The sequence below is a fragment of the Blastomonas sp. 34TW genome, from assembly GCF_059803595.1.
This window is the reverse complement of record NZ_JAPFGW010000001.1, coordinates 285,366-340,904: the sequence shown is the minus strand read 5'-3', so window position 1 is coordinate 340,904 and position 55,539 is coordinate 285,366. Positions and strand designations below refer to the sequence as shown.

At 64.5% G+C, this 55,539-nt stretch carries 55 protein-coding genes, 1 tRNA gene and 1 riboswitch (2 of these 57 running past the window's edge); of the genes, 33 read left to right on the top strand and 23 right to left on the bottom strand.

The window, feature by feature from the left end; all coding sequences use genetic code 11:
- The 5 genes in view from rpiB to OPU69_RS01580 are tightly spaced (at most 35 nt apart) and all read left to right on the top strand, a layout consistent with a single transcriptional unit that may run on beyond the window.
- On the top strand, positions 1–81 hold the 3' portion of the coding sequence (rpiB, locus tag OPU69_RS01600) for a ribose 5-phosphate isomerase B (protein WP_060977534.1). 366 nt of this gene lie to the left of the window's left edge; the window shows 81 of its 447 coding nt (coding positions 367–447); the start codon falls outside the window, past its left edge; its stop codon occupies positions 79–81.
- A gap of 35 nt (positions 82–116) precedes the next feature.
- On the top strand, positions 117–1,427 hold the full coding sequence (glyA, locus tag OPU69_RS01595) for a serine hydroxymethyltransferase (RefSeq protein WP_060977539.1): 1,311 nt from the start codon (positions 117–119) through the stop codon (positions 1,425–1,427).
- Positions 1,428–1,430: 3 nt separating this feature from the next.
- Positions 1,431–1,655 (top strand): hypothetical protein, encoded by a 225-nt coding sequence (locus OPU69_RS01590; protein WP_060977533.1) that lies wholly within the window; start codon positions 1,431–1,433, stop codon positions 1,653–1,655.
- A gap of 16 nt (positions 1,656–1,671) precedes the next feature.
- Positions 1,672–2,133, top strand: a complete 462-nt coding sequence (gene nrdR / locus OPU69_RS01585) for a transcriptional regulator NrdR (RefSeq protein ID WP_060977532.1) — start codon at positions 1,672–1,674, stop codon at positions 2,131–2,133.
- A gap of 4 nt (positions 2,134–2,137) precedes the next feature.
- Complete coding sequence (locus OPU69_RS01580) at positions 2,138–2,869, top strand: RNA methyltransferase (protein WP_196490585.1); 732 nt, start codon at positions 2,138–2,140, stop codon at positions 2,867–2,869.
- Positions 2,870–3,015: 146 nt separating this feature from the next.
- Here OPU69_RS01580 and OPU69_RS01575 read toward each other — a convergent pair whose 3' ends face one another.
- Positions 3,016–3,543: a DUF6456 domain-containing protein gene (locus tag OPU69_RS01575; protein WP_208597837.1), complete on the bottom strand. Its 528-nt coding sequence runs from the start codon at positions 3,541–3,543 to the stop codon at positions 3,016–3,018.
- Positions 3,544–3,639: 96 nt separating this feature from the next.
- Here OPU69_RS01575 and OPU69_RS01570 point away from each other — a divergent pair, with 96 nt between their 5' ends.
- Positions 3,640–4,203, top strand: a complete 564-nt coding sequence (locus tag OPU69_RS01570; RefSeq protein WP_060977531.1) for a helix-turn-helix domain-containing protein — start codon at positions 3,640–3,642, stop codon at positions 4,201–4,203.
- A 13-nt stretch (positions 4,204–4,216) separates the two neighbouring features.
- Complete coding sequence (locus OPU69_RS01565; protein WP_498509044.1) at positions 4,217–5,392, top strand: glycosyltransferase; 1,176 nt, start codon at positions 4,217–4,219, stop codon at positions 5,390–5,392.
- Here the strand turns inward: OPU69_RS01565 and OPU69_RS01560 are convergent.
- Both OPU69_RS01560 and OPU69_RS01555 read right to left on the bottom strand, forming a co-directional pair.
- Entirely contained in the window at positions 5,377–5,724 is a 348-nt protein-coding gene (locus OPU69_RS01560) for a PilZ domain-containing protein (RefSeq protein ID WP_060977529.1), read from the bottom strand. The two genes, OPU69_RS01565 and OPU69_RS01560, sit on opposite strands and share 16 nt — an antisense overlap.
- 241 nt (positions 5,725–5,965) lie before the next feature.
- Complete coding sequence (locus OPU69_RS01555) at positions 5,966–6,256, bottom strand: hypothetical protein (RefSeq protein WP_082751290.1); 291 nt, start codon at positions 6,254–6,256, stop codon at positions 5,966–5,968.
- Between the two features lie 527 nt (positions 6,257–6,783).
- Here OPU69_RS01555 and OPU69_RS01550 point away from each other — a divergent pair.
- Entirely contained in the window at positions 6,784–7,773 is a 990-nt protein-coding gene (locus OPU69_RS01550; RefSeq protein ID WP_060977527.1) for an aldo/keto reductase, read from the top strand.
- Between the two features lie 30 nt (positions 7,774–7,803).
- Here OPU69_RS01550 and OPU69_RS01545 read toward each other — a convergent pair.
- A tRNA-Pro gene (locus OPU69_RS01545) sits at positions 7,804–7,880 on the bottom strand.
- Positions 7,881–8,089: 209 nt separating this feature from the next.
- On the opposite strand from OPU69_RS01545, the gene yajC reads away from it, so the two are divergent.
- The 4 genes from yajC (at position 8,090) to OPU69_RS01525 (ending at position 11,564) form a co-directional block, all read left to right on the top strand.
- Positions 8,090–8,416 carry a preprotein translocase subunit YajC gene (gene yajC, locus OPU69_RS01540; RefSeq protein WP_060977526.1) on the top strand — a complete coding sequence of 109 codons (327 nt, stop codon included), beginning with the start codon at positions 8,090–8,092 and terminating at the stop codon, positions 8,414–8,416.
- Positions 8,417–8,549: 133 nt separating this feature from the next.
- On the top strand, positions 8,550–10,154 hold the full coding sequence (secD, locus tag OPU69_RS01535; RefSeq protein ID WP_060977525.1) for a protein translocase subunit SecD: 1,605 nt from the start codon (positions 8,550–8,552) through the stop codon (positions 10,152–10,154).
- A gap of 15 nt (positions 10,155–10,169) precedes the next feature.
- Positions 10,170–11,144 (top strand): protein translocase subunit SecF, encoded by a 975-nt coding sequence (gene secF / locus OPU69_RS01530; RefSeq protein ID WP_060977524.1) that lies wholly within the window; start codon positions 10,170–10,172, stop codon positions 11,142–11,144.
- A 27-nt stretch (positions 11,145–11,171) separates the two neighbouring features.
- Positions 11,172–11,564 (top strand): Mth938-like domain-containing protein, encoded by a 393-nt coding sequence (locus OPU69_RS01525; RefSeq protein ID WP_060977523.1) that lies wholly within the window; start codon positions 11,172–11,174, stop codon positions 11,562–11,564.
- 105 nt (positions 11,565–11,669) lie between these two features.
- Here OPU69_RS01525 and OPU69_RS01520 read toward each other — a convergent pair whose 3' ends face one another.
- Positions 11,670–12,620 carry a DUF3137 domain-containing protein gene (locus tag OPU69_RS01520; protein WP_498509042.1) on the bottom strand — a complete coding sequence of 317 codons (951 nt, stop codon included), beginning with the start codon at positions 12,618–12,620 and terminating at the stop codon, positions 11,670–11,672.
- Between the two features lie 53 nt (positions 12,621–12,673).
- Between OPU69_RS01520 and OPU69_RS01515 the strand changes: the two genes are divergently transcribed.
- Positions 12,674–13,231, top strand: coding sequence for a LemA family protein (locus OPU69_RS01515; protein WP_060977521.1), 558 nt, complete (start codon positions 12,674–12,676; stop codon positions 13,229–13,231).
- A 66-nt stretch (positions 13,232–13,297) separates the two neighbouring features.
- On the top strand, positions 13,298–14,110 hold the full coding sequence (locus OPU69_RS01510; protein WP_498509040.1) for a formate/nitrite transporter family protein: 813 nt from the start codon (positions 13,298–13,300) through the stop codon (positions 14,108–14,110).
- A gap of 10 nt (positions 14,111–14,120) precedes the next feature.
- Here the strand turns inward: OPU69_RS01510 and OPU69_RS01505 are convergent, their stop codons facing one another.
- The 3 genes from OPU69_RS01505 to OPU69_RS01495 all read right to left on the bottom strand — a co-directional run bounded on the left by OPU69_RS01505 (position 14,121) and on the right by OPU69_RS01495 (position 17,721).
- Positions 14,121–14,891 (bottom strand): sulfite exporter TauE/SafE family protein, encoded by a 771-nt coding sequence (locus OPU69_RS01505; RefSeq protein WP_060977519.1) that lies wholly within the window; start codon positions 14,889–14,891, stop codon positions 14,121–14,123.
- Between the two features lie 37 nt (positions 14,892–14,928).
- Positions 14,929–17,418: a TonB-dependent receptor gene (locus OPU69_RS01500; protein WP_498509039.1), complete on the bottom strand. Its 2,490-nt coding sequence runs from the start codon at positions 17,416–17,418 to the stop codon at positions 14,929–14,931.
- Between the two features lie 141 nt (positions 17,419–17,559).
- Positions 17,560–17,721 carry a YezD family protein gene (locus OPU69_RS01495; RefSeq protein ID WP_498509038.1) on the bottom strand — a complete coding sequence of 54 codons (162 nt, stop codon included), beginning with the start codon at positions 17,719–17,721 and terminating at the stop codon, positions 17,560–17,562.
- A 270-nt stretch (positions 17,722–17,991) separates the two neighbouring features.
- Between OPU69_RS01495 and OPU69_RS01490 the strand changes: the two genes are divergently transcribed.
- Entirely contained in the window at positions 17,992–18,993 is a 1,002-nt protein-coding gene (locus OPU69_RS01490) for a sensor histidine kinase (RefSeq protein ID WP_498509036.1), read from the top strand.
- Between the two features lie 18 nt (positions 18,994–19,011).
- Here OPU69_RS01490 and OPU69_RS01485 read toward each other — a convergent pair whose 3' ends face one another.
- From OPU69_RS01485 to OPU69_RS01475, 3 genes are all read right to left on the bottom strand, one after another.
- Positions 19,012–19,455 (bottom strand): RrF2 family transcriptional regulator, encoded by a 444-nt coding sequence (locus tag OPU69_RS01485; RefSeq protein WP_066285059.1) that lies wholly within the window; start codon positions 19,453–19,455, stop codon positions 19,012–19,014.
- 88 nt (positions 19,456–19,543) lie between these two features.
- Positions 19,544–22,063, bottom strand: a complete 2,520-nt coding sequence (locus OPU69_RS01480; protein ID WP_498509035.1) for a penicillin-binding protein 1A — start codon at positions 22,061–22,063, stop codon at positions 19,544–19,546.
- A gap of 201 nt (positions 22,064–22,264) precedes the next feature.
- On the bottom strand, positions 22,265–23,476 hold the full coding sequence (locus OPU69_RS01475; RefSeq protein ID WP_498509034.1) for an N-acetylmuramoyl-L-alanine amidase: 1,212 nt from the start codon (positions 23,474–23,476) through the stop codon (positions 22,265–22,267).
- 591 nt (positions 23,477–24,067) lie between these two features.
- On the opposite strand from OPU69_RS01475, the gene OPU69_RS01470 reads away from it, so the two are divergent.
- Positions 24,068–26,803 (top strand): Rne/Rng family ribonuclease, encoded by a 2,736-nt coding sequence (locus tag OPU69_RS01470; protein WP_498509033.1) that lies wholly within the window; start codon positions 24,068–24,070, stop codon positions 26,801–26,803.
- An 82-nt stretch (positions 26,804–26,885) separates the two neighbouring features.
- On the opposite strand, the gene OPU69_RS01465 is transcribed toward OPU69_RS01470, so the two are convergent.
- Complete coding sequence (locus tag OPU69_RS01465) at positions 26,886–28,349, bottom strand: hypothetical protein (protein ID WP_498509032.1); 1,464 nt, start codon at positions 28,347–28,349, stop codon at positions 26,886–26,888.
- Positions 28,350–28,471: 122 nt separating this feature from the next.
- Here OPU69_RS01465 and OPU69_RS01460 point away from each other — a divergent pair, with 122 nt between their 5' ends.
- The 5 genes from OPU69_RS01460 (at position 28,472) to OPU69_RS01440 (ending at position 33,773) form a co-directional block, all read left to right on the top strand.
- Positions 28,472–29,479, top strand: coding sequence for a D-alanine--D-alanine ligase family protein (locus tag OPU69_RS01460; RefSeq protein ID WP_498509031.1), 1,008 nt, complete (start codon positions 28,472–28,474; stop codon positions 29,477–29,479).
- Positions 29,480–29,575: 96 nt separating this feature from the next.
- Positions 29,576–30,358: a succinate dehydrogenase iron-sulfur subunit gene (locus tag OPU69_RS01455; RefSeq protein ID WP_023837976.1), complete on the top strand. Its 783-nt coding sequence runs from the start codon at positions 29,576–29,578 to the stop codon at positions 30,356–30,358.
- Between the two features lie 42 nt (positions 30,359–30,400).
- Positions 30,401–30,883 carry a PaaI family thioesterase gene (locus tag OPU69_RS01450; protein WP_208597835.1) on the top strand — a complete coding sequence of 161 codons (483 nt, stop codon included), beginning with the start codon at positions 30,401–30,403 and terminating at the stop codon, positions 30,881–30,883.
- On the top strand, positions 30,880–32,031 hold the full coding sequence (zapE, locus tag OPU69_RS01445) for a cell division protein ZapE (protein WP_060977510.1): 1,152 nt from the start codon (positions 30,880–30,882) through the stop codon (positions 32,029–32,031). Before OPU69_RS01450 ends, zapE begins: the two co-directional genes overlap by 4 nt.
- A gap of 101 nt (positions 32,032–32,132) precedes the next feature.
- Positions 32,133–33,773, top strand: a complete 1,641-nt coding sequence (locus tag OPU69_RS01440; protein ID WP_060977509.1) for an ATP-binding protein — start codon at positions 32,133–32,135, stop codon at positions 33,771–33,773.
- Positions 33,774–33,780: 7 nt separating this feature from the next.
- On the opposite strand, the gene amaB is transcribed toward OPU69_RS01440, so the two are convergent.
- Complete coding sequence (gene amaB / locus OPU69_RS01435; protein WP_498509030.1) at positions 33,781–35,235, bottom strand: L-piperidine-6-carboxylate dehydrogenase; 1,455 nt, start codon at positions 35,233–35,235, stop codon at positions 33,781–33,783.
- 237 nt (positions 35,236–35,472) lie between these two features.
- Between amaB and OPU69_RS01430 the strand changes: the two genes are divergently transcribed.
- Genes OPU69_RS01430 through OPU69_RS01420 form a run of 3 tightly spaced genes read left to right on the top strand, consistent with a single transcriptional unit; the run spans position 35,473 to position 39,717 of the window.
- On the top strand, positions 35,473–36,186 hold the full coding sequence (locus tag OPU69_RS01430) for a response regulator transcription factor (protein ID WP_060977507.1): 714 nt from the start codon (positions 35,473–35,475) through the stop codon (positions 36,184–36,186).
- Complete coding sequence (locus OPU69_RS01425; RefSeq protein WP_498509029.1) at positions 36,183–37,508, top strand: FecR domain-containing protein; 1,326 nt, start codon at positions 36,183–36,185, stop codon at positions 37,506–37,508. The genes OPU69_RS01430 and OPU69_RS01425 overlap by 4 nt, the downstream gene beginning before the upstream one ends.
- Complete coding sequence (locus tag OPU69_RS01420; protein WP_498509028.1) at positions 37,501–39,717, top strand: CHASE2 domain-containing protein; 2,217 nt, start codon at positions 37,501–37,503, stop codon at positions 39,715–39,717. The genes OPU69_RS01425 and OPU69_RS01420 overlap by 8 nt, the downstream gene beginning before the upstream one ends.
- Here the strand turns inward: OPU69_RS01420 and OPU69_RS01415 are convergent.
- The 4 genes from OPU69_RS01415 to OPU69_RS01400 form a co-directional block, all read right to left on the bottom strand.
- On the bottom strand, positions 39,714–40,253 hold the full coding sequence (locus tag OPU69_RS01415; RefSeq protein WP_498509027.1) for a hypothetical protein: 540 nt from the start codon (positions 40,251–40,253) through the stop codon (positions 39,714–39,716). The genes OPU69_RS01420 and OPU69_RS01415 overlap by 4 nt on opposite strands.
- On the bottom strand, positions 40,250–41,506 hold the full coding sequence (locus OPU69_RS01410) for a M20/M25/M40 family metallo-hydrolase (protein WP_498509026.1): 1,257 nt from the start codon (positions 41,504–41,506) through the stop codon (positions 40,250–40,252). The genes OPU69_RS01415 and OPU69_RS01410 overlap by 4 nt, the downstream gene beginning before the upstream one ends.
- Positions 41,507–41,640: 134 nt before the next feature.
- Positions 41,641–41,814 carry a hypothetical protein gene (locus OPU69_RS01405; RefSeq protein ID WP_167348196.1) on the bottom strand — a complete coding sequence of 58 codons (174 nt, stop codon included), beginning with the start codon at positions 41,812–41,814 and terminating at the stop codon, positions 41,641–41,643.
- Positions 41,811–43,184: a class II 3-deoxy-7-phosphoheptulonate synthase gene (locus OPU69_RS01400; protein WP_060977974.1), complete on the bottom strand. Its 1,374-nt coding sequence runs from the start codon at positions 43,182–43,184 to the stop codon at positions 41,811–41,813. Before OPU69_RS01400 ends, OPU69_RS01405 begins: the two co-directional genes overlap by 4 nt.
- A gap of 148 nt (positions 43,185–43,332) precedes the next feature.
- Here OPU69_RS01400 and OPU69_RS01395 point away from each other — a divergent pair, with 148 nt between their 5' ends.
- The 6 genes from OPU69_RS01395 (at position 43,333) to pal (ending at position 48,103) form a co-directional block, all read left to right on the top strand.
- Complete coding sequence (locus OPU69_RS01395) at positions 43,333–43,833, top strand: YbgC/FadM family acyl-CoA thioesterase (RefSeq protein WP_498509025.1); 501 nt, start codon at positions 43,333–43,335, stop codon at positions 43,831–43,833.
- Complete coding sequence (gene tolQ, locus OPU69_RS01390) at positions 43,830–44,531, top strand: protein TolQ (protein WP_498509024.1); 702 nt, start codon at positions 43,830–43,832, stop codon at positions 44,529–44,531. Before OPU69_RS01395 ends, tolQ begins: the two co-directional genes overlap by 4 nt.
- Entirely contained in the window at positions 44,531–44,992 is a 462-nt protein-coding gene (gene tolR, locus OPU69_RS01385) for a protein TolR (protein ID WP_498509023.1), read from the top strand. Before tolQ ends, tolR begins: the two co-directional genes overlap by 1 nt.
- Before the next feature lie 32 nt (positions 44,993–45,024).
- The gene (tolA, locus tag OPU69_RS01380; RefSeq protein ID WP_066119113.1) at positions 45,025–45,972 is read left to right on the top strand and encodes a cell envelope integrity protein TolA; all 948 of its coding nucleotides are present in this window, start codon (positions 45,025–45,027) and stop codon (positions 45,970–45,972) included.
- 150 nt (positions 45,973–46,122) lie between these two features.
- The gene (tolB, locus tag OPU69_RS01375) at positions 46,123–47,403 is read left to right on the top strand and encodes a Tol-Pal system beta propeller repeat protein TolB (protein WP_060978836.1); all 1,281 of its coding nucleotides are present in this window, start codon (positions 46,123–46,125) and stop codon (positions 47,401–47,403) included.
- 181 nt (positions 47,404–47,584) lie between these two features.
- Positions 47,585–48,103 carry a peptidoglycan-associated lipoprotein Pal gene (pal, locus tag OPU69_RS01370; RefSeq protein ID WP_060978835.1) on the top strand — a complete coding sequence of 173 codons (519 nt, stop codon included), beginning with the start codon at positions 47,585–47,587 and terminating at the stop codon, positions 48,101–48,103.
- Between the two features lie 59 nt (positions 48,104–48,162).
- Here pal and OPU69_RS01365 read toward each other — a convergent pair whose 3' ends face one another.
- Together OPU69_RS01365 and OPU69_RS01360 are read right to left on the bottom strand one after the other, a co-directional pair.
- Positions 48,163–49,479, bottom strand: coding sequence for a dicarboxylate/amino acid:cation symporter (locus tag OPU69_RS01365; protein WP_060978834.1), 1,317 nt, complete (start codon positions 49,477–49,479; stop codon positions 48,163–48,165).
- A gap of 134 nt (positions 49,480–49,613) precedes the next feature.
- The gene (locus tag OPU69_RS01360; protein ID WP_066044247.1) at positions 49,614–50,084 is read right to left on the bottom strand and encodes a YqhG/Tai3 family protein; all 471 of its coding nucleotides are present in this window, start codon (positions 50,082–50,084) and stop codon (positions 49,614–49,616) included.
- Positions 50,085–50,111: 27 nt separating this feature from the next.
- Between OPU69_RS01360 and OPU69_RS01355 the strand changes: the two genes are divergently transcribed.
- Positions 50,112–50,336: a hypothetical protein gene (locus OPU69_RS01355; RefSeq protein ID WP_156444711.1), complete on the top strand. Its 225-nt coding sequence runs from the start codon at positions 50,112–50,114 to the stop codon at positions 50,334–50,336.
- A gap of 880 nt (positions 50,337–51,216) precedes the next feature.
- On the opposite strand, the gene OPU69_RS01350 is transcribed toward OPU69_RS01355, so the two are convergent.
- The 3 genes from OPU69_RS01350 to OPU69_RS01340 form a co-directional block, all read right to left on the bottom strand.
- Complete coding sequence (locus OPU69_RS01350) at positions 51,217–51,681, bottom strand: DUF3429 domain-containing protein (RefSeq protein WP_498509020.1); 465 nt, start codon at positions 51,679–51,681, stop codon at positions 51,217–51,219.
- A 9-nt stretch (positions 51,682–51,690) separates the two neighbouring features.
- Positions 51,691–52,908, bottom strand: a complete 1,218-nt coding sequence (locus OPU69_RS01345; RefSeq protein ID WP_498509019.1) for an argininosuccinate synthase — start codon at positions 52,906–52,908, stop codon at positions 51,691–51,693.
- Between the two features lie 68 nt (positions 52,909–52,976).
- Positions 52,977–53,549 carry a TMEM165/GDT1 family protein gene (locus OPU69_RS01340; RefSeq protein WP_060978830.1) on the bottom strand — a complete coding sequence of 191 codons (573 nt, stop codon included), beginning with the start codon at positions 53,547–53,549 and terminating at the stop codon, positions 52,977–52,979.
- A 21-nt stretch (positions 53,550–53,570) separates the two neighbouring features.
- Positions 53,571–53,748, bottom strand: a riboswitch (yybP-ykoY riboswitch).
- A gap of 38 nt (positions 53,749–53,786) precedes the next feature.
- Here OPU69_RS01340 and OPU69_RS01335 point away from each other — a divergent pair.
- On the top strand, positions 53,787–54,233 hold the full coding sequence (locus OPU69_RS01335) for a DUF1801 domain-containing protein (RefSeq protein ID WP_498509018.1): 447 nt from the start codon (positions 53,787–53,789) through the stop codon (positions 54,231–54,233).
- Complete coding sequence (locus OPU69_RS01330) at positions 54,230–54,526, top strand: ribbon-helix-helix domain-containing protein (RefSeq protein WP_498509017.1); 297 nt, start codon at positions 54,230–54,232, stop codon at positions 54,524–54,526. Before OPU69_RS01335 ends, OPU69_RS01330 begins: the two co-directional genes overlap by 4 nt.
- Before the next feature lie 136 nt (positions 54,527–54,662).
- Here the strand turns inward: OPU69_RS01330 and murA are convergent, their stop codons facing one another.
- On the bottom strand, positions 54,663–55,539 hold the 3' portion of the coding sequence (gene murA / locus OPU69_RS01325; protein WP_060978827.1) for a UDP-N-acetylglucosamine 1-carboxyvinyltransferase. It continues 407 nt past the right edge of the window; 877 of the gene's 1,284 nt are visible here — the last part of the coding sequence; its start codon lies off the right edge, out of view; the stop codon is at positions 54,663–54,665.

Genomic DNA, 55,539 nt, shown 5'->3' with positions numbered 1-55,539 from the left:
GACTGCCTCGCCGCCTTTCTCGCCACCCCGTTCGAGGGCGGTCGCCACGAACGCCGCGTGGCCAAGCTGACCCCCGCCTGATACAACCCCGTTCACTCGCCCCGATGGAGCCTGACATGTCGACCAATACCGCGATCAATGAAATCCGCTCTTCCGGCTTTTTCAGCGAAGGTCTGGCGGTGACCGATCCCGCCGTCGCGGCCGCGATCGCCAAGGAAGTCCGCCGCGAAAAGAAGCAGATCGAGCTGATCGCTTCGGAAAACATCGTGTCGAAAGCGGTGCTCGAGGCGCAGGGTTCGGTCTTCACCAACAAATATGCCGAAGGCTATCCCGGCAAGCGCTATTATCAAGGCTGCGCCCCTTCGGACGAGGTCGAAGCGCTGGCGATCGAGCGCGCCTGCAAGCTGTTCGGCGTCGGTTTCGCCAATGTGCAGCCGCATTCGGGCGCGCAGGCGAATGGTGCAGTTCTGCTCGCGCTGGTCAAGCCGGGCGAAACGATCCTCGGCATGTCGCTCGATGCGGGCGGCCACCTGACGCATGGCGCGCGCGCCGCGATGTCGGGCAAGTGGTTCAACGCCGTCCAGTACGGCGTGACCCCCGATACGCATCTGATCGACTATGACGAAGTCCGCCGTCTCGCGCTCGAGCACAAGCCCAAGCTGATCTTCGCCGGCGGCTCGGCCTATCCGCGCCATATCGATTTCGCCAAGTTCCGCGAGATCGCGGATGAGGTCGGCGCGTATCTGCATGTCGACATGGCGCATTTCGCAGGCCTGGTCGCCGCCGGCGTCCACCCCTCGCCGTTCCCGCACGCGCATGTCGCCACCACGACCACGCACAAGACGCTGCGCGGCCCGCGCGGCGGCATGATCCTGACCGATGACGAGGCGCTGGCGAAGAAGTTCAACTCCGCCGTGTTCCCCGGCATGCAGGGTGGCCCGCTGATGCACGTGATCGCGGCCAAGGCGGTCGCGTTCGGTGAGGCGCTTACCCCTGAGTTCAAGAGCTATTCGCGCGCGGTGATCGACAATGCCAAGGCGCTCGCCAGCCGCCTCAAGGAGCGCGGCGCGGACCTCGTCGCAGGCGGCACCGACACGCACCTTGCGCTGATCGACCTGCGTCCGCTGGGCGTTACCGGCAAGGACGCCGACGAGGCGCTGGAGCGCGCCGGCATTACCTGCAACAAGAACGGCATCCCGTTCGACCCGCTGCCGCCGACCAAGACCAGCGGCATCCGCGTCGGTTCGCCGGCCGGCACCACGCGCGGCTTCGGCGTCGCCGAATTCCGCGAGATCGGCGACATGATCGCCGACGTGCTCGATGGCCTTCGCGCCAAGGGTGAGCATGGCGACCCCGAAGTCGAGGCCGCCGTCCGCCTGCGCGTCGAGGCGCTGTGCGACCGCTTCCCGATCTATCCGGAGCTTTGAGCCATGCAGAACCCTGACGATCCGAACAATTCGGGTGACCTTATTTCCGATGCCCGCGAGGAGATCGTGGGCATGGCCAAGCAGGGCATGGCGCACCCTTCGACCAAGCCGGTGCTGACGGCAGGCGCAATCGGCGCGGTCGCCGGGGCTGTCCTGCCCGTCATCAGCTGGCCGGTCGGCCTGCTCGCGGGCGCGGGCTTCATGCTCTACAAGCGCCTGCGCCCCTGAAAGCTGGCGCTCACCGATGAGATGCCCGTTTTGCGCGCACGAAAATAGCCAGGTCAAGGATAGCCGCCCCACCGAAGACGGGGCGGCCATCCGCAGGCGTCGCCAGTGCGAAAGCTGCGGCGCGCGCTTCACCACGTTCGAACGCATCCAGCTGCGCGATATCATGGTGGTGAAGAGCGAGAACCGCCGCGAGCCGTTCAACCGTGCCAAGATCGAGAAATCGGTCGCGGTCGCCTGCCGCAAGCGCGGGATCGATCAGGAGCGGATCGACCAGCTCGTCTCCGGCATCCAGCGCCAGATCGAAACCTCGGGCGAGAACGAGGTCCATTCGCGCGAGATCGGCGGGATGGTGATGGATGGCCTGCGCATGCTCGATTCGGTCGCCTATATCCGCTTCGCTTCGGTCTATCGCGATTTCAGCGAGGCGAAGGATTTCGAGGAATTCGCCAGCACGGTGAAGGATGTCGGCGGTGCCTGAGACAATGGTTCCACCGCCGGTGTTCATCCTGGTCCGTCCGCAGCTTGGCGAGAATATCGGCAAGGCGGCGCGGGCAATGCTCAATTTCGGGCTGACCGACATGCGCCTGGTCGCACCGCGCGATGGCTGGCCCAATCCATCCGCCGGCCCCGCAGCCTCGGGCGCGGATGTGGTGCTGGAACGCGCTCAGGTGTTCGAGAGCGTCGCAGAGGCCGTCGCTGATTGCCACCATGTCTATGCCACCACGGTGCGCAAGCGCGGCGTTACCAAGCCCGTCGTTACCCCGGAGGTCGCCGCTCGGGCGATGGTGGCCGCGCCGGGCCGCAGCGCCATCCTGTTCGGCCCCGAACGTTCGGGGCTGGAGACCGACGACGTGGCGATTGCGCACGACATCCTGACCGTGCCGATCAATCCCGAATTCGGATCGTTGAACCTCGCCCAGGCGGTGATCCTCGTCGCCTATGAATGGTCGAAGACCGGCGGACAGGGCCTCGCCTCTCCGCCTCAGGTCGATCTCGATCCGCCCGCGCCGATGGAAGAACTGGACGGCATGTTCGATCAGCTGTGCGGCATGCTGGAGGAGAAGAACTATTTCTTCCCCGAGAGCCGCGCCGCCACCAGCCGCAGGACGCTGCGCAACCTCATCACCAAGCCGCAATGGAACAGCAATGAAGTGCGCACCTTTCGCGGCGTGCTGAGCACGCTCGCCAAGCCGCCACGCAAGCCGGTGAGCTGAACTCAGTGCTGAAACGCCGTCACCCCCGCGAAAGCGGAGGCCCCGCTTCTTCAGCATGGTAGAGCCAGAAGCGGGATTCCCGCGTTCGCGGGAATGACGATTCTAAACAACATGCGGCTGAAATCTGGCGATTTATTCCGCCCACCTTACCCCGGCAGCCGGTAGAAATCGGCGAGCCGGTCGAGCGCCAGCCGCAGCACCAGCCTGCCCGAGCGCACCGGCCAGCCGAGGGCCTTTTCCGCGACCGGCATCGCCTCGCCCGAACAGATCACCCGCCAAGCAATATCGTTGAGGTCCCGCCCCAGTGCCGTCATCGCCGCATCGAAACGCTGGCGTGCGGCCGTCTGGCGCTCGGTCGGCTCGAGATGATCGTCGCTGCCCCGCCGTGCGCCTGAGCGCGGAGCGGCATCCCAGCGCATAGTGAGCGAGGGCGACAGGTTCGCGCGCTCCCAGTCGCTGCGCAGCTTCTCGCCCGCATCGAATTGCCGCTCGCCGATGAGCCCTCGCGCGAGCAGCCAGCCGAGCGGCGATTCGGCAAGGTTGACCGTGACCGAACGCGCCGGCCGCCGCGCGCCATCGACCCGGCGCCCGACCATCTCGCCCTCGATCACCTTTTCCGCGAGCAGCCTGCCCGCCTCTGCCCGCACGCCATGCGATGCTTGCCTCTGCGCCATTTTCAACACCCCTGATGGTTCGTGATGGATGAAGGACTTGCCACAGAGGTTGGATTGTAGGAAAGAAGATTATCCATATAGGTTAGGATACCGCTCATGATCAACCGTATCCGCGATGTGCGCCGCGCCCGCAACCTGACGCTCGAAGAGGTCGCCCAGCGCTGCGACCCGCCGACTACCGCGCAGACCATCGGGCGGTTGGAAACGGGCACGCGCACCTTGTCGCTCGACTGGTTGAACCGGATCGCTGCCGCGCTCGAAGTGGAATCGAGCGCGCTGGTGAGCAGCACGGCGGCTGCCGATCTGCCGCTGGCCGCCCTTCTCTCTGCCGAAGGCGCGCGCGCACCGACGCGCAGCGAACGGGCGCTGCCGCCCGTACCGGCCGAAAATCTCGTCGCGTTGCGCGTTATCGGCAGCATCGGCGATTATCGCAGCGGCGACATTGTCTGGCTGCGCCGGGTCGAGCAGGCCGATCTTGCCAGCGCGCTCAACCGCGACGTGCTGGTGCCGCGTCCGGCGGGACGCTTTGTCTTCGGCAGGCTGATCGCGCGCGAGGGCGGTCGAATGCAGATCCTCCCCCCCGGCCCAGGCTCGCGCCAGCAGGTGGTCAACGATCCACCTTGGCTGGCTGTGGCAGAAACGTTAATCCGCGCGCTGTAAGGCTGGCGCGGTGATGCGCATCCTCACCCTCGCCACGCTGTTTCCCAATGCAGCGCGCCCCAATTTCGGCATCTTCGTCGAGCGCCAGACCGCAACGCTGGCAGCGCGCGACGATGTCGAAATCACGGTGATCAGCCCGCAAGCCCTCCCCCCCTGGCCGCTTTCCCGCCATCCGCGCTATCGCACCTTGGCAAAGCTGCCGTTTCGTGAAACCTGGCGCGGGTTGGACGTGTATCGCCCCCAGTTCCCGCACCTGCCCGGCCTTGGCAACCATCTTCAGCCGAAGCTGATGGTCCGCGCTATCTGGCCGCTGATCGAGAGGCTGCACCGCGCCAGGCCGTTCGATCTGATCGACGCCGAATTCTTCTATCCCGACGGCCCCGCAGCGCGCGAGCTCGCGCAGCGGCTGGGCATCCCCTATTCGGTCAAGGCGCGCGGGGCGGATATCCACCATTGGGGCAGCGACCCGAAGACGCGCGAGCAGGTGCTGCGCGCCGGGCTGGATGCGGCCGGGCTGCTTGCGGTGTCGGCGGCGATGAAGAGCGACATGGTCGCGCTCGGCATGGCCGAGGAGAAGATCACTGTCCATTATACCGGCTGCGACCAACGGCGCTTTGCGCCCCGCGCCGATGACGGGCTGCGCGCCGAGCTCGGGATAGCAGGCCCGATGCTGATCACGGTGGGTGCGCTGATCGCGCGCAAGCGACAGGATCTGGTGATCGAGGCGCTGCCCGACTTGCCCGATGCCACGCTGGTGCTGGCGGGTGCCGGCGAGCAGGAGAGCAGCTATCGCGCCCTGGCGCAAAAGCTGGGTGTGGAGGCGCGCGTGATCTTTGCAGGTGCGCTGCCGCATGACGACTTGCCCCGCTGGCTGGCCGCAGCCGACATCATGGTCCTGCCGTCAAAGTCCGAGGGGCTGGCCAATGCCTGGGTCGAGGCGCTCGCCTGCGGTACGCCGATCGTCATCAGCGATGCAGGCGGTGCGGGCGAGCTGTTGACCGCCCCTGTCGCAGGCCGGATCGTGCAGCCGACGCCCGAGGCGCTGGCCACCGCGATCGGCGAGCTGCTGGCGCTGGCACCCGACCGCGATCGGGTGCGCGGCGCGGTCGCCAATTTTACGTGGGACCGCAATGCCGATGAGCTGCACCGGCATTTTTCACGGCTGCTGTCGTTTCAGCGGCGCTCCTGACGCTCGCGCAGGGTGCGGATGATGCGGTTGCAGATCGTCGGGCTCAGCGCCTCGGCAAAATGGCACCCCATCAGCTTGCCTTCCGCCCAGACGATCTCGCCCTCAATCGGGGCCACGCCATCGATCGTGAGCGTCACCGGCGCATGCATGCGCAGCGGGAGATCGCTTTCGAAACGGCATCCGGTGATAGAGAGGTTGGTCAGCGCAACGGTGCAGTGTCGGCGGCCCTGATCGACCAGATCGGCCTCGATATTGACGTTGATGCGGATGGCGAAGCGCCGTTCCGCCGCCTGCTCGCCTGGCTGGCCCTGCCTGCCTGTCAACGCTGCCATAACGGCCTCCAGCAACCCTCGTTCTTGGCTCGGTGCCGTCCGGGGGAAAACGGCAGGAGTGCAACCGCCCGGCGATATAGCGCACAGAGCCTAATCGAGCGTAAACATAGGTGAAGAAAACATGACTGCTGCGGCAGCTGGCCAGAAGCACATCGGTGCCTCAGACGCAAAAACGCCCGGCAGCACGAGGCTACCGGGCGTCTTTAAGGCTTGGCCCTTTCGGGCGAAGTGAGCGTAGAGCTTACTTCTTTTCTTCAGCCGGAGCGGCCGGAGCAGCAGCGTCAGCGGCCGGAGCAGCAGCTTCTGCACCAGCTTCGGCGCCAGCAGCGGCACCGGCTTCGGCGCCAGCTTCAGCACCGGCTTCCATGCCAGCTTCCATGCCGGCGTCAGCAGCCGGAGCGGCTTCTTCAGCCGGAGCTTCGGTGGTGGCTTCTTCGGCGGGAGCTTCTTCAGCCTTTTCCGGCGAGCAAGCGGCGAGAGCCAGAACGCCAGCGACGGCGAAGACCGGGCTCAGCTTGAGAATGGACTTCATGGTACTTTTCCCCTTCGTTGCGGAAACAAGAGCCCGCGTTGTATCGACACCCTAGGGACTCTGGCAAGATTTATTTCTTGCACTGGCGCAGGAAGGACACGCCGCATCGGCCCGACCCCTTTCCCCCGCACCCTTGGGAACCGTGCATATAGCCGGTTTGTGAGGGGGCGAAAAGAGGATAAAATACTGACAGCCAAGGTGTCTTTTGTTCCGAAAAACACAGCCTGACGAATGTCCAGTGCAGCCCCTTCATGCGCGCTGGGACCATGACCCCAGGTGGCAAGACGATGAACGAATACCCCTATTTTTCCGTTACTTACTTGCCCCCTTGGCTTTCCAAGCCAAGGAACGTCAGCACGCCGTGCGTTGAGTTGAAGCGCGCGAGCAGCACCCGGTTGGGACAGACGGGCATCAGCGCCACTCGCCGATGCCCCGACGCCCGAATCAGCGTCTTGACCTGAGCTTGCCGGGTGTGCGAGCGCAATCGGCACGAACGCTCTTCCCCCCTCACTCCGCAGGAACCACCAGTGACCACACGCACGATCAACAACCGCCCCGTCCAGGCGATCGGCCTGGGTTGCATGTCGCTGAGCTGGGGCTATGGCAATCTGCCTGCGCGCGAGACCGCCACCGCGCTGCTCCATCGCGCGCTGGACCTGGGCTATGACCATCTCGACACTGCCAATATCTATGGCCTGGGGCATAACGAGACGCTGATCGGCGAGGCGCTGAAAGGGCGGCGGCAGGAATTCTTCCTGGCAACCAAGATGGGAATCGTCATCGAAGGCGAGAAGCGCGGCATCAACTGCCGTCCCGAGACGATCCGGCGCTGTATCGATGAATCGCTCACCCGCCTGCAGACCGACCATGTCGACCTCTATTACATGCACCGCCGCGACCGCGACGTGCCGATCGAGGAATCGGTCGGCGCGATGGCCGACCTGATCAAGGAGGGCAAGATCGGAAGCATCGGCCTGTCCGAGATGTCGGCCGAAACGCTGCGTCGTGCGACGAAGGAGCACCCGATCGCGGCGATGCAGACCGAATATTCGCCATGGACGCGCGAGCCGGAAATCGCCGTGCTTGATGCATGCGCAGAGCTTGGCACGACATTCGTCGCCTTCTCGCCGGTCGCGCGCGGCGTGCTGGCCAATGGCGTGCAGGATGCCGACGCGCTGACCGACAAGGACCTACGCCGCGGAATGCCGCGCTTCAATGCCGAGAACTGGCCGAAGAACCGCGCGCTGGCGGAAGCGTTCAACGCGATCGCCGCCGAGCTGGAGGTGACACCGGCGCAGTTATCCCTCGCCTGGGTGCTCTCGCGCGGCGACCATATCGTCGCCATCCCCGGCACTGCCTCGATCGCGCACATGGAAGAAAATTTCGCGCGCAAGGATTGGATCATCCCGGCTGACGCCGCAGCCCGCATCGACGAACTGATCAACGAACACACCGTCAGCGGCCCGCGCTACAGCGAGGCGATGCAGCGGACGATCGAGACGGAGATGTTCGGGTAAGTCGTCCGCACCAATGTTGCGGCGATGAATTGGTCGGGACGAGAGGATTCGAACCTCCGACCCCCACACCCCCAGTGTGATGCGCTACCAGGCTGCGCTACGTCCCGACCGGGCTTTCACCGCGCCTGCGGCAAAAGCGAAGCGCGCCTATATGGCGATGCGGCGCGCTTGGCAACCCCGTGATGCACAAGTTGGCGCAAGGTGATCGCCAATTGCCTTGCGCGGCCGATGATGATAGGCGCGCGCATCGCTGCGACCGGCTGTTTATCGGCCAATCGCTCCCCTTTTCCTTTCAGACATTCGGATATCACAGCCCATGGACTCGACACTCCTGCTCGCACTGGCCGCCGCTGCCCCTGGCGCCGCACCGGCCTGGACCCAGCTTTTGATGTTCGTGCCGTTGCTGGCGATCTTCTATTTTCTGATCATCCGCCCGCAGCAGCGCCAGATGAAGGCGCACAAGGCCAAGATCGATGCGGTCAAGCGCGGCGATCAGGTCATCACCGGCGGCGGTCTGGTCGGCAAGGTGACCAAAGTCGACGACGCCTATGTCGAGATCGATCTGGGTGGCGCCAAGGTGCGCGCGGTCAAGGCGACCTTGAGCGACGTCATCCAGCCGGGCGGCGCGCCCGCCAACGATTGAGCGGCGAGCGGGAACGACCTGCCGCCTTGCCGCCTGTTGCGCGCATGAATATATGGCGCGCACATCCGGCCCGCGCTGAGCGGACCAGGCACACCGCCGCGTCCGAGCCAGCACTGCCAAGGAAGCAACACGAATGCTAGATTTTCCGCGCTGGAAAACGATCTCGATCAGCCTGATCCTCGCCCTGGGCGTGCTGATGGCGATCCCCAGCCTGCTGCCTGCGGGCGCGGCCAAATATTATCCCTCGTTCCTGCCGCAGGAAAAGATCAACCTGGGGCTCGACCTTCAGGGAGGCAGCCATATCCTGCTGGAGGGCGACCCGAAGGACGTCGCCGCGCAACGCCTGCAGAACATGGAAGAGACCGTGCGCGCCGCGATGCGCAGCGCCAAGCCGCGGATCGGCATCGGCGATATCTCGCGCGAGGGCGGCAAGCTCTCCTTCCTGGTGCGCGACGTCAGCCAAGTCGATGCCGCGCGCGAGCTTATCCTGCCGCTGACCAGCGGCGCGGGCCTGACTGGGCAGCGCGACTGGGACATCGAGGTGCGCGATACCAGCCGCATCGTGCTCACCCCCACCGAGGCGGGCCTGACCCAGGCGCTCGACCAGGCGATGGAAACCGCGACAGAAGTCGTGCGCAAGCGCATCGACGAAATGGGCACGCGCGAGCCGACGATCATCCGCCAGGGCGACAACCGTATCGTGGTGCAAGTGCCCGGCCTTGACGATCCGCAGGCGCTGAAGGATCTGCTGGGCAAGACCGCCGAGCTCGAGTTCAAGCTGGTCGACCAGGCCGCCAGCCCCGAGGATATCGCCGCCGGCCGCGCGCCGGTGGGCAGCGAGATCATTCCCTATCCGACCAACCCTGCGGGCGGCACCCCGATCGCGGTACGGCGTCTGGGCGGCATTCGCGGCGACAAGCTGACCAATGCACAGGCGAGCTTCGACCCGCAAACCAACGAGCCTGTCGTGTCGATCACCTTCGACCGTGATGGCGGCGCGCGTTTCGCGCGGCTGACCCAGGAGAATGTCAACAAGCCGTTCGCGATCATCCTCGATGGCGAAGTGCTCTCCGCACCCAATATCAACGAGCCCATTCTGGGCGGATCGGCGCAGATTTCGGGCAGCTTCACCACCGAAAGCGCCAACCAGCTCGCGATCGCGCTGCGCTCCGGCGCCCTGCCGGTGGAGCTCAAGGTGGTCGAGGAACGTTCGGTCGGGCCTGATCTGGGTACGGAATCGATTCAGCTCGGTCTAATCGCAGGCGGCCTCGGCACGCTGGCGGTGCTGGTGTTCATGGTGCTCACCTATGGCCGGTTCGGGGTCTATGCCGATATCGCACTGGTGCTCAACATCCTGCTGATCCTGGGCATCATGGCGCTGATGAACGCCACGCTGACGTTGCCCGGCATTGCCGGCTTCGTGCTGACGATCGGCGCGGCGGTGGACGCCAACGTGCTGATCAACGAACGCATTCGCGAAGAACGCAAGAACGGCAGGCGGATCATCCAGGCGATCGAGGTCGGCTATACCGAAGCCTCGCGCGCGATTTATGATGCCAATATCACCAACGTCATTGCGGCCGTGCTGCTGTTCCTGTTCGGCTCGGGCCCGGTGCGCGGCTTTGCCGTTGTGCTGATGATCGGCATCGTCACCTCGGTCTGGACCGCGGTCTATGTGACGCGCATGTTCGTGGCCCTGTGGCTCAAGCGCGAACGTCCGCGCGAACTGCACATTTAAGGAAGGCTTGAAACCATGAAGCTCCTCAAGCTTGTCCCCGACAACACCAATTTCCGCTTCCTGCGCTGGCGCAAGCTGGCGATGACGATCAGCCTGCTTTCGATCGTTGCATCGCTCGTGCTGGTCGGCGTGCGAGGCCTCAACCTCGGCGTCGATTTCGTCGGCGGCCAGATGATCCAGGTGACGTTCGACAAGGTGGCCGAGGCCCCGGTGGCCGAGTTGCGCGAGGATATCGAGGCATTGAACCTCGGCGAATCGACCATCCAGCGCTTCGGCCAGCCCAACCAGGTCTCGGTCCGCATGCGGCTGGACGGCGATAATCCGGATGAGGTCAACGCCGTCACCAAGCGCGTAACCACGATGATCACCAAGGAATATGCGGCGCAGGGCGCGCGGATCGACGGGGTGGATTCGGTCTCGGGCAAGGTGTCGGAAGAGTTGCTGACCACCGGCGTCTATTCGCTGGTCTTCGCGATGATCGCGATCGCGGTGTACATCTGGTTCCGGTTCGAATGGCAGTTTGGCGTCGCGGCGCTGTTCGCGCTGTTCCATGACGTGGCCATCACCTTCGGTTTCTTCGCGCTCACCCAGCTCGAGTTCAACCTCAACATCATCGCCGCGCTCCTGACGATCATCGGCTATTCGCTGAACGATACCATCGTGGTGTTCGACCGCGTGCGTGAGAACCTGCGCAAATATCGCAAGATGGACATGATCTCGCTGCTCGACCTGTCGACCAACGAGACGCTGTCGCGCACGGTGATGACCTCGCTGACGATGCTGATCGCGCTGCTGGCGCTGCTGCTCATCGGCCCGGGCGTGATCTTCGGTTTCACGGCCGCGATGACGCTGGGTCTGTTCGTCGGCTGCTATTCGTCGATCTACATGGCCAACCCCATCCTGGTCTGGCTCGGCGTCGGCCCGCACAGCTTCGTGCCGCAGCAGACAGAGGCGGACAAGGCCGAGGCCAAGCTCAAGGAAGGCCTGTGATCGCCGGATTCGCTGGTCGCGTCATCCATGGCTGAGTTCACGCAGGATCCGCGCGCGTCCGGCCCGGTGATTACCGGCTTTACCGCGCGCGGCTTCAAGCTAGACGGCGACAATTTGGGCCAGCGCCGGGTCGACGGCGCGCTGGTGTTGACGCCGGTTTCGGCCATGCCCTGGGACGCACCGGCGGTCGAGGCGCTGGATGTCAGCGCGATGGGCCAGGTGCTGGCGCTCGACCCGCCGCCCGAGTTCATGCTGCTCGGCACAGGTGGCGCCATGACCCACCCTCCCCGCGCCTTCATCCGGGCCATGGAAGAGCGCGGTATCGGTGTCGAGGTGATGGACAGCCGCGCCGCCGCCCGCGCCTGGGGGATATTGCGCTCCGAGGAGCGCTGGATCGCCGCTGCGATCATGGGGCTTTAGGCGTCCGCTATTGCTACGTCATTCCCGCGCAAGCGGGAATCCCGCTGTTGTTCTACGCTCATTCGAAATAGCGGGACCCCCGCCTTCGCGGGGGTGACGACTGCATCACGTTGAAGCCCCTTCCCTGCGCCGTTCATTCAAGCTGATGATCATCTCCGCCAGCGCGCGGAACTGTTCGATCGTCCGTCCGAGCAATTCGCGATCACGATCAGGACTGAGCGAAGCGCTCTCGAACAGATCCTCGCTTTTCACGGTCACCACGACATCGCCCTTGTGGAACAGCGCCTTCAGGCCCTTGCCCTCGAACTTGTCCTCCAGCGCCACCAACCGCTCGCAATAGGCGGGGTGAACAAGATACCGTGCCTCCACGGGATCGCTGCCATAGACGTCGAATGTGTCCTCGAACCGTGGGTCGACCATCTTCACCCGATCGAGCTTCATGCCGTTCTTGGTCTGGCTGTCGCCGAACCAGGTCAGCCGCATGCGCTGGCGCTCCACCAGGGTCACGCCATGGAATTGCCGCGCGAAGCGTATCTTGAGAATGACCCCGCGGAACACCGAGACGTCGCGCCGATTCTTTCCCGACCCGCGCCGCTCGATCAGATGCGCCTCGTACAGGTGAAAAGGCGTGCCGCCGATCTCGCCCTGCCAGCAATCCTCGCAGGTCTTGCGGGTATAGCCCGGGAGCAGATCATAGGCATAAGCGAGGTTGAACTCGTCTCCGAACGCGGCTTCGGGGCTGTATTCGACGCCGAGGCTGCGCGCGAGCGCGCTGTTGATCTCGCGCTTCAGACTGCTCACCATGTTCTGGCGGATGATGCCCCCCATGGTGAAGCCGATGGCGATGATGGCAAGGCCGACGAAACCGACGGCTTGCCCCCAGAAACCGTCCCAGAAAAAGCCCAGCAGGAACGGCGCCCCCAGGACAAGGCCGCCCACCATGCGCTTTGCTGCCTTGCGCTTGGCCTCCTCGCGTGCGCTCGTCTGGGCCTGCAGCCACTGGCCAAGTTCGCCCGCCAGCAGCGTATCGACATCGGCTATTGTGATCACCGGCATTCCCCCGCCTCTAGCGCCATGGTAATGCTAGGCCGTATATCGGGGGACTGTCTATGGAATGGATCATACTCGGCATCGTAGTCATCGTCCTGCTGGCGGTGGTCCTGATCTACAACCGGCTGGTGTCGCTCCGCGCCAATTGCCGCCAGGGCTGGGCCGATATCGATGCGGGGCTGCGCCAGCGGCACGACCTGATCCCCAATCTGGTGAGCACCGTCCAGGGCTATGCCGCGCACGAGAAAAGCGCGCTCGAAGCGGTGATCGCGGCCCGCGGCCGTGCGCTGGCCGCCCATGGCCCGGCCGAGGCGCAGGGCGCGGAAATGGCGCTGGGCGGTGCCTTGAAGAACCTGTTCGCACTGGCCGAGGCCTATCCCGACCTCAAGGCCAATACCAATTTCCAGACGCTGCAGCACGAACTGGCCGATGTCGAGGACAAGCTCGCCGCCGCGCGCCGCGCGTATAATGCCGCGAGCGCCGACTATAATGCGGGTATCGAATCCTTTCCTGCCGTGCTGTTCGCAGGGGCGCTGGGCTTCAAACCGCAGGGATTTTGGGAACTGGGCAGCGACGAGCGCGCCACGGTCGGCGCAGCGCCAAAGGTCAGCTTCTAGGCCGAAGGCAACGATCGCTCCCCCTGGCGCGTTGGACAGCGATACGCGCGTTCACACGGGGGGCACATGGCACGAAACAGCAGGCGCAAGACGACAGAGCCCGCGCTCGAGGACTTGGCGGACGTCACCACCGCGCTGATCTATCGCGCGATCAGCCGCTCGGGCCGCCACGAGCTTGCCCGCCCGTTTTCCGCCCTGTGGTGGTCGGGCGTCGGGGCCGGGCTGGCCATCAGCCTGTCGATCCTGTGCAAGGGCATTCTGACCGCCCTGCTCCCCGATACCGCATGGGCACCGGCGGTCACTAACCTGGGTTATTCGGTGGGATTTCTCGTCGTGATCATGGGCCGGATGCAGCTGTTCACCGAGAATACGGTGACCCCCATCCTGCCGCTGCTCGCCTACCCGTCGATTTCGCGGCTCAACCGGACAGCACGGCTATGGGGTATCGTGTTTGCCGCCAACATGACCGGATGCCTGATCGCGGCCATCCTGATGGTGCATGCCGGGATCATTCCGCCGCTCCAGATGTCGGGCGTGCTGAGCGTTTCGCGCCATTATGCCGAGGTCGCCCCGCTTGACCATATGCTCTGGGGCATGCCGGCCGGGTTCATGATCGCTTCGCTCGTGTGGATGCTGCCGCGAATCGAAAGCGCGGGCGAGGTGCTGATGATCATGCTGGTGACGTACATGATCGGCCTGGGCGGCTTCTCGCATGTGGTCGCCGGATCGACCGAGCTGTTCATCGTCATGCTCATGGGCGAGATCGGCCCGGTCCACGCCGTGTTCGGCGGCATCCTGCCTGCTCTGGTCGGCAATGTCATCGGCGGCACGGTGATCTTCGCGGCCCTGGCCTATGCACAGGTCCGCGAAGAGATCTGAGCCCGGCCGGTCAGCTGAGCGCCTTCCAGATGCTGTAAACGCTGGTGATGGTGAGCACCGTGCCGACCATGAACAGCAAAAGGCGCGGCCGCACATTCTTGGCGAGAATCGCGCCAAATGGCGCGGCCACCACCCCGCCGATGAGCAGACCGATCGTGGCCGTGGTGAAGGCCTCGAACCCCATGGTGAGGATGAAGGTGACCGAGATCGACACGGTGAGGAAGAATTCGGACGCGCTGACCGTGCCGATCGTCTTGCGCGGCTCGCCGCCCTGGATGAGCAGGTTGGAGGTGACGACCGGTCCCCATCCGCCGCCACCCGCAGCGTCGAGAAAGCCCCCGGCCGCACCCAGCGGCGCGACGATGCGCGGATCCTGGAACTTTGGCGTGGGAAAGCGCCAGGCCCGATAGAGCAGCACCAGCCCGATGCCGGTCAGATAGGCCATGACCAGCGGCCGGGCGACCCCCGCATCGACATTGGCAAGCACATAGGCGCCCAATATCCCGCCGCCGACCCCCGGAAGCACCAGCTTGGCAAACAGCCCCCAATCGATATTGCGGTGCCAGGCATGGCTGAGCCCCGACGCACCGGTCGTGAACACTTCGGCAAAATGCACCCCGGCCGAAGCCTGTGCCGGTGGCACGCCGAGCACCGAGACCAGCAGCGTGCTGGAGATGACGCCAAAGGCCATGCCCAGGGCGCCATCGACCATCTGCGCGGCAACGCCGACCAGGATATAGGGCCAGATATCGGCAGGGTTCAGTATTCCAAGGTCCGGCACGTGCGGTCCCTTCTGCTGGAGGAAGTTTCAATCACCCTCAAAACCGCGCCGAGACCGTGAGGCCAGCGGTGCGGGGATCGGGCATCTGAGCGGAAATGAGGCCGGTATTGCCGGGGGTAACGGCGAGCGATTCGAAATATTCCTCGTCAAAGGCATTGCGGGTCCACACGAAGAAATCGAACTTGTCGGTGCGGAATCCGGCGCGGAAATTGTGCAGCGAATAGGCATCGATATCGGTGTAGATCGACCGCGATGCGTTTGACGAGAATTTCGAGCGGAAGTTCGCATCATAGCCCGCATAGGCATTGCCATCGAGGCCGAACACCGTGGCCGGAACATTGTACTCCGCACCCCAGGAAAAGGCCCATTTGGACACGCCCGGCAGCCACTGGCCCGAGACATTGCAGTTGGCCGGGCTGAGCGCGCCGGGCGTTGCGGCCGGGCCCGGCACCTGCGTTCCCGTCACCGTGGTGCCGCCGGCCAGCTCCGGCGGGCACGGCGCATCGACGAAGCGCACGAATTCGGCATCGGTGAACGCCCCGCTGACATAGGCGGTGAAGCGATCCGAAGGCTGGACGCGGAAGTCCGCCTCGACCCCGCGGCTGCGCACCTTGTCGGCATTGGCGAGATACCCGCGCAGCACGTTGCTGCCGCTGATATTGCTGATGACGCTGGCCTGGAAATCCTGGATGTCGGTCCAGAAGGCGGCGAGATTGAGCGTCGCCTTGCGATCGAACAGCTTGGTCTTCAGGCCGATCTCGAAATGGTCGACCTTTTCGGGCTTGATTACCGCGACCTCAAGCGCCGCCGAACCGTCCGCGCGGCTGGGCACGCCGTTGAGGTTGACGCCGCCGGTCTTGAAAGAGCGCGCATAGGTCGCATAGGCGTTCACGGCATCGCTGATCTCATAGCCCAGATTGAGGTCGTACGAGAGGTTCCAGTCGCTGAAATCCACCTCGAAGAATTGTGATGCCTGCACCCCGCGCTGCGCGGCGATCCAGGGATCGTTGAAGAACGGGCTGGTCGGCACGTTGCTGACGATCTGGCGGGTGCCGTTCGAGGCATTGCCCGTCACGACCGAATCATACTGGCCGTCCTTCTTGTCGTAATTGATGCGGATGCCCGGAGAGATCGTGAAGGCATCGGTGACCTTCCAGTTCAATTTGCCGAACGCGGCGAGGCTGACATTGTCGAGCCGGATGTCATTATTCGCCACCACGCCGTTGAGCACGGCAGGATTGTTCGACAGCGCGCTGGTCAGGTTGAGCAGCCATGCGCTCGCTGCCGGGCCCTGTTCCTGGATGCCCTGGGTGCGGATTTCCTGATAGAACGCAAACGCGCCGACCACGAAGTTCAGCCGCTCCGCCTCATAGTTCAGGCGGAATTCCTGGGTATATTGCTTCTGCTGGGTGGGATTGTTGACCTTGAGGAAGATGGGCAGACCGGTAAAGTCGCGGTCATTGGCCGGGGTCCAGTCCCAATAGCGATAGGCGCTGACCGAGGTGATCGAAAATTTGTCGAGATCCCATTCGACCAGGGCCGATACGCCGCCATGTTCGTTGCGCGCGCGGATATTGGCGTCAAGATCGGTGACGCGATCGAACGGATCGGTGCTGGGCACCCGATAGCCCGGGAAGCGCGCAATCAGCGCGGCATATTGCCTGTTCGCCGCACGCTGGGTGGTGCCGACACGGGCATAGATCTGCGCGCAGCAGATCGGATCCTGGATATTGTAATCGCCCGACAGGGTGACCTTGAAGCTGTCGCTCGGCTGCCACAGCAGCGCGCCGCGAATGCCGAGATTGTCGAGGCTGTTGACGTTCTGGCCAGTCTTGACGTTGAGGATCGTGCCGCGCCGGTCGGTCGAGGACAAGCTGATCCGTGCCGCAATGGTGTTCGAGATCGGACCCGAAATCGTCGCCTTGGCCTGCTTGAAATCGTAATTGCCGACGCTCAGTTCCGCGCGGCCCTCGAAGGTGAAGCTCGGCGCGCGAGTGCGGATGTTGATCGCCCCTGCAGTCGTGTTCTTGCCATAGAGCGTGCCCTGCGGTCCGCGCAGCACCTCCACCTGTTCGATATCGACAAAGTCCAGCGTCGCCGAGGCGATGCGGTTGTAATAGACCTGGTCGATATAAATGCCGACGCCCTGTTCGAACCCGTCATTGGTGAGGCCGAACGGTGCACCGATGCCGCGGATATTGATGAATGTGTTGCGCGGATTGGTCGAATAGAATTGCAGCGCTGGCTGGATCTGGGTGAGCCGGTTGATGTTGAACAATCCTTGCGCATCCACCTGCGCCGCATCGATGACGGACAGCGCGATCGGCACGTCCTGAATATCCTCGTCGCGGCGGCGGGCGGTCACGATGATCACGTTGCCGCCCTGGTCATCTGCAGAGTCGGCCTGATCGACGGAATCGGCCTGCACGGCATCTCCATCGGTTTCGGCTGCCTGCGCCTGGAAAGGGATGGCAAGCGCGAAGGCCAGCGCCGCAAGCGATGCGCGCGCGGATACAGAAATGGACATTTGGAAAGACCCCCGGAATTGGAAGTGCTTCCGGATGTCCGGTCGGCACGCAGCGTGTTGGGCAACATGGAGAAACGCTCGAAAAATGCTGGTCCGGTCAGCCCGGTCCCGGCAGTCAGAGGGATAGCTTGGCGTGGAAGCTCAGCTGAAGCGCTGGCGTTCGGTCACGTCCATCTGCACCAGCTTGCCATCATGCACGGTCAGCACGATGGCACCGAAGCGCAGTCGGGAAATGGCATCGGAAATGGTCGAGATCGGCAGCGGCGCACGCAGTGCGGCGGTGTCGGACTTGGCAGGAGGCATCGGTTCACTCCTCGAGAAAATCTGGTGCGGACCGGCTGCATGCAGCATGGCCCACAAGAGAAAAGCTATTCTCTACCATTTCAGTTGGCAAGATAGATTTTCTTGCTCCCCTTGGGCGGACGACCAACCGCCTCGGGCAAGCGCCAGAGCGAAGAATTGCGCCATTTCTGGGCGAAATCGGCCACCCCATCGGCTTGCACCGCCAAAAATTGGCTTTTACAAGACGTTTTGCGGACGTTGGCATCCGCTATCCTGCTGACGAGAGTGACGATGAACCGGTTCGTAAAGGCAGGCACGCTGTTTCGTCGTGACTGGCGATTGGGCTATGGCCTCTCGATCGGCACTTTCGCTCTGGCACTGTTCAGCCGCTTCCACCTGCAGGGCACGCTCCCGCCTGGATTCCCCTATCTCACCTTTTTCCCCGCCGTGATCGTAACGACCTTTCTGGCCGGCTTGTGGCCAGGGGTCCTGTGTGCCGTGCTGTGCGGCCTTGCGGCGCTCTATTTCTTCATCCCCCCGGTCAACAGCTTCGTGATGGACGGGGCGAGCACGATCGCGATCGGCTTCTACATTTTCATCGTGACGGTCGACATTGCGCTGATCCATTTCATGCACCGCGCCGCCGATCGGCTGGAAGCCAAGAAGCAGGTCACCGAAGAGCTGTACGACCAGCAACGCACGATGTTTCAGGAACTGCAGCACCGTGTCGCCAACAACATGACCTTCGTCTCGGCGCTGCTGCAGCTGCAGAAGCGCAAGGTGGCGACCGATCCGGCCTCGGCCAGCTCGGCGCTCGACGAGGCGCAGAGCCGGATCGAGACGATGTCGCGCATCCACCGGCGCCTGTATGATCCGGCATCGGTCGATCTGCCGGTGGCAGAATATTTCCAGGAAATCTGCACCGACCTGCTGCAGGCGACGGGCGCGCGCAACATCGTGTGCCTGGTCGACATGCCGGCGGTGAAATTGGATATCGCCCGGCTGACGACGCTGTCGCTGCTCGTTACCGAGCTCGTCACCAACAGCCTCAAGCACGCCTTTGCCGACGATGGCGGCACGATCACGCTGAAGCTGGAACAGCTCGATCCGCAGCGGCTGGCACTGACCGTCAGCGACAATGGCCGCGGTGTGCCGCAGGGCGTCGACGTGACGGCGAGCAAGGGTCTGGGCACCCGGATCGTGCAATCGCTCGCCGCGCAGCTGGGCGGAGAGGTCAAGGGGCTGACCGGAATGCGCAAGGGCGCGGCCTGGCAGGTGGTGTTCGCCGCCTGAACCGGCCAGGGCGTGGTCTCAATCGACCATGGCCCCTTCGAATGCAGCCACCGGCGCGATCGGATCGGCAAGCGTAATCTCATCGAGGATCACCGCCGTCTCGTCGCGCACCTTGAGCATCAGCGCGCGCAGTCGGCACTCGTCCTCGGCCAGGCAGTTCTTGCACTTTTCATAGGCATAGCGGCTGGCACACGGCACCAGGGCCAAAGATCCGCTGGTGATGCGGACGATATCACCATAGCGGATATCTACCGGCGCCAGGCCCAGCGCATAGCCGCCATCCTTGCCGCGTTGTGAATGAACCAGCCCTGCCCGCGCCATTTCCGACAGGATCACGGTCAGGAATTTCGGCGGAATGTTCTGCGCAGAGGCAATCTCGTCCAGATGCACCAGCCCCTTGCCGTAATGATCGGCGAGGTGCTGCAAGGCACGGATGGTGTAGCGGACTTTCTGGCTGAGCATGGTCCAATGCCCGATACGCCTCCCAGCCCGATTTTTCAACCCGAACGGTAGAGTGAAACGCCCTGCGCGATGCGTTGCCATCGGCGCGTCAGTAGATGCCGCCCTGTTGCTGCAGGAATTCGCTGTCGCTGCGCGCCCGTGCTGCAGGACCCGTGCGCTTCTGCACCGCCTTGACCGCTGCGGCCATTTCTTCCGGGCGGATCGAACGGCGCGGTTCGGTTTCGGGCTTGAACGCCTCCCAGATCACCGCCGCCTTGGCCTCGTTGCCCGGCCAGGCGCCATAGACGCGGCGGCCCGAACGGCGATCGATACGCACCATGCGCGTGCCCGGCGGGGCGAGGAACTCGCTGACCGGAAGGCTGGGGAAGATTTCCTTGGCGAACTGCTTGAACACCGGCGCGGCGAGCCTGCCGCCCTGGGCATAGCCGCCCATGCTGCGCGGCTGGTCGAAGCCAAGATAGACGCCGGCCACGACATCGGGCGTGCCACCGACGAACCAGACATTGGTGGGGCCGCTGGTGGTGCCGGTCTTGCCGAACATCGGTCGCTTGAGGTCTGCCAGCGTCACCGCGGTTCCGCGCGTGATCACGCCTTCGAGCATGTGCACGACCTGATAGCTGGTGATCGGATCGAGGATCTGCCGCCCGCGCTGCGCGAAGCGCGGCATCGGCTTGCCATCCCATTTCGCCATGTTGCAGCGTTCGCAGACGCGCGGATCGGAACGGAAGATCACCTTGCCGCGCCGGTCCTGGACATAGTCGATCAGCGTCGGCTTGAGCTCGCGGCCATGGTTGACCAGCATCGAATAGGCGTTGGTGATCTTCATGACGGTGGTATCGCCCGCGCCCAGCGCGATCGAAAGATAGGGCTTGTAATCGCCGATACCGACGGCCTTGATCGTCTTGACCACATTGGCCATGCCCGCATCGCTCGCGGCGCGCACCGTCATCAGGTTGCGCGACTGCTCGAGACCCCAGCGCATCGTCTGCGGCCCGGCCCCGCGCGATCCGCCGAAATTGCGGAAGCACTTGTTGCCGAGGCTCGCCGACTGATAGACGCAGAAGGTGCCATCGACGATCTGCGTCGCAGGCGTCATCCCGTTGTCGAGCGCGGTCGCGTAGACGAAGGGCTTGATCGTGGAGCCCGGCTGGCGATCGGCCTGGGTGGCGCGGTTGAATGGGCTGATCTGCGAATCGAACCCGCCCTGCATCGCATAGACCCGGCCCGAGCGCGGGTTCTGCACCACCATGCCGCCCGAAATCTCGGGCACGTTGCGCAGCGCATAGGTGTCGCCCGACATCGGCGCGACCGCGATGATGTCACCCGGCTTCATCGAATCGAACGCAGTGCCGCCGACGCGCTTGCGCGGCATGGTGGCGGTCGAGCGCGGAAGCACGCCTTTGTCGCCATTGGCAAATCCGATTTCGGCGGCGCTCGCCGACTTGTCGATCACCACCGCGACGCGCCAGTTGTCGTAGTCGATGTCGATATAGGTCGATGCCAGGCGCGAGGCCCATTGATCGTCCATCTCGATCTTGTTGAGCGGGCCGCTCCAGCCGCTGCCGCGATCATAGCGCAGCAGCGCGTCGCGCAGCGCCTCGGTGGTCGCGCGCTGCATCGCGGGGTCGAGCGAGGTGCGCACCCACAGGCCGCCAGCATAGACGCTGTTGGGGCCGTCCTCGCGCTTCTCGCCGAATTTCTCGACGAGCTGGCGGCGGACTTCCTCGACGAAATAGCCGCCGACCTTGTCGAAATTGTCGCCGGTGCGCGGGATGGTGCCAAGCGGTTCGGACTGCGCGGCGAGCATCTGCGCTCGCGTGATCCAGCCGTTGGACTGCATCGCGCCGAGCGCCCAGTTGCGGCGTTCGAGCGCGCGTTCCATGTGCACTTCGGGCCGGTAATTGGACGGTGCCTTGGGCAGAATCGCCAGATACGCCGCCTCGTGCAGCTTCAGATCGGCGACATCCTTGCCGAAATAGGCCCGCGCCGCTGCCTGCACGCCATAGGCGTTACGGCCGAGATAGATCTCGTTGAGATAGAGTTCGAGGATTTCCTGCTTGGTCAGCACGTCCTCGATGCGATAGGCGAGGATCGCCTCGCGGATCTTGCGGGTGATCGAATATTCGTCGCCCAGCAGCAGGTTCTTGGCAACCTGCTGGGTGATGGTGGAACCGCCGCGCGCGCGCTGTCCCGAACCCAGCTTGGTGACATAATCGAACACTGCCGAGGCGAGCCCCGGATAATCGAGGCCGTTGTGCGAGAAGAAATTCTTGTCTTCGGCAGACAGGAACGCGCGGATCAGCGGCAGCGGATAATCCTTGTACTGCAACTGCACGCGGCGCTCGCGCGCATAGCTGTTGACGATCTCGCCATCGACGCCGCGCACCATGGTGGGAAGGTCCGGTTCGTAATCGACCAGGGTATCCGCCGAAGGCAGATCGCGCGCGAAGATAACCCAGATCAGGAAAACGCCCAGCAGTGCCAGACCCAGCAGATACGCCGCCCAGCGCACCCAGCGCTTCTGCCACGCATCGCGCAGGGCCACCATCGCGCCCTCGCCGTCACGCCGCATGCTATAGGCGGAACCGCCGCTTTCACCCTCGCTCATGCCCGCGCGACTAGCACAGGATTCCTGAACAAGGCCAGAGCGGATTGGCGAGGGTTGCGACAGTTGACATGGACCGCTTGCGCCTAACCCGCCCTTCCCGTCACCCCCGTGCAGGCGGGGGTCCCGCTGCTGACGCAGAGGGTTGAAGACGAAGCGGGATTCCCGCTTTCGCGGGAATGACGATATAGCTGCGGCGAGGATTTACCGCGAAGCGAGCTTGCGTGCGAAGAACACGGTGACCGCCTGACTCACCGATTCCGCGATACGCTTGCGATAGCTGGGGGAATTGAGCAGCGCGATGTCCTCCTCGTTGCTGACATAGCCTGTCTCGAGCAGGACCGACGGCACATCGGGGGCTTTCAGCACCATCAGCGAGGCGAAACGGTGGGAATCGGTGCGAAAGTTCATCTTCGCCTCGCCTTCGCGCCGCAGCAGCCGCGCGAAATCGGCAGAGAGGTTCATCGTCTCGCGCTGGGTCAGGTCGATCAGGATCGACGATACGTCCGACGGCGCATCGGCGAGATTCACGCCGTTCAGGATGTCGGCCTTGTTCTCGCGCGCGGCGAGCCGGGCTGCCTCGCGATCCGAGGCGACCTCGGACAGCGTGTAGATGGTCGCGCCGCGCGCGGTCTGCGAGGCGGCGGCATCGGCATGGACCGAGATGAACAGATCCGCGCCGAGGCGGCGAGCGATGCCATAGCGCTCCTGCAGCACCAGGAAGGTGTCGCTGTCGCGGGTCAGCGCAACGCGCACGCGTCCCGTCTTGAGCAGCTCGTCGCGGATGGCGCGGGCGACCTGCAATGTGACCTTGCTTTCGCGCGTTCCGTCATGCGGGCTGATCGCGCCCGGATCGTGGCCGCCATGCCCCGCATCGATCACCACCAGCGGGCGGCTGTCATCCTTGGGCCCTTCGATCCTGGGCAGCGGCGGCGCCTTGCTCGGCTTGGGCAGCGGAATGCGCACGCTGTAGCGGCGCTGCGGCGGTTCCGCGCGGAAATTGGCTGGCGGCACGAACGACTGGCGCGGGGCATTGAGAACGCCAACAAGCTCGGACGATCCCAGCTCCTTGACCGACAGGGTCAGGCTCCGGCCATCTTCGGAGAAAGTCCCTGCGCTCACCATCGCCGGCCGGTCGAGATCGAGCACGATCCGCGCGGTATCGCTGTCGAACTGGGCCACGCGGACGTTGCGGAACAGGCCCTGCTGGGTCAGCGCATTGGCGCGCGCGGTTGCGCCCTTGATGTCGATCGCGATGCGGTCGGGGCCGCTCAGCACGAAGCTACTGGCGCTTTCTATCGGATCGTTGAAGTGCAGCACCACCTGGTTGGCGCGGATTTCGACATTGGAAACCTCGCCCGCCTGAACGGGCATGGTGCATGCCATCGACGCGCAGATGGAGGTCAGCCACAGCATGGCCCTGTTATGCCTCCGGCGCGAATGTCCGGTCCAGTGCAATTTCATGATTCCCGGATTCCTGCCTGATCGCTTGATGAAGGCAGGATTAGGGTTAAGCGGGAAAAACCCTGTGAAACGACCTGGTTAACAGGAATTTCAGCATGAATCGGCAAGACTGGGCGCGGGCAACATACGCTATTGCGCCGTGTCCCTGTTCAATAACGGCCGGGCGTCCGTGCGGTTGAGCTTTTTGTTGCTGTATTGCGTGGGCGATGCTAGCAAAGCCTTGCGGCTCATTGGCTTGACGGCCATCGCCCGCACTCACTGACAGCATTGCGGCCTCGATTGCCGCGGATGCCGTATCACCAGGTTGACGCTTTATGGGTTTGAATACCGCCTTTTCCGCCACCCCGCTTCCGAGCGGTTGGCTGCGGAAAAGCGACGCGGCCAGTGCGCTTGACGCCCTGCAAACCCGTTCAGCAGACACAATCCTTATCGAACAAACCCGTTTGCGCACCGCCCCCCTGATCGGGAGCGGCAGCGCCATAACAGACAGAAGCGCAGCGACCCGGCCGGTTCCGCCCGGTGCGCGCGCACGGAGAATATTGAATGACAACGCGCATGTTGATCGATGCGCGCCACCAGGAAGAAACCCGGGTGGCGGTGCTCAAGGGAAACCGGATTGAGGAATTCGACTTTGAATCTGCCGAACACAAGCAGATCAAGGGCAATATCTATCTCGCCAAGGTTACTCGCGTAGAACCCTCGCTGCAGGCGGCTTTCGTCGATTATGGCGGCAACCGGCACGGCTTTCTCGCCTTCTCGGAAATCCATCCCGACTATTACCAGATCCCGCGCGAGGACAAGATCGCGCTGCTTGCCGAAGAGGCTCGCCACGCGCGCGAGGAGGCCGAAGCCCTCGCCGCCGAGGAAGAGGAAGATGACGCCGCCGGCCGCGGTGGCGAAGAAGGCAGCTATGACGACGGATTGTCGGACGAGGGTCTGATCGAGACCGACGAAGAGCCGATCCGTGCCGAGACGCTTTCGGGCGACAATGACGGCGATTCCGACAGCGACGAAGGCGAGAGCGAAAGCGAAGCCGAAGAATCGCGCGAGAATAACGGCAATGGCCGCAATGGCGGTCGTCGTCGTCGTCGCGATGGCCGTGGCGGCAAGGCCAAGGCCAGCGACGAGGCGCGCACCAGCCGCATGGCGCTGCGCCGCCGCTACAAGATCCAGGACGTCATCCAGCGTCGCCAGGTCATGCTGGTGCAGGTCGTCAAGGAAGAGCGCGGCAACAAGGGTGCGGCGCTAACCACCTATCTCTCGCTCGCGGGCCGTTATTGCGTGCTCATGCCCAACAGCGCGCATGGCGGCGGCATCAGCCGCAAGATCAGCAACGCTTCGGACCGCAAGCGGCTGAAGTCGATCATCGCCGAGATGAAGCTGCCCGCGACCATGGGCTGCATCGTGCGCACCGCCGGCCTTTCGCGCACCAAGCCCGAGATCAAGCGCGACTTCGACTATCTCGCCCGCCTCTGGGACGAGATCCGCGAAAAGACGCTCAAGGCCTCCGCGCCTGCGATCATCCATTCGGACAGCGACCTCATCAAGCGCGCGATCCGCGACATCTACAATCGCGACATTGAGGAAGTGCTGGTCGAGGGCGAAGCCGGATACCGCGCCGCCAAGGACTTCATGAAGCTGCTGATGCCCAGCCATGCGCGCCGGGTGAAGAGCTATTCGGACCCGGTGCCGCTGTTCCAGCGTTATGGCACCGAAGACCAGCTTTCGGCGATGTACGAACCGGTGGTGCAGCTCAAGTCGGGTGGTTACCTGGTCATCAACCCGACCGAGGCTCTGGTATCGATCGACATCAACTCCGGCCGCTCCACCAAGGAGCACGGGATCGAGGCGACTGCGCTCAACACCAACCTGGAAGCGGCGCGCGAGATCGCCCGGCAGCTGCGTCTGCGCGACATGGCGGGCCTGGTCGTCATCGATTTCATCGACATGGAATACGGCTCGAACATCCGCAAGGTCGAGAAGGCCATGCGCGATGCGCTGAAGAGCGACCGCGCGCGCATTCAGGTCGGCCGCATCTCGGGCTTCGGCCTGATGGAAATGAGCCGCCAGCGTCTGCGCACCGGCGTGCTCGAGGCATCGACCCGCACCTGCCCGCATTGCGACGGCACGGGCCTTGTCCGCACCGCATCGTCGGCGGGCCTGTCGGCGCTGCGCCTGCTGGAGGAAGAGGCCGCACGCGGCCATGGCAGCATCATCACGCTGCGCACCAGCCAGGAAGCGTCGATCTACGTCCTCAACAACAAGCGCCGCGACATTGCCGAGATCGAGGAGCGCTTCGGCGTGCGCATTGAAATTCTGCCCAATGGGGAGAATGAAGGCGCGAAGATGGAAGTGACCGCGAGCGGCCCGCGTCCGGAAAAGGTCGTCACCTTCCAGCCGATCATCGACGATGACGACGACGATATTGAAGACGAAATCGACGAGATCGAGGAAGAGGAAGAGGTCAGCGAGAAGCGCGGCGGCCGCGGAAACCGTGGCGATCGTGCGGATCGCGGCGAGCGCGGCGAGCGCCCCGCCGAGCAGCGCAGCAGCGAGGAAGGCGAAGGCGGTGGCCGTTCCAAGCGTCGCCGTCGGCGCCGCGGCAAGCGCGGACGGCGCGATGGCGATCTCCCCCAGGGCGAAATCGGTAGCGAGGCGCAGATCGATAACGGCGAAGAGGTCGCGGAACCGGTCGCATCGGCTGACGCCGAAGCCCCGGCCGAAGCCGAGGCGACTGAAGCCGGCGAAACCACCGAGGATGGTGGCGAGGCCAAGCCGAAGCGTGCCCGCCGTGGTCGCCGTGGCGGTCGCAACCGCAAGACTGGCGAGGCTGGCGAAGACAGCGTCGAAACCGCTGGCGACGACGCTGCGGCAGAAGCGCCTGCCGAGCCGGTGAGCGAGGAAGAAGCAGCGCCTGCCGAAGCACCCGCAGCGCCTGAGCCCGAGCCGGTGGCCGAAAAGCCCAAGCGCAAGCGCGCTTCGCGGGCAAAGAAGCCGGTCGTCGAGGCAGAGGCAGAGGCACCTGCCGAAGCGCCCGCTGCCGAGGCTGAGCCTGCTGCGGAAGCCGAACCTGTCGCCAAGCCCAAGGCCAAGCGCGCGCCGCGCAAGAAGGCAGCGCCGAAGGCCGAAGCCGCCGAAACGGTTGCAGCCGAACCTGCGCCCGAGCCGGTGGCCGAGGCAGAACCTGCCGCAGCCGATACGGCCAAGGCCGCCGAAGCACCCGCCGAAAGCACCGAACCGCCGCGTCGCGGCTGGTGGCAGCGCACTTTCGGCAATTAAAGGGTTTTAAGTCGCAACAAAAAGGGGTGCCCCGCCAGACCGGCAGGGCACCCCTTTTTCGTGCTGGTCGGGCGGGCCGGGCTCAATCAGCCGCGAGCGCCGCCTCGAACGCGTCGCCAATCGCCGCCATATCGGAATCGAGCTGCGCTTCGGCCGCGTCTCCCAGTGCCACCAACGCCACCATCTGCGGCATTGAAATGCCGATGCGCAATGTGCCGCGCACCTTGCCCATCATGTCCGGCCCCTGGAAGCGCGCGCATTTGACCGGCTGGCCCAGCCGCACGCCCGACTGCATCATCCTCAGCTGGATCGCGGTCGCACCGTCGAAATCGATCGCACGCCCCTCCCCGCTCAGATCGACGGTCGTCAGCGTGCGCATCTCGATGGGATGTGCCCCTGCGGATTCGCGATCGGCAAAGGGATAGGGCGTCACGCGCGTGCCGCCGATCCGATCGACGAGCGCCAGCGAGGCGCAGCGGAACTGTTCGACCACCCGTGCGATCGTATGAAAATCGAGCGCCTGGAATCGCTCCAGCTCGAACAAGGCTGCCGCCAGCCGCACCGTCAGCCCGGCATTGCCGCTCATCGGAAGCTTTTCCGCCCCTGCCCAGCTATCGGGAAGCTCCGCGCGGCGGAAGATCGTGGCCATGCCCTCGCCCAGCGGCGCGATCCGCTGCGCCGTCGCGCGCGGCACCAGCGCAAAGCCGGCAAAGGGCGGACCACCCATGAACTTGGAACCGGTGAGCAGCACCACCGCGCCGCGCATCAGATAGGCGCTGATCGCGGGACTCGTGATCCGCGCCTGGCAGGCATCGACGACAAAGCCGATCGAGTCGCCGAATTGCGTGATGAGCGCATCGATATCGTCGAGATGCGGCAGGATGAGCCCGGTTTTCGATCCATGCACCACATGCAGCAGCGGAAACTTGCCCGCGATCAGCGCGCGTTCGATCTCGCTGCGCATCGCAGCCACAATCACCGCGCTGTCGAACGCCTCGCCGAAACCGTTGCGCACCGACACTTCGGAAAGCGACACGGGCGTGAGGCCAGCGACCGGCTGTCCCTTGCTCGTCGGGACGCCCAGTGCCGTCTGGCCTGCGAAATACTGGCCTGCCGCGCTCAGGATGCAGCCGCTGCCCACTTCGTCGGCGCCCAGCAAGACGTTGTGGATGCCCTGCGACGCGCGGCCGGCAAAGGCCTGGAGCGCGATATATTCGAGGTCCGTGCCCGAGGCGGAGAACGCGATATCCGTCCCCTTGGGCAGGCCATAGGCGACCGCGATGCGATCGCGCAGGACAGAAAGGTGTCCGGCGTAATCGGTGCCCACCATGTCCGCGTTCAGCCCATGATCAGCCACGAAATCGCACAGATGGTCGAAGGCGGGCTGCGAGATATCGTTCGCGGTCGACGACGCATAGGTCACCGTCTGACGCGGGAAGGGAGAACTGAAATATTTGTTGGTGCCATCGGCATGCGCCGGGACGATTCGCTCGTCTCCGCCGATCGTGAGCAGATGGCTGACCGTCTTGTGCAATTCCTGTTGCATCAAACTTATCTTTCGCTGCGCCCCCGAAGCGGATAAGGGCGCGGCTATAGGGGCGCTGGCCATTAAGGCAAGCCGCTTTGGCCCGACGCCCGTCCGCAAACTCAAAGAAAGTGCGTTTTGCCGTGAACCAATATCCTGCCCCGCTGACCATCGATGCGAAGACCCGCGAGACGCTCAAGGTGCTGTTCCTCGCCAAGCACGCGCTGGGCGATGGCTCGCTGCATCCGGAGGACGGCAACCATGCCGTGTACCACAACGAGGTGCGCACCATCCTGGAGGGGCTGTTCGACAATCTGCTGGTGGGCAACCAGTACGCGATGCTGTTCGATCCGCCGGAAGTCGATTTCGCCTTCTCGCTGCTCAACCGCGGTGGCTTCGTGAATTCGGAAATGCTGGTACCGCTGCTGTGCAACCGCAAGGGCCTGCCCTATCTGGGCGGCAGCCCCATCCTGCGCGGCCTTTCGGACGACAAGCACCTGTCCAAGCTCGTGGCCCGCGCGCGCGGTATCCCGACGGCCGACTGGGCGATCTATCGCAAGGGAGGCCCGGTCGACGAGAAGCTGTGCCCGATGGCCGAGCGCATGGTGATCAAGCCCAACGCCTCGTCGGCGAGCTGGGGCGTGCGCGACGCAGGCGACTGGGCGGGCGTGAAGGACGCCATCGCCGCGATCCACGAGGAAGGCCATGACGCGATCGTCGAGCCGTTCCTGACCGGCAGCGATGTCGAGGTGCCGGTGGTGACGATGCACGGCCGCCCGCTGATCCTGCCGATGATGCTGTTCGAACAGGCCGATCCGACGCACCTGCGCACCTATTGGGAAAAGCGCGACCTGGTCGAGCGCGCGAGCAAGTACGAGCTGGTCGATTTCGAAGGCTCGCCGTTCGAGGCAGAGATCGCCGCGCATACCGCCAATCTGGCGCAGGAATTCGTGCCCTTCGATTATGGTCGCTACGAATTCCGGCTGGACGAGGAACAGGGCGAGCTCAACTTCCTCGAGGTCAATCTCAACTGCAATCTGTGGAGCCAGAAGGTCTTCGGCCGGTCCGCCGTCCGCGCCGGCTGGACGCAGGAACAGCTGATCGAGACGATCGTCGCGGAAAGCCTGCGCAGCCACGGGTTGATGGATTGAAAATCCTTTTCGGTTCAAGGTGCCATATGCAATTGAGCCTAGGCACCAAAATGACTATCTAGGCTCCCGGACGCATTGAAGGACGAGGGATTTTCCATGGCTACGTTTACGCTCCCGGCGAACAGCAAGATCACTGGCAAGGGCCAGGCGTTCAGCGCGAAGACCGGCGGGCGGCTGAAACGGTTCAAGGTCTATCGCTACGATCCCGACAGCGGCGAGAACCCGCGCTACGACACGTTCGACATCGATCTCGACGATTGCGGCCCGATGGTGCTCGACGCGCTGATCAAGATGAAGTCGGAACAGGATTCGACGCTCACCTTCCGCCGCTCGTGCCGCGAGGGCATTTGCGGATCGTGCTCGATGAACATCAACGGCCGCAATGGCCTGGCCTGCACCACCGCGATCGAGGACTGCAAGGGCGAGGTGCGCATCACCCCGCTGCCGCATATGGACGTCATCAAGGACCTGGTTCCCGATTTCAGCCATTTCTATGCGCAATATGCGTCGATTCGCCCCTGGCTGCAGACCGTGACGCCGGTGCCGTCGGGCAAGGAGCGGCTGCAGTCGCCCGAGGATCGCGCCAAGCTTGACGGGCTATACGAGTGCATCCTGTGCGCCTGCTGCTCGACCAGCTGCCCGAGCTATTGGTGGAATTCGGACAAGTTCCTGGGCCCGGCCATCCTGCTCCAGGCCTATCGCTGGCTGGCCGACAGCCGCGACGAGATGACCGGCGAACGACTCGATGAGCTGGAGGATCCGTTCCGCCTCTATCGCTGCCACACCATCATGAACTGCGCGAATGTCTGCCCCAAGGGCCTCAACCCGGCGCGCGCCATTGCCGAGATCAAGAAAATGGAGGTCGAACGGCACGTCTGATCGGCGCATCCGCCGACAGACCCGTTCGATACCCACGCACAGGTGGACGCAACCACTCTCGACATGCCCGACGATTTCGCGTTCGGCCCGGACCCCGACCGTCCGGGCTGGATGCGCTGGGCACTGCGCGAGCAGAACCGCTATAACAGCACGCTTGGGCCGATGTGGGTAATGAAGCGCGATGACGGCATTGTCGTCGTGCGCACCGAACCGGGGCATCTGCAGGGCAATCTCGCCAACAACGTCCATGGCGGCGCTATCCTGACTCAGGTCGACATATCGCTGTTCGTCTGCGCGCGGCTGCATGGTGCGCTGCGTCATGGGCCTGCGGTGACGCTCGATCTCAACAGCCATTTCGTCGGCGCCGGCAAGGTCGGCCAGCCGCTCGATGCCGAGGTGGAGATCATCCGCGAAACCGGGCGGTTGATGTTCCTGCGCGGGCTGGTGGTGCAGGCGGGAGAAACCGTCTGCGCATTCACCGGCACCATCCGCAAGACCCCTGCCCCGCGCGCGAAATCGCAATGACCGGAACGCTCGCCCGCTACGACAGGATGGTCAGCGCGGGCGAATTGCGACCCGATGCCGATCAGCGCGCCGCTGCCGTGCGGCTGCAGGCGATGCAGGATGCGCTGGAGGCGGTGCCGCCGCGCGGATCACTGCTGTGGCGGCTGATGGCGCGCGAGGCCAAGCCCGACCCCGTGCCCGGCCTCTACATGTTCGGCGGGGTGGGGCGCGGCAAATCGATGCTGATGGACCTGTTCTACGAATCGGTCGCGATCAACCGCAAGGTCCGCGTCCATTTCCACGAGTTCATGCAGGACATCCATGCGCGTCTGCGCGTCGAGCGCGACAAGATGCAGGGCGACCCGATCCCGCCGGTCGCGCGCCAGTTCAGCGACAATTACCGGCTGATCGCGTTCGACGAGATGGTCGTCAACAACAGCGCCGATGCGATGATCATGTCGCGGCTGTTCACCGCGATCATCGAGGCCGGGGTCACCATCGTCACGACATCGAATCGTCCGCCCGACGACCTTTACAAGGACGGGCTGAACCGCGAGCATTTCCTCCCCTTTATCGCGCTGATCAAGCAGCGGCTCGACGTGCTCTCACTAAATGGCCCGGTCGATTACCGGCTCGAGCGCCTGTCGGGCACCGACACCTGGCACGTGCCCAACGGCCCGGAAGCGACCGCTGCGCTGCGGGCCGCGTTCTTCCGCATGACCGACTATTCGCCGGACGATGCCGCGCACGTGCCGAGCGCCGATGTACCGATCAGCGGCGGCCGCACCATCCATGTGCCCAAGTCGCTCAAGGGCGTTGCCGTCTTCTCGTTCAAGAAATTGTGCGGAGAGGCGCGTGGTGCGCCGGACTATCTCGCCATTGCAAGGCGCTACCACACGGTGTTCCTGGTCGGCATCCCGCGCCTGGGTCCGGAAAACCGCAACGAAGCGGCGCGCTTCGTCACGCTGATCGACGCGCTGTACGAGATGAAGGTCAAGCTGATCGCCGCGGCCGATGCAGAGCCTGCCGACCTGTATGCCAGCGGCGATGGCCGGTTCGAATTCGACCGGACGATCTCGCGCCTGATGGAAATGCAGTCCGACAGCTATCTGGCCTTGGGCCATGGTGCGCGGTCGGGCGCAGAGGACCTCGCGACCGCATCGCTGTGAAGCGACCAGTAATGTCGCAAAGCTTTGCAAAACCAACATAAGTTTGCGTCGGCGACGCGAACCGGTCTATCAAGGGATGCTTTCCGAACGGAACATCATCCATGCTGAAACGACTGGCCATCGCAACCGGTTGGGCGCGCAGAACGCGGCGCTCCCCGGCCCTGCGCATCGGGATCGCGATCGCGGCGTTTGCGGTGGGCGTGGGCGGGCGGCTGGCGCTCGATGCCTATCTGACCGGCGTGCCCTTCATCACGCTGTTCGGAGCGATCGTCATCGCCGCATTTTTCGCAGGCTTCTGGCCGGCGATGCTGACAACGGTGCTCGGGGCCATCGCGCTGGAAGTGCTGATCATGCCAAGCATGGCACTGGCACGATCGCATGATCTCGACTGGCTGCCGATGACCTTCTTCCTGCTCACCAGCCTGATGATCTCGCTGATCATCGAGAGCGTGTTCCGGGCGCATGACGATCGGTTGGCCGTGGCCGAGGAACTGGCTCGGCTGAATGCCGGGCTGGACGATCTGGTGGCAGAACGCACCGCGCAGCTCGAACAGCAGGTCGCAGAGCGCCAGATTGCGGAGGCCCGGCTGCACCAGGCGGAAAAGCTCGATGCGATCGGGCATCTTACCGGCGGCATCGCGCATGACTTCAACAATATGCTGGCAATCATTACCGGCTCGCTCGATCTGGCCAAGCGGCGGCTAGGCAGCCAGGGCGATGCCCGGATCGTCAGCCATATCGACAATGCCGCCAATGCCGCCGACCGCGCCGCAGCGCTGACGCACCGGTTGCTTGCCTATGCGCGCAAGCAGCCGCTCGACCCGCGCCGGCTGGATATCAACGCGCTCGTCGGATCGGTCCATGCGCTGCTCGAGCGGACGCTGGGCGAACAGGTCGTCGTCGAACTGCAACTCGATGGCGATGTCTGGCCCTGTACGGTCGATCAGACCCAGCTGGAAACCGCGATCATCAACCTGGCGGTCAACGCCCGCGACGCCATGCCCGATGGCGGCAAGCTGATGATCGAGACGACCAATGTCACGCTCGACGCGGCCTATGCCGGTCAGCAGGAAGACCTTGCGCCGGGCGATTATGTCCGTATCGCGATCAGCGATACCGGGATCGGCATGTCGCCCGAGGTGCAGGCGCGTGCGCTCGATCCCTTCTTCACCACCAAGGATGTCGGCAAGGGCACCGGCCTCGGCCTCAGCCAGGTCTATGGTTTTCTGAAGCAGTCGGGCGGGCACCTCAACCTGTATTCCGAACAGGGCAAGGGCACGACGGTGAAGCTCTATCTGCCGCGCGCGCCCGAGCTGTCCGGAGAGGAAGAGCCCGGCAGCCAGACCGCCATGCGCTTCACGCCGCCCCAGAATCTTACCGTGCTGGTGGTCGAGGACGATGACGGGGTCCGCGCGATGGCGCGCGCCAGCCTTATCGAACTGGGCTTCATCGTGCACGATGTCGACAGCCCGATCGAGGCGGTGCAGCTGATCGAGAATGGCCTGGCCATCGACCTGCTGTTCACCGACGTGGTGATGCCGCACATGAACGGGCGCCAGCTGGCTGACAGGCTGCGTGAATCCCGGCCCGATCTCAAGGTGCTCTACACCACCGGCTATACCCGCAATGCCATATTGCACAACGGCGTGATCGACAGCGATGTCGTACTGCTGGTCAAACCCTATAGCGTCGACGATCTCGCCAGGAAGATCATCGACGCGCTGGGTCCTTCGATCAACTGACCGCCCATCACAATTCGAACCGCACGCCCTGCGCCAGCGGCAGTGCGCGCGAATAATTCACCGTGCTGGTCTGACGGCGCATATAGGCCTTCCAGCTGTCCGATCCCGATTCGCGGCCTCCGCCAGTTTCCTTCTCGCCACCGAACGCGCCGCCGATTTCTGCACCCGAGGTTCCGATATTGACGTTGGCGATACCGCAATCGCTGCCCGCGGCCGCGACGAAGCTCTCGGCCTCGCGCAGGTCATTGGTGAAGATCGAAGACGACAGGCCCTGCGTGGCGGCATTGTTGAGCACGATTGCCTCGTCGAGATCGTCATAGCGCAGGCAATAGAGGATCGGCGCGAAGGTTTCGCGCAGCATCGGCCCGGTCTGCGCCGGCATCTCGACCACGGCGGGGCGGACATACACCCCCTGGCCCGGCCCCGCGATCCGTTCGCCGCCGTGTACATTGGCACCCGCCGCGCGCGCGTCGGCCAGCGCGTCGCGCATGGCCGAATAGGCGGCGCCATCGATCAGCGGCCCTGCCAGATTGGCCGGATCGCGCGGATCCCCGATCGGCAGGCGGGCCGCGGCCGAGATGATGCGCGGCACGAAGCTGTCATAGACCGAGCGATGCAAGAGCAGCCGCCGCAGCGAGGTGCACCGCTGACCGGTGGTTCCCATGAAGCCGAAGGCGCAGCCGGTCAGCGCCAGCTCCATGTCCGCGCTCGGCGCGACGATGGTCGCGTTGTTGCCGCCCAGCTCCAGCAGGCTGCGCGCAAAGCGCTTCGCCGCAGCCTGGCCGACGGTACGGCCCATCGCCGTGCTGCCGGTGGCAGAGACGAGCGCCATGGCGGGATGATCGACCAGCGCCGCGCCGGTCGTGGCGTCGCCGAGCACCAGCTGCGACAGGCCATCGGGCGCATCAGGGCCGAATTCGCCCGCCACCTTGTCGAACAACGCCTGCACCGCGATCGCGGTCAGTGGGGTCTTTTCCGATGGCTTCCACACGATGCTGTCACCGCAGACCAGGGCAAGCGCCGCATTCCAGGCCCATACCGCGACGGGGAAGTTGAACGCGGTGATGATCGCGACCGGGCCCAGCGGATGCCAGGTCTCGCTCATGCGGTGGCCGGGGCGCTCGCTGGCAATGGTCAGGCCATGCAACTGGCGCGAAAGGCCGACCGCGAAATCGCAGATATCGATCATCTCCTGCACTTCGCCCAGTCCCTCGGACAATGGCTTGCCGCAATCGAGCGTGACGAGCAGGCCCAGTTCGGTCTTGCGTGCGCGCAACGCCTCACCGAAACGCCGGACAAGTTCTCCCCGGCGAGGCGCAGGTACCGAACGCCAATGGGAAAAAGCCGCCAGGGCGCGATCCGCGACAAGGCCGACCTGATCCGCCGAGGCGGGCGTAAAGCCGCCGATCGTCATTCCGTCTACCGGGCTGAATATCTCGCGATTACCTTCCGGAATGGCCACACCAAAAGTGGAGTAAATATATCCAATATCAACTTTGCTCGGGTTCATCTTGTCCTCTGATGTCAATTCTTGATCGGCCTGGATACGAAAAGTCCCGGAATTCCGCCGCCCTGAGACCATTCGCGTGTAAAGCTATGTAAAAACGTATACGAGGGGACTCGCCAATTACCGCAAAAACAGGCATTTGCATGCTTAACAAGAGTTAAGACCAATCCGGGCGCATGTCGGGGGAATTTGATGCGCATCGCAATCGCGGATGACGACGCAGGCAGTCTGGCCTTTCTTGAAAACGTTGTCATTGGCATGGGTCATATCTGCGCCAAATTCGGCGACGGAGAAAGGCTTGCGGCTGCGCTGTTAAGAGATACGTTCGATCTTGTCATGCTGGACTGGAACATGCCTGGCAAGTCCGGTCTGCAAGTTGTCGAGTGGATGCACACGACGCTCGAGAGCCCGCCGCCGGTGATCATGCTGACCGCGCGCACCGCCAAGCGCGACGTGACCGATGCGCTCAACGCCGGGGCCGACGATTATATCTGCAAACCCGAGGAAGAAAGCGTGATCGCCGCGCGCATTGCAGCGGTGCTGCGGCGGACGCATGGCGGCGCGACGATGGAGAAGATTGCCGAGTTCGGCGGCTATCGCCTCGACCGCATGGCGCAGACGATCCGCCATGATGGCGCCGATATCGTGCTCACCGCCAAGGAATTCGAGCTGGCCGACCTGCTGTTCCGCAACCGGGACCGGACGCTGTCGCGCGCGTACATCATGGAAACGATCTGGCGCACGAGCGCGGATCTCGCGACGCGCACGCTGGACATGCACATCTCGCGGGTGCGCGCGAAGCTCAATCTCAAGCCGGAAAACGGTTTTCGCATCTTTACCGTTTTCGGCTATGGCTATCGGCTCGAAACGACCGATCCGTCCAAGGACCCTGAAGCAACCGGATGACCCTGCGTGCCGTGCCGACGTTCTGGCTGATGTTGCTGATGCTGCTCGCCGGCGGCCTGGCCCTGGCCGAGCCGGCAGCAGCACAGGCGCGCGATGACGACGCCATCGTCTATACCGTCCGCAGGGGTGACACTCTGATCGCGCTAGCGCGCGATTACATGCTGCGCGAGACCGACTGGAAGGAGGTCCAGCGGATCAACCGCGTGGCCGATCCCTACAAGCTGCCGATCGCCAGCCAGCTGTCGCTGCCGATTAGACTTTTGCGGTCGCGCCCGGCCAGCGCCACGGTCGCTGCTTTTCGAGGTCAGGCGCTCGCATCGGTGGCCAATGCTCCACTGCGCAGCGTAGCCATGGGCCAGGTGCTGGGCGAAGGCGCGCGCGTGACCACCGGGCCTGCCTCCTCGCTCTCGCTGTCGCTGACTGATGGGTCGGTCATCACCCTGCCGTCCAACAGTGCGCTGAGAATCGGGCGACTGCGCAAGCTGCTGATCACCGACAGCATCGATTACGACCTGACGCTGGAGACCGGATCGGCCCGCAGCCGTGTTACGCCGTTCCGCAACCGCGACGACCGCTTCCGCCTGCGCAACCCGATTGCGGTGTCCGCCGTTCGCGGGACCGATTTCCGCACGCATTTCGATGCCGGCACCGAAACCTCGCGATCCGAGCTGCTTGAGGGTGGCATTGCACTGACGACGGGATCGGCAAAAGACACGCAGCTCGAACCCGAGTTCGGCGCAGTGATCGGCAAGACCGGCGCCATCGCCGTAGAGCCTCTCCTGCCCGCCCCACAGCTAATCGGCGGAGCAGGTGTCCAGCGCGCCCCGATGGTTGCCTTTGCGGTGCAGCCCGTGGCCGGTGCGCAAGCCTATCGGTTGCAGATAGGCCGCGACAGCGGTTTTGTGGACATCGTCGAGGATGTGTCTGGCAACAGCCCGGATTTCACTGTGCCCTCGCTCGAGAATGGACGCTATTTCGCCCGGTTCACAGCGATTGCCGCATCGGGCCTCGAAGGCCTGCCCGGCACCATCGCCTTCCGGCGGCGGCTGGCCACTACCACCCAGCCGGCGGTGCCCGGTCAGGATGGCTATGTCTTCCGATGGATTGGTTCCGGCGAGGGCATGCGGCGCTACCGCTTCCAGTTGCGCCGCGAGGACAGCCCAAGTTGGCTGGTCGATGAAGCGGGGCTGGCCGGATCTTCGATCATCTTGAGCGACCTGTCGCCGGGCCGCTATCTCTGGCGTGTCGGCACGACGACGCACAGCGAGGACGAGACCGATACCGACTGGACCGCGATGGAGAGCTTTGTCCTTGGTGAATGAGCCGAGGAAAGGCGCACCGGGCGGATCGGCAGGATTGCGCCGCCGCTTCCATATCGAGTGGGTCTGGGTCACGGCGCTCTCGTCGGTGCTCGTGATCGCCGCCCTGCTCGGCGGCTGGACGCGCCCCGCCGACGATCTGCTCTACGATGCCGCAATGCGCGCTGCCCCGGCCGAAGCCGATCCGGATATCCTGATCGTCGCGATCGACGAGCCTAGCCTGGCCGCGCTCGGCCGCTGGCCCTGGCCGCGCCGCCTGCATGCAGAATTGCTCCAGCGGCTCGCCGATGCGCGTCCGCAATCGGTAGCGATGGACCTGCTGCTCACCGAGCCTGCCGCCGATGATCCGGCGCTGGCCGAAGCCATGCAGCGCCTGGGCGTGCGTCTCCCCGTGCAATTCCTCGTCCCCGGTCGCAACGGCCAGGCCTTCGAGCGGATCGATCCGGTGGACGCACTTGCGCGGAGGGCCGCTGCCATCGGCCATGCGAACACGCAAATCGACGCCGACGGCACCGTGCGCGCTGCGGCGCTGTGCTTTTCCGCCACGGACGATACCGACCCGCTACCGCATCTCATGGCGCTCGGACCGCCCGCGCGCGCCTGCAATACGGCGCGGCGGCTGCGCTTTGCTCTACCCGAAAGCTTTGCGACCATTTCCTATGTCAGCGTGCTGCGCGGCGAGGTCCCGCCTGCCCTGCTCACCGGCCGCAGGGTGCTGATCGGCATGACGGGGCAGGGCCTGGGCGATCGCTATCCCGTGCCCGTATCCGATGGTGGCAACATGCCGGGGGTGGAGATCAACGCGAACATCGCCAATGCCCAGTTGCAGGATGGCTGGGTGCATTCGCTCCCGCGCCCGCTGCAGATCGCCCTCGCGCTTGCTCCGGCCTGGCTGCTGATGCTCGGCTTCTGGCGCATCCGCCCGCGCGCCGCCAGCCTGCTCGCGATCGGACTGATGCTGGGAACGCTCTTGCTCAGCACAGCGGCGCTGGCAGCAAACTGCTGGATTGAGCCCGGCCCTGCATTGCTGGGTATCGCCCTGGTCTATCCGCTCTGGGGTTGGCGCAGGCTGCAGGCGACCAGCGATTACATGCGCAGCGAACTCGCGCGGCTCGAGAACGAAGAGTCGCTTCCCCTGAGCCTTCCAGTGGCAGGCGATAGCGACCATGTGACCCGCCAGGCCGAGCAGTTGGCGCGCGCGATAGCCCAGTTGCGCGATCTCAAGCGGCTGGTCGGCGATGCGCTGGCGGGCCTGCCCGATCCGGCGCTGGTCAGCGATCTGTCGGGCCGTATCGTGCTCACCAATGCTGCGGCAACATCCGCTTTCGGCGATGGGCTGATCGGGGCGGAAGTCGACGGTCTGCTTGCCGATATCGCCGAGACGGCAGCGCGCAAGCCGATTGCGGCCTATCTCGCCACCCCGGACAGCGGCCATATCGAATTCGAGGCTGGCGATGGCCGCGCTTTCGTGCTGCGGCGCGCCGCGATTGTGGGTGCTGACGGGCAGCCGCGCGGGCGGATCGATTATCTCACCGACATCACTGTCATCGCGCAGGCCCGGCGGGAGCGCGAGCGGGTGCTCCAACTGCTGTCGCACGACATGCGCGCGCCCCAGGCGGCGATCCTGGCCCTGTTGTCCACCGATGGCGACTCGGTCGACCGAGCGCGCATCGCGCGGCACGCGCGGCAGACGCTGACCCTGGCCGACAGCTTCGTCGATCTCGCCCGGATGCAGGAGCGCGGCTTCGATCCCGAGCCGGTGATCGCGGCGGACCTTGCCAGCGAGGCTGCCGACAGCCTCTGGCCGATCGCCCAGCAGCGCGGTGTGCAGATCCGCGTCGTCGACGAAAGCGACTGCGCCTTTGTCTCGGCCGAACGCGAAAGCCTGTTCCGCGCCGTCGTCAATCTGATCGACAATGCGGTGAAGTACAGCCCGGATTCCGGCACGGTCACGGTACAGATAGACCGCGTGTCGGGGCAGGTCCGGCTGAGCATTCGCGATCAGGGCAAGGGCATCAACCCCGCAGTCATGCCGCACCTGTTCGAACGCTTTGCCAGCGAGAATGCCGGCCATATCGTCAAGGGCGTGGGATTGGGCCTCAACTATGTCGCCGCCGTGGTGGAGCGCCATGGCGGAACGATCGCTGCGCATAATGCGGCAGATGGCGGTGCGATATTCGACCTTGTCCTGCCGCTGGACGATCCCGACTAGCGCGTGCCCTTGCGCACTATCTGGGCGCTGCCCGGACCGACATCCAGCCGGTCGACGGCAGCGCTGACCAGATGCGGCAGGCTGTCGGTGAGCCGCGCCCTGCAGTGAAATTCGGCAGCGTCGCTCGCAAAGGCGACGTCGCCTGTCACGCGCTCGGTCAGCGTGATCGTCAGCCGATGGTCGCTTCTGGCACAGCCCCTGTTGTTGCTGCGATCGGCCGCCGGGGCGATGGTGCCTGCAACCTTGCCCAGATCATCGCCAGCCTTGACCGCGATGTTCGCCGGACGTTCGGCCAGCGTCACCGCGAGCAGATAGTCCCCCCCTGCCTGCTGGTTCCAGCCACGCTGGCGCAGTGCGGCGGCAACCATGTCGCGCGCCTGGCCGGGAAACATGTCACCGTCATCGGCCGTGGCGACCAGATCGAAGCTGGCGCGCGGCGGCAGCGGCCGAGGCGCGGTGGCATCGACCCGCGTCAACACCGGCGAGGCGCATCCCGCCAGCAACACTGCCGCGACCAGCGCCAACCCGCGCATCATTTCTTCGCCCAGTCGAGATTGGCCACCGCCACGACCAATGCCAGGCCGGACGAGAGCCCGTTGATGAAGGCATTGCGCTCGATGTTCACATATTCGTCGACCGAATGCGCCCGGCCGCCGCCACCGCCCGATCCGATCGTGATCGCCGGAATGCCCAGGCTCATCGGGATATTGGCATCGGTCGAAGAGGCCTGGAGCTGCGTTTCGAAACCATGATCGCCGAGCACCTTGCGGCTGGTGACGACCAGCGGATGCGTGTCGGCCGTGCTGCCCGCAGGCCGGTCGCCGATCCGCTTCTTTTCCGCCGAGATCACGCCGACATTGGTCGACCGGGCATAATTTTCCGCGGTCACCGCCTCGTCGACGATAGCCAGGAAGCGCTGTTCGAGCCGGTCGAGCGCCTTGGGATCGGGCGAGCGCATGTCGACCTGAAGCTCGATCCGGTCGGGAATCGAGTTGACCGAGGTCCCGCCCGAGACGACGCTCGCGGCATAGCTGGTGCGCGGGCTTGCGGGCACGTCGGTCTCGTAGAGGCGGCGCACGGTGTCGGCCATCGCCACCATCGGGTTGACGATGCCGAACGCGCCATAGCTGTGCCCACCGGGGCCGGTGAACGCGACATTGTAGCGCTTCGAGCCCACCGCCTGGTTGACGATGCGCGAGGGGTCCGAGCCATCGACCGAGACGAAGGCAGCGATCCGGTCCTTGTAAGCGTTCTTGGTGAACAGGAAGCGCACGCCGCGCAGATCACCCGGCCCCTCCTCGCCCACTGTGGCGACGAACAGGATGTCGTGCTTGGTTTCCACCTTGGCGGCGTTCATCGCGCGGATCCACGCGAGCAGTCCGGTCAGCCCGACCGTATCGTCGCCGACACCCGGCGCGTTGAGCGTATTGCCCTCGCGCCGCACCTTCACATCGGTGCCCTTGGGAAAGACGGTGTCGAGATGTGCGGTGATCGCGACCAGCGGCCCGCCCGCCGGGGCCGTGCCGCGCCTTATGCCGGTGACATTGCCCTCGGCATCGATCGCGACTTCGGTTAGGCCCAGCGCCTTGAACTGCTGCTGGAAATAGGCCGCGCGTGCCTGCTCACCGAATGGCGGCGCGGGGATTTCGGTGATGGTGATGAGTTCCTGGACGATCCGGTCATAATCGCCCGCCAGCGCGGTCTTGGCGGCACTGGCGTCCTGAGCGAAGGCGGGGGCGACGAGTGTGGCGCTCAGCGCAAGCGCGGCAACGAAACGGCGGATGGTCATGGCTTCCCCTTGTATCGATCTTGCTCCCCTCCCTACAAGGGAGAGGTTGGGGGTGGGTGAAGAGTCCAGACGCATCCCTGGTGCAGACGACCCACCCCTGGCCCCTCCCTGTCCAGGGAGGGGAACAGATAGGTCTAATCCCGCGTCAGCAGGAAATACACGACATAAAACCACGAAAAGAAACCGTGGATGATCGCCCAGAGCACCGATTTGTGCGCGGTATAGCTGATCGCGATGGCAAGCGCGCTGCCGAAGCCCACGCCGTTGCGGACGACCTCTTTCTGGACGATGACCCGGCGTTCGCTCATGCTGCCTTCCGGGTGGATGCCGCGACCTCGGCATTCAGCATTTCGGCCACCTCGAAGGCGACTTCGAGCGACTGCGCCGCGTTGAGCCGCGGGTCGCAATGGGTGTGGTACCGGTCGCCAAGCGCCTCGTCGGTGATCGCGATCGCGCCGCCGGTGCATTCGGTGACATTCTGCCCGGTCATCTCGATATGAATGCCGCCGGCATGCGTGCCCTCGGCGCGGTGGACGGCGAAGAAGCCGCGCAGTTCGGCCATGATCCGCTCGAACGGCCGCGTCTTGAAGCCGCTTTCGGACTTCACGACATTGCCGTGCATCGGGTCGCACGACCAGATGACCGGATGGCCTTCCTTCTTCACCGCGCGCACCAGCGGAGCAAGCCCGGCCTCGACCTTGTCATGCCCGAAGCGGCTGATCAGCGTCATCCGGCCCGGAATGCGCGAGGGGTTGAGCGTGTCGAGCATGTTCAGCAGCGCATCGGTGCTCAGGCTAGGCCCGCACTTGATGCCGATCGGGTTGCCGATGCCGCGCAGGAACTCGACATGCGCCGATCCCTCGAAGCGGGTGCGGTCGCCGATCCACAGGAAATGCGCCGAGGTATCGTACCAATCGCCGGTCAGCGAATCGCGCCGGGTCATCGCTTCCTCGAACGGCAGCAGCAGCGCCTCATGGCTGGTGTAGAAGCTGGTGCCCTGAAGCTGCGGCACGGTATCGGTGCTGATGCCGCAGGCGCGCATGAAGTCCATCGCCTCGCTGATCCGGTCCGCTGTCTCGGCATAGCGCTCGGCCCAGGGGCTGCGACCCATGAAATCGTGCATCCACTGCTGCACCTGCTGCAGGCTGGCATAGCCGCCGCTGGCAAAGGCGCGCAGCAGGTTGAGCGTTGCTGCGCTCTGCGAATAGGCGCGGACCATCCGCGCAGGATCGGGCTCGCGCGTCGCCGCCTCGAACTCGATGCCGTTGATATTGTCGCCGAAATAGCTCGGCAGCTCGATTTCACCCTGCTTCTCGGTCGGCGCGGAGCGCGGCTTGGCGAACTGGCCCGCCATCCGGCCCAGCTTCACCACCGGGCGCTTCGAGGCAAAGGTCATCACCACCGCCATCATCAGCAGCACGCGGAAGGTGTCGCGGATGTTGTTGGGGTGGAACTCGGCAAAGCTCTCGGCACAATCGCCGCCCTGCAGCAGGAACGCCTCGCCGGCGGCGACGCGCGCGAGTTCCTTCTCCAGGCTGCGCGCTTCGCCGGCAAAGACCAGCGGGGGATAGGTCTTGAGCGTGGCTTCGGCATCGGCGAGGGCTGCGGCATCGCGATACGCCGGGATATGCCGCGCCTCATGGGTTCGCCAGCTATCGGGGGTCCACTTGCCTGCCACGTCAATCACTCCAAAAAATACAGCCGGCAAGGTACGCCGGGCCGCGCCCCATAGCAATGTCGGGCGCAAAATGCAGCAGGCAATCGGCATTAATGTTCCAATGCGGGCCGCCAAGCCTTGCCTTTGATGTCGCAAAGACTCTAAGCGGATGGCCATGGTTCCTCCCGACATCATCCCGTTCGCTGGCCGGTTCGAGGGGCGCACGCACTATTTCGCGCTACGCGTCTATTTCGAGGACACTGATTTTTCAGGCATTGTCTATCATGCCAACTATCTGCGCTATCTGGAGCGTGCGCGATCGGACATGCTGAGCGGTCTCGGCATCGACCAGCGCGGCACGTTCGAGACCGGCAACGGCGTCTATGCCGTCGCCGACATGACACTCAAGTTCGTGCGCCCGGCGAAGATGGACGATGCGCTGATCGTGATGAGCCAGGTCACTCGGCTGCGCGCGGCGGCGTGCATCATTCATCAACGAGTCATCCGGCGCAGCCAATCTGTCGTCGAATCGTTTGAGACACTGCTGGAGGCAGAGGTTACCGCTGCCTTCATCAACCCCGAGGGGCGCCCCATCCGCCAGCCGCGCGCCTGGGTGGAGGCGTTCAACACCATCCTTGCTACCGACCAGAAAGATCCGTCCCCGCTATGATCGATACCATGGGCCTGACCCCCGATGCCGTCACCCTGTCGCCGCTCAAGCTGTTCATGCAGGCCGATCTCGTCGTCAAACTGGTGATGATCGGGCTGGCGCTGGCCAGCATCTGGACCTGGACGATCATCATCAGCTTCGGGCTGAAGATCGCCAGGATCGGCAAGGACAATACCGCGTTCGAACAGGATTTCTGGAAGGCGGGCGATATCGACGCGTTCTACAAGGCGCGTGGGCACGAGAAGCTGCCGAGTGCGCGCGTGCTCGCCGCCGGTGTCACCGAGTGGCGGCGCACGACCAAGGGCCGCGTCACCGACCGCGACGGCGCTCGCCAGCGGCTGGCGACGGCGATGCAATCGAGCGTGGGGCACGAGATCGACACGCTGTCCGACCGGCTGAACTTTCTCGCCACGGTCGGCTCGGTCGCGCCGTTCGTCGGCCTGTTCGGCACCGTCTGGGGGATCATGCGCAGCTTCACCGCGATCGCCGCCGAGCAGAACAGCTCGCTCGCGGTTGTTGCGCCGGGCATTGCCGAAGCGCTGTTCGCGACCGCGATCGGCCTGTTCGCGGCGATCCCGGCGGTCATCGCCTATAACCGCTTCTCGCACCGGCTGAACAAGCTGGAGGGCAAGCTCTTCCGCTTCTCCGACGCGTTCCACGGCGAACTCAGCCGCGAGCTCGAAAAGGACAGCTTCTGATGGGCATGTCTGTCGGTCCCTCGGGCGGCAGCGGGCGGCGGCGCGGCGGTTCGCGCGCGCCGATGGCGGAGATCAACGTCACCCCGTTCGTCGATGTGATGCTGGTGCTGCTGATCATCTTCATGGTCACCGCGCCGCTGCTGGTGGCGGGCGTTCCGATCGACCTGCCCGATAGCCGCGCCAATGCGCTGGAACAGGAAAAGGAGCCGGTGCAGATCTCGCTCGACGCCGAGGGCCAGGCGTTCATCGACGACGCTGAGGTCAGCATGGACGACCTGCCCGATGCGCTCGAGGCGCTGCGCAAACAGCGCGGCGAGGATAATGGCGATGCGCCGCAGGTGATGCTGCGTGCCGATCGCTCGCTCGATTACGGCAAGGTGATGCTGGTGATGGGCGAGCTGAACCGCGCAGGCCTCAACCGCGTATCGCTGGTCACCACCGGTTCATCCGACCGCCCATAACCGGTTGAGCAGAAAGGCTTACGAGCACAGGAATGGAGAAAAGCGAGCGTCTTGGGCTTTCGGTGGCGGTGGTCGGTCATGTCGCGCTGTTCGGCGTACTGTCGCTCGGCATTGCCAGCCGCAGCGAGCTGAAGATGCCGGTCAAGCCGATCGAGGTGCAGCTCACCGACGAGGTGGGGCTGGAATCCGAATCGCCTACGCCCAATGTCGAGGCGGCAACCGCGACCGCTCCCGAGATCGCACCCCAGGTCGAGAAAGCCGCGCCCGCCGCCCAGAGCGAGCCCGAACCCGCGCCGCCGCCCCCGGTCAAGCGACCCGAACCGCCCGCGCCCAAGGCAATCGAGCGCCCCGCCCCGCCCAAGCCTAAGGCGGCGGAAAAGCCGCGCCCTGCCCCCGTGCCCAAGCCCGCGCGCAGCACCCCGCCTCCGCCCGCCAAGCCGCAGCCCAAGGCGGCCGAGAAGCCCAAGCCCAAGCCCCCTGCCGACACGTCCGAGCGTCGCCGCCCCGACAAGCCCAAATCGACGCCAGCGGCCAAGCCGTCCACCTCGTCGCCCGCCAAGGCCAGCCCCAATACCACCGCGCGCGCACCGCGGATCGGCAAGGATTTTCTCGAGGGCGTGACCGACAAGCCTTCGACCAGCCGCGCGCAGACCCCGCCTGCCGCCACCATCGGCCCGGCGGTGGTCGCCTCGCTGCAGCGTGAGCTGCTGCGCCAGGTCAAGCCGCACTGGGTGCCGCCGACCGGCGCGGACGCGGAACTCTTGCGCACGCGGGTCGTCGTGAAGCTGGATGAGAACGGCAATATCGTCGGAACGCCGCAGGCCACGACCACCGGGGTCAATGCGAGCAACCGCGCGCAGGAAGCGCTGCACAAGGAGCGCGCCATCGCCGCGGTCCGCCGCGCCGCCCCGTTCAAGTTCCCCGCGCAATATTATGCGGAATGGCAGACCATCGAGCCAACCTTCTATCTGGGATTGTAAGCTATGCGCACCATCACCTCTTTCCTCTCCACTTCCCCGTCTGTCCCGAACGAAGTCGAGAGACGTGATCGAAAGGGTAGCGCATACGTCCCTCGACACGCTCGGGACAAACGGAGGTGGTTTGTCGGGCTCTCGCTTGGTGTGGTCGCCATGATGGCCACCCCCGCGCACGCCCAGCTGGCGGTGGATGTGGACAATGCCGGCAGCGCGGACCTCGTCATCGCGGTCCCTGCCCTTCCCACCCCGCAGAGCGAGAACACGCTCGCAGGCACCACCGAAGATCTCGGCAACCGCATCAGCGACGTCATCGCATCGGACCTCGACCGGTCGGGCCTGTTCAAGCCGATCGGGCGCAATGCGGTGAAGCGCATCACCGTCGACGAGGTCACCGCGCCGACCTTTCCCTATTGGCAGGGCCGCAGCGCCGCCGCCCTCATCCAGGGCTTTGTCAAATCGAATGGCGACGGCAAGATCACCGTGGGCTGCTATCTCTACGATGTGGCGCTGGGCAGCGAACTGACCCGCCAGGGCTTTGTCGTCGAACCGGCGGACTGGCGCCGCGCCGCGCACAAGTGCGCCGACAGCATCTATTCGCGCCTGTCGGGCGAAAGCCCGTTCTTCGACAGCCGCATCGCCTATATCGCCGAGACCGGCCCCAAGGGGAACCGCACCAAGCGGCTGGCGATCATGGATTCGGACGGCGCGAACCACCGGTTCATCACCAACGGCCAGTCGACCGCGCTGACCCCGCGTTTCTCGCCCGATTACAAGCAGATCGCGTATCTCAGCTATGTCGACGGCAACCCGCGAATCTATGTCTATGACCTCGGCACCGGTCGCCAGCGGCTGGTCACGCAGAGTCGCAACCCCACCTTCGCGCCGCGCTGGTCGCCCGATGGCAAGTATCTGCTCTATTCGATGGCGATCGGCGGCAATACCGACATCTACAAGATCTCGGCCGAAGGCGGCACGCCGGTACGGCTGACCGACGGCCCCGGCATCGATGTCGGCGGCAGCTTCTCGCCCGATGGCAGCCAGATCGTGTTCGAAAGCGATCGCAGCGGCGGCCAGCAGCTTTATGTGATGAACGCCGACGGATCGAACCAGCGCCGGATCAGCTTCGGTGGCGGTCGCTATGCCACGCCCGAATGGAGCCCGAGGGGCGACCTGATCGCCTTCACCAAGATGCAGGGCAATTTCCGCATCGGCGTGATGAGCCCGTCGGGCGGCGGCGAACGGCTGCTGACCAACAGCTGGCAGGACGAGGCCCCGACCTGGGCCCCCAATGGCCGTGTGATCCAGTTCTTCCGCACCGGACGCGGCGCGGTCAGCTCGACCGTGTGGCAGGTGGACCTGACCGGTGCGAACGAGCGCCGCCTGCCGACCCCGGTCGATGGGTCCGACCCCGCCTGGGGCCCGATCCTGCCGTGATGGAGCCTTTTATGGTTCCTGTGGGTTTACCCTTGCGATGAATGGAGTCAGACTTCCTTCAGGTTAACATTGGTTATGTTTCACAATGGGGCCCGAACGGCATGCTGCCAGACACCCCGCAATTCCCCACGGGGCCTAGTCTGTGTCGTCTGTATGGCCCCCCACAAGAAGGAGACGCTCGATGAGAACTGTCCGCAACACGCTTGTCCTGGCCACCGCCGTCATCGCATTGGGCGCTTGCGCCAAAAAGGCTCCGCCTGAGCTGCCGCCCGCGCCGGGTCCGGCAGTCGACAATTCGCAGGGACAGGACAATTCGGGCGTCGGCAATGTCGCCGTTCCCGGCAGCCAGGCCGATTTCCTCGCCAAGGTGCGCTCAGACCGCATCCTGTTCGATCTCGATCGCTACAATGTCGATGCCGACGACCAGATCACGCTGCAGAGCCAGGCGCAGTGGCTGGCGCAGTATCCTAACAAGCAGGCGATCATCGAGGGCCATGCCGACGAGCGCGGCACCCGCGATTACAACCTCGCGCTCGGCGAACGTCGCGCCAATGCAGCGAAGAACTATCTGGTCTCCTTGGGCGTCAGCGAGTCGCGCCTGCGCGTCGTCAGCTATGGCAAGGAACGCCCCGCCGCCATGGGTTCGGACGAGGCAAGCTGGGCCCAGAACCGCCGCGCGGTGACCGTGACGATCGACTGATCCGCTCGTTCAACGCTGAAATTCAAAGGGCCAGCCGTGCACAACGGCTGGCCCTTTTCTTATTCGCCGACAGGGAGATCGAGCCCGCGCTTGCCATGCTCGGGCGTGTCGTGCGGTGCATGGGGAAGCTCCATTTCGGCCGGCTCGGGCACTTCCAGCATGCCTTCCCATTTGGTGATGACGCTGGTGGCGACCGCGTTGCCGACGACGTTGGTTGCTGTGCGGCCCATGTCGAGGAACTGGTCGATGGCGAGGATGATCGCCACGCCTTCGACCGGCAGGCCGAATTGCGCGAGCGTGCCGGTGATGACCACCAGGCTCGCGCGCGGCACGGCGGCGATGCCCTTGGACGAGACCATCAGCGTCAGCAGGATCAGGATTTGCGTGGTGATTGAAAGGTCGATGCCATAAGCCTGCGCGATGAACAATGTCGCAAAGCTCATGTACATCATCGAGCCATCAAGGTTGAAGCTGTAGCCCAAGGGCAGCATGAAGCCCGAGATGCGGCGCGGCACGCCGAACCGGTCGAGCTGCTCGAACATCTTGGGCAGCGCGGCCTCCGACGAGGCGGTCGAGAAGGCGATCAGCAGCGGTTCGCGGATATAGCGGATGAGCTGCCAGATCTTGGCCCGCAGGAAAACCCAGCCCATCGTCAGCAGGATGATCCACAGCAGCACCAGCGAGGCGTAGAACTCGACCAGCAGCTCGAAATAGGTGCCCAGGATCGCAAGCCCGCTGCCTGCTACCACCTTGGCGATCGCGCCGAACACCGCGATGGGTGCAAAGCGCATCACATAGCCGGTGATCTGCAGCATCATCTCGGCCAGCGCTTCGGACCCGCGCACCAGCGCCGCGCCCTTCTCGCCAATGGCCGAAAGCGCCACGCCCGCGAACACAGAAAAGACCAGGATCTGCAGGATGTTGTTGGTCGCGAGTGCCTCGAGCGCGTTCTTGGGGAAGATCGATAGCGTGAACTCCCACGCGTCGAGTTTCTTCACCTCGCCGACCATCTTGGCGGCTTCTGCCGCTTCAGGGATCGGCGCGCCGATGCCCGGCTGGAACAGGTTGACCATCAACAGGCCGAGCCCGATCGAGATGAAGCTGGCTGTGATGAACCAGGTCAGTGCACGCACGCCGATGCGGCCCAAGGCACTGCTGTCCCCCATATGCGCAATGCCGACGACGATGGTCGAGAGCACCAGCGGCGCGACGAGCAGCTTGATGAGGTTGAGGAAGATGTCCGAGAGCAGCTTGAACGTCTTGGTGATATATTCGAACATCGGGCTGTCCGCCGCGACGCCGACATGGACGGCATAACCGACCGCCACGCCGAGCACCATGCCGGCGAAAATATACCAGGTAAGCTTGCGATCCATGGTCCTGCCCTTTTGTCCCTTGAGCGTGTCCTACCGGGCCATGGGAAATGCGCAACCCCCGTGCGGGGAGGCACAGGGTGGTCTTGAGATCGGCGGGGGGGCCAGTGAGGAGCCGCAAGGCAATTCGGACTGGCCTATTTCAGCTCCCTGCGCAGCTTGGCAGCAAAACTGGGCGTAGTCGGCGTGACGATGTCGCTGACGAACCAGCTGCCCTTGATCAACACCAGATCGACCGAATAGCGCTTCGGGCCGCCGTTGCGCATCTGCACGGTGACGCGCGCGCCAGCGTCGCCCTTGGCCACGACGGTGCTGCTGAGGAGCTTGTAATCGCTTCCGGTATCCTGACAGTCGCAAAACGGAACGGTGTCGATGACGCAGATGCCGCCCCCGGCTTCCGCACAGGCATCGTCCTTGGCGATCAGCGCCTTGAGCGCGGGCGCATAACGCGCCGACCGATAGTCGAAATCGCCGGGCAGCTTGGCATAGATGCCTTCGACATAGCGCTTGGCGGCGGCGAGTTCCGCCGGAGTGGCCGCACTGGCGGGCATGGCGGGTGCCACGAGCATCACGGCCGTTGCAGCCGCTGCGAACATCTTTCCTGTCATCGATCCCCCTTCCGATGCGCCTCGCCCATGGCGTTCAACCGCGCGTTTCAAGGCACCCAGCCTATTGCCATCGCCCGTCCGCATCAAGCGCCGCATCGCAGTCTGCACGGCGCACACGCAAAACGGGGGCCGACATTGCTGTCGGCCCCCACTGCGCCTGATCTGGCTTTCCGGATCGTTGATCCGATGCCCGTGAAAGCGGTTTCCCGCCTCAAGATGGTCTGTCTGCCGCGCCGCGAGCGGTGGGGCTGACATGTCCGTTCCAGGCTGTCGATGGTTGCACGCCCGCATCGCTGCTTGCGTGCCGCCTTCGATCCCGATCACCCTTTCAGGCGTCCGGCTTCGCGCGAGGCTTGGGTCGATTGGCCCGAGGGCCCCTGGTCCGAAGACCTTCGCCCCAAGTCCGCGCTCTGCCTGACACCCCCGGCTTGCGCCATCCGGTTCAGATCATCCGGCCCCAGCAACACCACTCCGAAAAGCCGTGCGCGTTAACCGATTGTCCTGAGCCTTAAGGCCCTGCCCCGAGGCATCGCACCGGCGGACCGCTCCATCCAGGTCTTGCGACCCGCATCTTGCCTGCCTGCCGATCATCGTCCGTCCATCCGAACCTTTTCAGACCGCCCCTTGCACTCCCTCGCACTGCTGCTCCGGAACCCTTGGGGCCATGTCTTCCAGCCTGTGCATAACACCGGCCTTCCTTCCGCACCGCTCGCTGCTGCCAGCTTCCGGTCCGGGCGGTCTCTCCAGCTCTCAAACCTGCGCTCTACATCGCTGTATTCGCTTGGTTTTTCAGACTTTCAGTCCGCTTTCCGTCTGTCCTTCCGACCTCTTGAAGGTGTCATGAGACCCGAGTCGCGACCAGCAAAATTGCATGAGTTATCCACAGCCAGCGCGGCTTCGCTGTGGATAAAATGGTGAATAGCAATGGATTAAAGTGTGCCGACACGAATGTTTCATTGGGGCGTAACAAAGGCGTTTCGGCAAGCACCACCCTCACGACGATTCGCGTTCCCCTCCCTGGCCAGGGAGGGGTTAGGGGTGGGTCGTTTGCGCCGATCGTAGCGTAATCTCGCGGACCCACCCCCTGCCCCTCCCTTTCAGGGAGGGGAGTCAGTAGCGCAATTCGCAACGGTCAGAAAATCGGGATCGCCCCCATCGGCACCACGGCGAGGACGACCAGGCAGGCAACAACGATTCCCGTCACCCGGCTGCGCATCGTGCCATAGGCCGCATCGGTCGCTCCTGCGCGCACTGCCTGCTTGTCGAGCCACCACAGCACACCGAAGCCCAAAGCGAACAGCAGCGCCGCCTCGTTGAACGGCACGAACCAGAGCGCAGCGCAGGTGCCCAGCACCACTGCATTGCTGGCGAGGAACAGATTGGGCGTCACCCGCTCGGGTGCGACCACCTGAATACCCCAGAGCGTGCCTGCCATGAACATCAGTATGGTGAACGCCCAATAGCAGGTCAGGTTCGCCGCATTGACGTCGCCAAAACCGACGACATGGCTCACCGCGCCCGCGATGAACGGCAGCGCGCCCGAATAGGTCAGGCCCTGCACCAGCAGGCGTTGATCATCCGCTCCCCGCGCCGCCATCGGCCGACCTCAGCCCTGGCGGCGGCCCAGCAGCCGCAGCCGCAGCGCGTTGAGCTTGATGAAGCCTTCCGCATCCTTCTGGTCATAGGCGCCCGCATCGTCCTCGAACGTCACCACCTTTTCGCTGTACAGCGAATAAGGCGACCTGCGGCCCACGACCCACGCATTGCCCTTGTACAGCTTCAGCCGCACCGTGCCGGTAACATGGCTCTGGCTATGGTCGATCGCCGCCTGCAGCATCTCGCGCTCGGGGCTGAACCACAGGCCGTTATAGATCAGCTCGGCATAGCGCGGCGCGAGCTCGTCCTTGAGGTGCGCCGCGCCGCGATCGAGCGTCAGTTGCTCGATGCCGCGATGCGCGATGTGATAGATCGTGCCGCCAGGCGTCTCGTACATGCCGCGCGACTTCATGCCCACGAAGCGGTTCTCGACCAGATCGAGCCGCCCGATGCCGTGCGTCTTGCCCAGATCGTTGAGCTTTGCAAGCAGCGTCGCGGGGCTCATCCCCTCGCCGTTCAGCGCGACGCCGTCGCCGCGTTCGAAATCGATAGTGATATATTCCGGCGTATCCGGACCCTCTTCGGGATGGTTGGTGCGCGAATAGACATAATCGGGGACTTCATCCCACGGGTCCTCGAGCACCTTTCCCTCGGACGAGGTGTGCAAGAGGTTGGCGTCGGTCGAAAACGGCGCTTCGCCGCGCTTGTCCTTGGCGACCGGGATCTGGTGCGCCTCGGCGAACTCGATCAGCTTCGTGCGGCTGGTCAGGTCCCATTCGCGCCAGGGGGCGATGACCTTCACATCGGGCTCGAGCGCGTAATAGCCGAGCTCGAACCGCACCTGATCGTTGCCCTTGCCGGTCGCGCCATGGCTGACCGCGTCGGCACCGACCATTTTCGCGATCTCGATCTGCCGCTTGGCGATCAGCGGCCGCGCGATCGAGGTGCCGAGCAAATAGGTGCCCTCGTACAGCGCATTGGCGCGCATCATCGGGAACACGTAATCGCGCACGAATTCCTCGCGCAGATCATCGATGAAGATGTGCTCCGGCTTCACGCCCATCATCTGCGCCTTGGCGCGCGCCGGTTCCAGCTCCTCGCCCTGGCCAAGATCGGCGGTGAAGGTCACGACCTCGCAACCATAGGTCTGCTGCAGCCATTTCAGAATGACGCTGGTATCCAGACCGCCCGAAAAGGCCAGAACGACGCGCTTGACACCTTGAGCCATGAAGCCACTTTCCTGCTGTACGAGTTTGCGCGCCGCCTAACAGCGCGGGGGCATGGGGGCAAGGGTCATCACACCCAGCCGGCGGTCTGTGCGGCGATCCACAGGCCCAGCCCCGCAAACATCAGCGCCGCGCCGATCTGCAGCGCGCGGATCGGCAAAATCCGCTCGATCCTGTGACCCAGCAGCACAGCGGGGACATTGGCGATCATCATGCCCAAAGTGGTTCCGGCGGTGACCGCGACGACATTCTGGTAATGCGCGCCCATGGCAACGGTGGCGATCTGTGTCTTGTCGCCCATCTCGACCAGGAAGAACGCGACCAGCGTGGTGACGAACACGCCCGCCCCGCGCCTTTTGGGCTCGTCATTCTCGTCGAATTTATCGGGGATCAGCGCCCACAGGCCCATCACGATGAACCCGCCGGCAATGGCGAAGCGGAAGGCGGGGCTGTCGAGCAAACCGGCGACCTGCTGCCCGACCAGCGCCGCAAGAAAATGGTTGGCAAGCGTTGCGGCGAAGATGCCGGCGATGATCGGCACCGGCTTGCGCATGCGCGCAGCGAGCAGGATCGCAAGAAGCTGGGTCTTGTCGCCCATTTCGGCGAGCGCGACCAGCGACAGCGAGGCAAGAAAGGCTTCCATCCGACGAGACTTTCAGGGCCGGGCAGCAAGTGGACACAATGGCACCATCGCCCCTGCCCGGCCGGACAATGGGTTCAGGTGTCATCGGTCTTGCCGGAAGCCGGATCCCAAGGACCCGGAAACCCTTGCGCCATGGCCTCTCGGCCAAGTGTGTTGACGCACGGACCGGCATGGCGCCGGTTGGCTACTCCCCATCAGACGTGCTAGCCTTTAGGCGGTCAGCAAGGGGGATGCAAGATGGCTGAGGCGCAGAACAAGACCGTGGCCACCAACGCGGATGTGGCGGCCTATGTCGCGGCGCTCGAGCCCGAGCGGCGGCGCGAGGAAGCAAGTGCGCTGGTCGCGCTGTACGAGCGCATCACCGGCGAACCTGCGAAGATGTGGGGGCCGAGCATGATCGGCTTCGGCTCCTATGATTACACCTATGATAGCGGCCGTAGCGGCACCGCGATGCGCTCGGGCTTCGCGCCGCGCAAGGGCAAGCACAGCATCTACCTGATGTGCGGCACTTGCGACGATGCCGCCGCGCGGCAGCAGCAAGCGCTGCTCGGCCGGCTCGGCAAGCACAAGATGGAAAAATCGTGCCTGTACATCAGCCGGCTCGATCAGGTGGACATGGGCGTATTGGAAGAGATCATCGCGAACAATGTCGCCGAAATGAACCGGCTCTACCCGCCTGCATGACGATCCCGCCCGAAGATCTGTTCCACGGCCCGGTCAAGCGCAGCATCCAGATCGCCGGTCACATGACCTCGATCAGCCTGGAGCCGCTATTCTGGGACCTGCTGAAAGCCGCCGCCGAGGCGCGGAGCCTGCCGATCAACGCCCTCGTCGCGCAGATCGATGTCGAGCGGATCGCGGTGGACGCGCCGCCCAATCTGGCGAGTGCGATAAGGCTTTGGCTGGTCAGGGATGTGATAGAGGCGCGCGGTGGCGCTGCGGATAGTCAAGCCGCACAACAGGACTCCCCTCCCTGACCAGGGGGGGGGAACGCGCGAATTGATCGGTTGGTGCTCAGCGCTTTACGTTCTCCGGCGAAAGCCGCAGCCCAGGAGCCGGATTGTGCCATCTCGCCCTGGATTCCGGCTTTCGCCGGAAAACGTGGCGCGATGATCAATCCCCGCCGACGCGTTCGATATCGGCGCCCACCGCCTGCAGCTTCTCTTCCAGCCGCTCATAGCCGCGGTCGAGATGGTACACCCGGTTAACCTCGGTCTCGCCCTCGGCCGCGAGCCCAGCGATGATCAGGCTCATCGAGGCGCGCAGGTCGGTCGCCATGACGGGCGCGCCAACCATGCGTTCGACGCCGTGCACCACCGCGGTGCGCCCCTTGACCTCGATATGCGCCCCCATGCGGTTCAGTTCGGGCACGTGCATGTAGCGGTTCTCGAAGATCGTCTCGGTCAGCACGCTTGCACCCTCGGCGAGGCACAGCATCGCCATGAACTGCGCCTGCATGTCGGTGGCAAAGCCGGGGAATGGCGCGGTCGACAGGGTGAGCGCCTGCAGCTTGCCATTGGGACGCACCGCGATGCCGTCGGCGATTTCCTCGCAATGCACGCCTGCCTGGCGCAGCGCAGCGATGGTCGCCTCCATCTCGTCGAGTTTCGCGCCGATCAGGTCGAGGGCGCTGCCGGTGATCGCGGCGGCACAGGCATAGCTGCCCGCCTCGATACGGTCGGCCATCACGCGATAGGTCGCTCCGTGCAGCCGGTCCTTGCCATGGATGACCAGGGTCGATCCGCCGATGCCCTCGATATTCGCGCCCATCGCAACGAGCAGGTTGCACAGATCGACAATCTCCGGCTCGCGCGCGGCGTTGCGCAGCGTCGACGTTCCCTTGGCCAGAACGGCGGCCATCAGCGCATTCTCGGTCGCGCCCACCGAGACAACCGGGAAGCCGAAATCGCCGCCAGGCAACCCGCCCTTGGGCGCGCGCGCGGTCACATAGCCTGCGGTAATCTCGATCTCTGCGCCCAGCGCCTCAAGC

What these genes read in the sequence shown, in the direction of transcription:
- yajC (WP_060977526.1), top strand. Translation starts at nt 8,090, where the DNA reads ATGGACTCGACACTCCTGCTCGCACTGGCCGCCGCTGCCCCTGGCGCC.
- OPU69_RS01480 (WP_498509035.1), bottom strand. Translation starts at nt 22,063, where the DNA reads ATGAGCGAGGGTGAAAGCGGCGGTTCCGCCTATAGCATGCGGCGTGAC.
- tolA (WP_066119113.1), top strand. Translation starts at nt 45,025, where the DNA reads ATGGAGAAAAGCGAGCGTCTTGGGCTTTCGGTGGCGGTGGTCGGTCAT.
- pal (WP_060978835.1), top strand. Translation starts at nt 47,585, where the DNA reads ATGAGAACTGTCCGCAACACGCTTGTCCTGGCCACCGCCGTCATCGCA.
- zapE (WP_060977510.1), top strand. Translation starts at nt 30,880, where the DNA reads ATGACCGGAACGCTCGCCCGCTACGACAGGATGGTCAGCGCGGGCGAA.
- OPU69_RS01515 (WP_060977521.1), top strand. Translation starts at nt 12,674, where the DNA reads ATGGAATGGATCATACTCGGCATCGTAGTCATCGTCCTGCTGGCGGTG.
- OPU69_RS01555 (WP_082751290.1), bottom strand. Translation starts at nt 6,256, where the DNA reads ATGAAGTCCATTCTCAAGCTGAGCCCGGTCTTCGCCGTCGCTGGCGTT.
- OPU69_RS01500 (WP_498509039.1), bottom strand. Translation starts at nt 17,418, where the DNA reads ATGTCCATTTCTGTATCCGCGCGCGCATCGCTTGCGGCGCTGGCCTTC.
- secD (WP_060977525.1), top strand. Translation starts at nt 8,550, where the DNA reads ATGCTAGATTTTCCGCGCTGGAAAACGATCTCGATCAGCCTGATCCTC.
- OPU69_RS01415 (WP_498509027.1), bottom strand. Translation starts at nt 40,253, where the DNA reads ATGATGCGCGGGTTGGCGCTGGTCGCGGCAGTGTTGCTGGCGGGATGC.
- secF (WP_060977524.1), top strand. Translation starts at nt 10,170, where the DNA reads ATGAAGCTCCTCAAGCTTGTCCCCGACAACACCAATTTCCGCTTCCTG.
- OPU69_RS01570 (WP_060977531.1), top strand. Translation starts at nt 3,640, where the DNA reads ATGATCAACCGTATCCGCGATGTGCGCCGCGCCCGCAACCTGACGCTC.
- tolB (WP_060978836.1), top strand. Translation starts at nt 46,123, where the DNA reads ATGATGGCCACCCCCGCGCACGCCCAGCTGGCGGTGGATGTGGACAAT.
- OPU69_RS01350 (WP_498509020.1), bottom strand. Translation starts at nt 51,681, where the DNA reads ATGGCGGCGCGGGGAGCGGATGATCAACGCCTGCTGGTGCAGGGCCTG.
- OPU69_RS01560 (WP_060977529.1), bottom strand. Translation starts at nt 5,724, where the DNA reads ATGGCAGCGTTGACAGGCAGGCAGGGCCAGCCAGGCGAGCAGGCGGCG.
- OPU69_RS01425 (WP_498509029.1), top strand. Translation starts at nt 36,183, where the DNA reads ATGACCCTGCGTGCCGTGCCGACGTTCTGGCTGATGTTGCTGATGCTG.
- OPU69_RS01475 (WP_498509034.1), bottom strand. Translation starts at nt 23,476, where the DNA reads ATGCTGTGGCTGACCTCCATCTGCGCGTCGATGGCATGCACCATGCCC.
- OPU69_RS01485 (WP_066285059.1), bottom strand. Translation starts at nt 19,455, where the DNA reads ATGCTCAGCCAGAAAGTCCGCTACACCATCCGTGCCTTGCAGCACCTC.
- OPU69_RS01520 (WP_498509042.1), bottom strand. Translation starts at nt 12,620, where the DNA reads ATGCCGGTGATCACAATAGCCGATGTCGATACGCTGCTGGCGGGCGAA.
- OPU69_RS01525 (WP_060977523.1), top strand. Translation starts at nt 11,172, where the DNA reads ATGGCTGAGTTCACGCAGGATCCGCGCGCGTCCGGCCCGGTGATTACC.
- OPU69_RS01430 (WP_060977507.1), top strand. Translation starts at nt 35,473, where the DNA reads ATGCGCATCGCAATCGCGGATGACGACGCAGGCAGTCTGGCCTTTCTT.
- glyA (WP_060977539.1), top strand. Translation starts at nt 117, where the DNA reads ATGTCGACCAATACCGCGATCAATGAAATCCGCTCTTCCGGCTTTTTC.
- OPU69_RS01360 (WP_066044247.1), bottom strand. Translation starts at nt 50,084, where the DNA reads ATGACAGGAAAGATGTTCGCAGCGGCTGCAACGGCCGTGATGCTCGTG.
- OPU69_RS01455 (WP_023837976.1), top strand. Translation starts at nt 29,576, where the DNA reads ATGGCTACGTTTACGCTCCCGGCGAACAGCAAGATCACTGGCAAGGGC.
- OPU69_RS01490 (WP_498509036.1), top strand. Translation starts at nt 17,992, where the DNA reads ATGAACCGGTTCGTAAAGGCAGGCACGCTGTTTCGTCGTGACTGGCGA.
- OPU69_RS01340 (WP_060978830.1), bottom strand. Translation starts at nt 53,549, where the DNA reads ATGGAAGCCTTTCTTGCCTCGCTGTCGCTGGTCGCGCTCGCCGAAATG.
- OPU69_RS01465 (WP_498509032.1), bottom strand. Translation starts at nt 28,349, where the DNA reads ATGCAACAGGAATTGCACAAGACGGTCAGCCATCTGCTCACGATCGGC.
- OPU69_RS01335 (WP_498509018.1), top strand. Translation starts at nt 53,787, where the DNA reads ATGGCTGAGGCGCAGAACAAGACCGTGGCCACCAACGCGGATGTGGCG.
- OPU69_RS01565 (WP_498509044.1), top strand. Translation starts at nt 4,217, where the DNA reads ATGCGCATCCTCACCCTCGCCACGCTGTTTCCCAATGCAGCGCGCCCC.
- OPU69_RS01440 (WP_060977509.1), top strand. Translation starts at nt 32,133, where the DNA reads ATGCTGAAACGACTGGCCATCGCAACCGGTTGGGCGCGCAGAACGCGG.
- OPU69_RS01590 (WP_060977533.1), top strand. Translation starts at nt 1,431, where the DNA reads ATGCAGAACCCTGACGATCCGAACAATTCGGGTGACCTTATTTCCGAT.
- OPU69_RS01580 (WP_196490585.1), top strand. Translation starts at nt 2,138, where the DNA reads ATGGTTCCACCGCCGGTGTTCATCCTGGTCCGTCCGCAGCTTGGCGAG.
- tolR (WP_498509023.1), top strand. Translation starts at nt 44,531, where the DNA reads ATGGGCATGTCTGTCGGTCCCTCGGGCGGCAGCGGGCGGCGGCGCGGC.
- OPU69_RS01575 (WP_208597837.1), bottom strand. Translation starts at nt 3,543, where the DNA reads ATGGCGCAGAGGCAAGCATCGCATGGCGTGCGGGCAGAGGCGGGCAGG.
- OPU69_RS01365 (WP_060978834.1), bottom strand. Translation starts at nt 49,479, where the DNA reads ATGGATCGCAAGCTTACCTGGTATATTTTCGCCGGCATGGTGCTCGGC.
- OPU69_RS01470 (WP_498509033.1), top strand. Translation starts at nt 24,068, where the DNA reads ATGACAACGCGCATGTTGATCGATGCGCGCCACCAGGAAGAAACCCGG.
- OPU69_RS01410 (WP_498509026.1), bottom strand. Translation starts at nt 41,506, where the DNA reads ATGACCATCCGCCGTTTCGTTGCCGCGCTTGCGCTGAGCGCCACACTC.
- OPU69_RS01405 (WP_167348196.1), bottom strand. Translation starts at nt 41,814, where the DNA reads ATGAGCGAACGCCGGGTCATCGTCCAGAAAGAGGTCGTCCGCAACGGC.
- OPU69_RS01395 (WP_498509025.1), top strand. Translation starts at nt 43,333, where the DNA reads ATGGCCATGGTTCCTCCCGACATCATCCCGTTCGCTGGCCGGTTCGAG.
- OPU69_RS01495 (WP_498509038.1), bottom strand. Translation starts at nt 17,721, where the DNA reads ATGCCTCCTGCCAAGTCCGACACCGCCGCACTGCGTGCGCCGCTGCCG.
- OPU69_RS01345 (WP_498509019.1), bottom strand. Translation starts at nt 52,908, where the DNA reads ATGGCTCAAGGTGTCAAGCGCGTCGTTCTGGCCTTTTCGGGCGGTCTG.
- OPU69_RS01355 (WP_156444711.1), top strand. Translation starts at nt 50,112, where the DNA reads ATGGCGTTCAACCGCGCGTTTCAAGGCACCCAGCCTATTGCCATCGCC.
- OPU69_RS01330 (WP_498509017.1), top strand. Translation starts at nt 54,230, where the DNA reads ATGACGATCCCGCCCGAAGATCTGTTCCACGGCCCGGTCAAGCGCAGC.
- nrdR (WP_060977532.1), top strand. Translation starts at nt 1,672, where the DNA reads ATGAGATGCCCGTTTTGCGCGCACGAAAATAGCCAGGTCAAGGATAGC.
- tolQ (WP_498509024.1), top strand. Translation starts at nt 43,830, where the DNA reads ATGATCGATACCATGGGCCTGACCCCCGATGCCGTCACCCTGTCGCCG.
- OPU69_RS01510 (WP_498509040.1), top strand. Translation starts at nt 13,298, where the DNA reads ATGGCACGAAACAGCAGGCGCAAGACGACAGAGCCCGCGCTCGAGGAC.